54 protein-coding genes and 3 pseudogenes (2 of these 57 running past the window's edge) are annotated in these 56,314 nt (G+C 62.7%); 32 read left to right on the top strand and 25 right to left on the bottom strand.

What is annotated here, in order from left to right; all coding sequences use genetic code 11:
- Positions 1 to 413, top strand: the 3' portion of a protein-coding gene (locus ACP8IT_RS10350; protein WP_490290047.1) for an ABC transporter ATP-binding protein. 274 nt of this gene lie to the left of the window's left edge; 413 of the gene's 687 nt are visible here — the last part of the coding sequence; its start codon lies off the left edge, out of view; the stop codon is at positions 411 to 413.
- Positions 410 to 1,810: an FtsX-like permease family protein gene (locus tag ACP8IT_RS10345; RefSeq protein WP_490290046.1), complete on the top strand. Its 1,401-nt coding sequence runs from the start codon at positions 410 to 412 to the stop codon at positions 1,808 to 1,810. Before ACP8IT_RS10350 ends, ACP8IT_RS10345 begins: the two co-directional genes overlap by 4 nt.
- Positions 1,811 to 1,972: 162 nt before the next feature.
- Here ACP8IT_RS10345 and ACP8IT_RS10340 read toward each other — a convergent pair whose 3' ends face one another.
- Together ACP8IT_RS10340 and ACP8IT_RS10335 are read right to left on the bottom strand one after the other, a co-directional pair.
- On the bottom strand, positions 1,973 to 2,803 hold the full coding sequence (locus ACP8IT_RS10340) for a PDDEXK family nuclease (RefSeq protein ID WP_284896540.1): 831 nt from the start codon (positions 2,801 to 2,803) through the stop codon (positions 1,973 to 1,975).
- Positions 2,804 to 3,075: 272 nt separating this feature from the next.
- Positions 3,076 to 3,549 (bottom strand): inorganic diphosphatase, encoded by a 474-nt coding sequence (locus tag ACP8IT_RS10335; protein ID WP_035108560.1) that lies wholly within the window; start codon positions 3,547 to 3,549, stop codon positions 3,076 to 3,078.
- 82 nt (positions 3,550 to 3,631) lie between these two features.
- Between ACP8IT_RS10335 and dacB the strand changes: the two genes are divergently transcribed.
- The 13 genes and pseudogenes from dacB to ACP8IT_RS10270 all read left to right on the top strand — a co-directional run bounded on the left by dacB (position 3,632) and on the right by ACP8IT_RS10270 (position 15,278).
- Positions 3,632 to 4,918 carry a D-alanyl-D-alanine carboxypeptidase/D-alanyl-D-alanine endopeptidase gene (dacB, locus tag ACP8IT_RS10330; protein WP_490290045.1) on the top strand — a complete coding sequence of 429 codons (1,287 nt, stop codon included), beginning with the start codon at positions 3,632 to 3,634 and terminating at the stop codon, positions 4,916 to 4,918.
- Entirely contained in the window at positions 4,919 to 5,899 is a 981-nt protein-coding gene (gene tilS, locus ACP8IT_RS10325; protein ID WP_490298655.1) for a tRNA lysidine(34) synthetase TilS, read from the top strand.
- 12 nt (positions 5,900 to 5,911) lie between these two features.
- Positions 5,912 to 6,499: a hypoxanthine phosphoribosyltransferase gene (gene hpt / locus ACP8IT_RS10320; RefSeq protein ID WP_005279498.1), complete on the top strand. Its 588-nt coding sequence runs from the start codon at positions 5,912 to 5,914 to the stop codon at positions 6,497 to 6,499.
- A gap of 12 nt (positions 6,500 to 6,511) precedes the next feature.
- Complete coding sequence (ftsH, locus tag ACP8IT_RS10315) at positions 6,512 to 8,923, top strand: ATP-dependent zinc metalloprotease FtsH (RefSeq protein ID WP_490290043.1); 2,412 nt, start codon at positions 6,512 to 6,514, stop codon at positions 8,921 to 8,923.
- 11 nt (positions 8,924 to 8,934) lie between these two features.
- A complete protein-coding gene (gene folE, locus ACP8IT_RS10310; protein WP_490290042.1) occupies positions 8,935 to 9,543 on the top strand; it encodes a GTP cyclohydrolase I FolE in 609 nt (202 codons plus the stop codon).
- Between the two features lie 95 nt (positions 9,544 to 9,638).
- Positions 9,639 to 10,544 (top strand): dihydropteroate synthase, encoded by a 906-nt coding sequence (folP, locus tag ACP8IT_RS10305; protein ID WP_490290607.1) that lies wholly within the window; start codon positions 9,639 to 9,641, stop codon positions 10,542 to 10,544.
- Positions 10,545 to 10,546: 2 nt separating this feature from the next.
- A pseudogene (folB, locus tag ACP8IT_RS10300) lies at positions 10,547 to 10,921 on the top strand (dihydroneopterin aldolase); the annotation flags it as partial.
- 95 nt (positions 10,922 to 11,016) lie between these two features.
- Entirely contained in the window at positions 11,017 to 11,502 is a 486-nt protein-coding gene (gene folK, locus ACP8IT_RS10295) for a 2-amino-4-hydroxy-6-hydroxymethyldihydropteridine diphosphokinase (protein ID WP_481971722.1), read from the top strand.
- Positions 11,499 to 11,972 carry a DUF3180 domain-containing protein gene (locus tag ACP8IT_RS10290; protein WP_481971723.1) on the top strand — a complete coding sequence of 158 codons (474 nt, stop codon included), beginning with the start codon at positions 11,499 to 11,501 and terminating at the stop codon, positions 11,970 to 11,972. The genes folK and ACP8IT_RS10290 overlap by 4 nt, the downstream gene beginning before the upstream one ends.
- A gap of 5 nt (positions 11,973 to 11,977) precedes the next feature.
- Positions 11,978 to 13,054 carry a DUF6779 domain-containing protein gene (locus ACP8IT_RS10285; RefSeq protein WP_490290041.1) on the top strand — a complete coding sequence of 359 codons (1,077 nt, stop codon included), beginning with the start codon at positions 11,978 to 11,980 and terminating at the stop codon, positions 13,052 to 13,054.
- The gene (locus tag ACP8IT_RS10280) at positions 13,055 to 13,729 is read left to right on the top strand and encodes a Rossmann-fold NAD(P)-binding domain-containing protein (RefSeq protein WP_023017987.1); all 675 of its coding nucleotides are present in this window, start codon (positions 13,055 to 13,057) and stop codon (positions 13,727 to 13,729) included.
- Positions 13,726 to 14,667, top strand: a complete 942-nt coding sequence (locus tag ACP8IT_RS10275) for a pantoate--beta-alanine ligase (protein ID WP_490290040.1) — start codon at positions 13,726 to 13,728, stop codon at positions 14,665 to 14,667. The genes ACP8IT_RS10280 and ACP8IT_RS10275 overlap by 4 nt, the downstream gene beginning before the upstream one ends.
- Positions 14,667 to 15,278 (top strand): GNAT family N-acetyltransferase, encoded by a 612-nt coding sequence (locus ACP8IT_RS10270; protein WP_023017985.1) that lies wholly within the window; start codon positions 14,667 to 14,669, stop codon positions 15,276 to 15,278. Before ACP8IT_RS10275 ends, ACP8IT_RS10270 begins: the two co-directional genes overlap by 1 nt.
- 124 nt (positions 15,279 to 15,402) lie before the next feature.
- Here ACP8IT_RS10270 and ACP8IT_RS10265 read toward each other — a convergent pair whose 3' ends face one another.
- From ACP8IT_RS10265 to ACP8IT_RS10240, 6 genes are all read right to left on the bottom strand, one after another.
- A complete protein-coding gene (locus tag ACP8IT_RS10265) occupies positions 15,403 to 16,704 on the bottom strand; it encodes a C1 family peptidase (RefSeq protein ID WP_490290039.1) in 1,302 nt (433 codons plus the stop codon).
- A 13-nt stretch (positions 16,705 to 16,717) separates the two neighbouring features.
- Positions 16,718 to 18,037 (bottom strand): C1 family peptidase, encoded by a 1,320-nt coding sequence (locus tag ACP8IT_RS10260; protein ID WP_490290038.1) that lies wholly within the window; start codon positions 18,035 to 18,037, stop codon positions 16,718 to 16,720.
- Between the two features lie 77 nt (positions 18,038 to 18,114).
- Positions 18,115 to 19,056 (bottom strand): ArsA family ATPase, encoded by a 942-nt coding sequence (locus ACP8IT_RS10255; protein ID WP_490290037.1) that lies wholly within the window; start codon positions 19,054 to 19,056, stop codon positions 18,115 to 18,117.
- Positions 19,047 to 19,304 carry a cory-CC-star protein gene (locus ACP8IT_RS10250; protein ID WP_023029243.1) on the bottom strand — a complete coding sequence of 86 codons (258 nt, stop codon included), beginning with the start codon at positions 19,302 to 19,304 and terminating at the stop codon, positions 19,047 to 19,049. Before ACP8IT_RS10250 ends, ACP8IT_RS10255 begins: the two co-directional genes overlap by 10 nt.
- On the bottom strand, positions 19,288 to 21,000 hold the full coding sequence (locus tag ACP8IT_RS10245; RefSeq protein WP_490290036.1) for a carbon starvation CstA family protein: 1,713 nt from the start codon (positions 20,998 to 21,000) through the stop codon (positions 19,288 to 19,290). Before ACP8IT_RS10245 ends, ACP8IT_RS10250 begins: the two co-directional genes overlap by 17 nt.
- Positions 21,001 to 21,433: 433 nt before the next feature.
- Complete coding sequence (locus tag ACP8IT_RS10240) at positions 21,434 to 22,144, bottom strand: ASCH domain-containing protein (protein WP_034657790.1); 711 nt, start codon at positions 22,142 to 22,144, stop codon at positions 21,434 to 21,436.
- 69 nt (positions 22,145 to 22,213) lie between these two features.
- Between ACP8IT_RS10240 and ACP8IT_RS10235 the strand changes: the two are divergent.
- From ACP8IT_RS10235 to ACP8IT_RS10215, 5 genes and pseudogenes are all read left to right on the top strand, one after another.
- Positions 22,214 to 22,735: pseudogene (locus tag ACP8IT_RS10235) on the top strand (IS3 family transposase); the annotation flags it as partial.
- Between the two features lie 95 nt (positions 22,736 to 22,830).
- Complete coding sequence (locus ACP8IT_RS10230; RefSeq protein ID WP_126319802.1) at positions 22,831 to 23,703, top strand: ABC transporter substrate-binding protein; 873 nt, start codon at positions 22,831 to 22,833, stop codon at positions 23,701 to 23,703.
- Positions 23,703 to 24,665, top strand: coding sequence for a FecCD family ABC transporter permease (locus tag ACP8IT_RS10225; protein WP_023029572.1), 963 nt, complete (start codon positions 23,703 to 23,705; stop codon positions 24,663 to 24,665). The genes ACP8IT_RS10230 and ACP8IT_RS10225 overlap by 1 nt, the downstream gene beginning before the upstream one ends.
- On the top strand, positions 24,655 to 25,638 hold the full coding sequence (locus ACP8IT_RS10220; protein WP_023017976.1) for a FecCD family ABC transporter permease: 984 nt from the start codon (positions 24,655 to 24,657) through the stop codon (positions 25,636 to 25,638). The genes ACP8IT_RS10225 and ACP8IT_RS10220 overlap by 11 nt, the downstream gene beginning before the upstream one ends.
- A 2-nt stretch (positions 25,639 to 25,640) precedes the next feature.
- Positions 25,641 to 26,462, top strand: a complete 822-nt coding sequence (locus ACP8IT_RS10215; protein ID WP_490290035.1) for an ABC transporter ATP-binding protein — start codon at positions 25,641 to 25,643, stop codon at positions 26,460 to 26,462.
- A gap of 74 nt (positions 26,463 to 26,536) precedes the next feature.
- Here ACP8IT_RS10215 and ACP8IT_RS10210 read toward each other — a convergent pair.
- The 3 genes and pseudogenes from ACP8IT_RS10210 to ACP8IT_RS10200 all read right to left on the bottom strand — a co-directional run.
- Positions 26,537 to 26,894, bottom strand: a pseudogene (locus tag ACP8IT_RS10210) (transposase); the annotation flags it as partial.
- A gap of 366 nt (positions 26,895 to 27,260) precedes the next feature.
- Positions 27,261 to 27,398, bottom strand: a complete 138-nt coding sequence (locus tag ACP8IT_RS10205; protein WP_373369216.1) for an IS3 family transposase — start codon at positions 27,396 to 27,398, stop codon at positions 27,261 to 27,263.
- A gap of 316 nt (positions 27,399 to 27,714) precedes the next feature.
- Positions 27,715 to 27,915 carry a hypothetical protein gene (locus tag ACP8IT_RS10200; protein ID WP_232018276.1) on the bottom strand — a complete coding sequence of 67 codons (201 nt, stop codon included), beginning with the start codon at positions 27,913 to 27,915 and terminating at the stop codon, positions 27,715 to 27,717.
- 105 nt (positions 27,916 to 28,020) lie between these two features.
- Here ACP8IT_RS10200 and lysS point away from each other — a divergent pair, with 105 nt between their 5' ends.
- Positions 28,021 to 29,598, top strand: a complete 1,578-nt coding sequence (lysS, locus tag ACP8IT_RS10195; RefSeq protein WP_490290034.1) for a lysine--tRNA ligase — start codon at positions 28,021 to 28,023, stop codon at positions 29,596 to 29,598.
- Between the two features lie 375 nt (positions 29,599 to 29,973).
- Here lysS and crtI read toward each other — a convergent pair whose 3' ends face one another.
- From crtI to ACP8IT_RS10180, 3 genes are read right to left on the bottom strand one after another with little or no spacing between them, the layout of a single operon-like run.
- The gene (gene crtI, locus ACP8IT_RS10190; protein WP_490290033.1) at positions 29,974 to 31,560 is read right to left on the bottom strand and encodes a phytoene desaturase family protein; all 1,587 of its coding nucleotides are present in this window, start codon (positions 31,558 to 31,560) and stop codon (positions 29,974 to 29,976) included.
- Positions 31,561 to 31,598: 38 nt separating this feature from the next.
- Positions 31,599 to 32,447, bottom strand: a complete 849-nt coding sequence (locus tag ACP8IT_RS10185) for a phytoene/squalene synthase family protein (RefSeq protein ID WP_490290032.1) — start codon at positions 32,445 to 32,447, stop codon at positions 31,599 to 31,601.
- A 31-nt stretch (positions 32,448 to 32,478) separates the two neighbouring features.
- Complete coding sequence (locus tag ACP8IT_RS10180; RefSeq protein ID WP_490290031.1) at positions 32,479 to 33,915, bottom strand: GuaB1 family IMP dehydrogenase-related protein; 1,437 nt, start codon at positions 33,913 to 33,915, stop codon at positions 32,479 to 32,481.
- 97 nt (positions 33,916 to 34,012) lie between these two features.
- Between ACP8IT_RS10180 and ACP8IT_RS10175 the strand changes: the two genes are divergently transcribed.
- Complete coding sequence (locus tag ACP8IT_RS10175) at positions 34,013 to 35,434, top strand: MDR family MFS transporter (protein WP_490290030.1); 1,422 nt, start codon at positions 34,013 to 34,015, stop codon at positions 35,432 to 35,434.
- Between the two features lie 91 nt (positions 35,435 to 35,525).
- Here the strand turns inward: ACP8IT_RS10175 and ACP8IT_RS10170 are convergent, their stop codons facing one another.
- Complete coding sequence (locus tag ACP8IT_RS10170; protein WP_490290029.1) at positions 35,526 to 36,854, bottom strand: serine/threonine protein kinase; 1,329 nt, start codon at positions 36,852 to 36,854, stop codon at positions 35,526 to 35,528.
- Positions 36,855 to 37,070: 216 nt separating this feature from the next.
- Between ACP8IT_RS10170 and ACP8IT_RS10165 the strand changes: the two genes are divergently transcribed.
- Complete coding sequence (locus tag ACP8IT_RS10165) at positions 37,071 to 39,947, top strand: ATP-dependent Clp protease ATP-binding subunit (protein ID WP_490290028.1); 2,877 nt, start codon at positions 37,071 to 37,073, stop codon at positions 39,945 to 39,947.
- Positions 39,948 to 40,161: 214 nt separating this feature from the next.
- A complete protein-coding gene (locus ACP8IT_RS10160) occupies positions 40,162 to 40,332 on the top strand; it encodes a DUF4236 domain-containing protein (RefSeq protein ID WP_081443674.1) in 171 nt (56 codons plus the stop codon).
- Positions 40,333 to 40,372: 40 nt separating this feature from the next.
- Here ACP8IT_RS10160 and ACP8IT_RS10155 read toward each other — a convergent pair whose 3' ends face one another.
- Entirely contained in the window at positions 40,373 to 41,227 is an 855-nt protein-coding gene (locus ACP8IT_RS10155; RefSeq protein ID WP_490290027.1) for an HhH-GPD family protein, read from the bottom strand.
- Between the two features lie 35 nt (positions 41,228 to 41,262).
- Between ACP8IT_RS10155 and ACP8IT_RS10150 the strand changes: the two genes are divergently transcribed.
- Complete coding sequence (locus ACP8IT_RS10150; protein WP_023017962.1) at positions 41,263 to 41,922, top strand: carbonic anhydrase; 660 nt, start codon at positions 41,263 to 41,265, stop codon at positions 41,920 to 41,922.
- Between the two features lie 10 nt (positions 41,923 to 41,932).
- Positions 41,933 to 42,649, top strand: a complete 717-nt coding sequence (locus ACP8IT_RS10145; RefSeq protein ID WP_490290026.1) for a hypothetical protein — start codon at positions 41,933 to 41,935, stop codon at positions 42,647 to 42,649.
- Between the two features lie 159 nt (positions 42,650 to 42,808).
- Here ACP8IT_RS10145 and radA read toward each other — a convergent pair whose 3' ends face one another.
- Positions 42,809 to 44,173 (bottom strand): DNA repair protein RadA, encoded by a 1,365-nt coding sequence (gene radA, locus ACP8IT_RS10140; RefSeq protein ID WP_490290025.1) that lies wholly within the window; start codon positions 44,171 to 44,173, stop codon positions 42,809 to 42,811.
- 80 nt (positions 44,174 to 44,253) lie between these two features.
- A complete protein-coding gene (locus ACP8IT_RS10135; protein ID WP_490290024.1) occupies positions 44,254 to 44,853 on the bottom strand; it encodes a hypothetical protein in 600 nt (199 codons plus the stop codon).
- A gap of 192 nt (positions 44,854 to 45,045) precedes the next feature.
- Between ACP8IT_RS10135 and ACP8IT_RS10130 the strand changes: the two genes are divergently transcribed.
- From ACP8IT_RS10130 to rlmB, 5 genes are read left to right on the top strand one after another with little or no spacing between them, the layout of a single operon-like run.
- A complete protein-coding gene (locus ACP8IT_RS10130; protein ID WP_005279544.1) occupies positions 45,046 to 45,630 on the top strand; it encodes a CarD family transcriptional regulator in 585 nt (194 codons plus the stop codon).
- Positions 45,602 to 46,327 carry a 2-C-methyl-D-erythritol 4-phosphate cytidylyltransferase gene (gene ispD, locus ACP8IT_RS10125; protein ID WP_490290023.1) on the top strand — a complete coding sequence of 242 codons (726 nt, stop codon included), beginning with the start codon at positions 45,602 to 45,604 and terminating at the stop codon, positions 46,325 to 46,327. The genes ACP8IT_RS10130 and ispD overlap by 29 nt, the downstream gene beginning before the upstream one ends.
- Entirely contained in the window at positions 46,320 to 46,808 is a 489-nt protein-coding gene (gene ispF, locus ACP8IT_RS10120) for a 2-C-methyl-D-erythritol 2,4-cyclodiphosphate synthase (RefSeq protein ID WP_005279548.1), read from the top strand. The genes ispD and ispF overlap by 8 nt, the downstream gene beginning before the upstream one ends.
- A gap of 31 nt (positions 46,809 to 46,839) precedes the next feature.
- On the top strand, positions 46,840 to 48,294 hold the full coding sequence (locus tag ACP8IT_RS10115) for a cysteine--tRNA ligase (protein WP_490290022.1): 1,455 nt from the start codon (positions 46,840 to 46,842) through the stop codon (positions 48,292 to 48,294).
- Positions 48,295 to 48,354: 60 nt separating this feature from the next.
- Positions 48,355 to 49,305: a 23S rRNA (guanosine(2251)-2'-O)-methyltransferase RlmB gene (gene rlmB / locus ACP8IT_RS10110; RefSeq protein ID WP_284864571.1), complete on the top strand. Its 951-nt coding sequence runs from the start codon at positions 48,355 to 48,357 to the stop codon at positions 49,303 to 49,305.
- Between the two features lie 186 nt (positions 49,306 to 49,491).
- Here the strand turns inward: rlmB and ACP8IT_RS10105 are convergent, their stop codons facing one another.
- The 5 genes from ACP8IT_RS10105 to ACP8IT_RS10085 all read right to left on the bottom strand — a co-directional run bounded on the left by ACP8IT_RS10105 (position 49,492) and on the right by ACP8IT_RS10085 (position 54,074).
- A complete protein-coding gene (locus ACP8IT_RS10105; protein WP_490290021.1) occupies positions 49,492 to 50,550 on the bottom strand; it encodes an HNH endonuclease signature motif containing protein in 1,059 nt (352 codons plus the stop codon).
- A 63-nt stretch (positions 50,551 to 50,613) separates the two neighbouring features.
- Positions 50,614 to 51,450: a CE1 family esterase gene (locus ACP8IT_RS10100; RefSeq protein ID WP_490290020.1), complete on the bottom strand. Its 837-nt coding sequence runs from the start codon at positions 51,448 to 51,450 to the stop codon at positions 50,614 to 50,616.
- Between the two features lie 11 nt (positions 51,451 to 51,461).
- The gene (locus ACP8IT_RS10095; protein WP_023017953.1) at positions 51,462 to 52,361 is read right to left on the bottom strand and encodes a metal ABC transporter permease; all 900 of its coding nucleotides are present in this window, start codon (positions 52,359 to 52,361) and stop codon (positions 51,462 to 51,464) included.
- Positions 52,354 to 53,055 carry a metal ABC transporter ATP-binding protein gene (locus tag ACP8IT_RS10090; RefSeq protein WP_490290019.1) on the bottom strand — a complete coding sequence of 234 codons (702 nt, stop codon included), beginning with the start codon at positions 53,053 to 53,055 and terminating at the stop codon, positions 52,354 to 52,356. Before ACP8IT_RS10090 ends, ACP8IT_RS10095 begins: the two co-directional genes overlap by 8 nt.
- Entirely contained in the window at positions 53,055 to 54,074 is a 1,020-nt protein-coding gene (locus tag ACP8IT_RS10085; RefSeq protein WP_490290018.1) for a metal ABC transporter solute-binding protein, Zn/Mn family, read from the bottom strand. Before ACP8IT_RS10085 ends, ACP8IT_RS10090 begins: the two co-directional genes overlap by 1 nt.
- A 39-nt stretch (positions 54,075 to 54,113) precedes the next feature.
- Here ACP8IT_RS10085 and ACP8IT_RS10080 point away from each other — a divergent pair, with 39 nt between their 5' ends.
- Positions 54,114 to 55,259: a LacI family DNA-binding transcriptional regulator gene (locus ACP8IT_RS10080; RefSeq protein WP_490290017.1), complete on the top strand. Its 1,146-nt coding sequence runs from the start codon at positions 54,114 to 54,116 to the stop codon at positions 55,257 to 55,259.
- On the opposite strand, the gene otsB is transcribed toward ACP8IT_RS10080, so the two are convergent.
- Together otsB and ACP8IT_RS10070 are read right to left on the bottom strand one after the other, a co-directional pair.
- Positions 55,231 to 55,989, bottom strand: coding sequence for a trehalose-phosphatase (gene otsB, locus ACP8IT_RS10075; protein ID WP_490290016.1), 759 nt, complete (start codon positions 55,987 to 55,989; stop codon positions 55,231 to 55,233). The genes ACP8IT_RS10080 and otsB overlap by 29 nt on opposite strands.
- A gap of 11 nt (positions 55,990 to 56,000) precedes the next feature.
- Positions 56,001 to 56,314, bottom strand: partial view of an META domain-containing protein gene (locus tag ACP8IT_RS10070; RefSeq protein WP_237792353.1) — the 3' portion only. The gene runs 205 nt beyond the window's last position; 314 of the gene's 519 nt are visible here — the last part of the coding sequence; the start codon falls outside the window, past its right edge; the stop codon is at positions 56,001 to 56,003.

Below are 56,314 nucleotides of genomic sequence, written 5' to 3'. Positions count from 1 at the left end.
AGCTTTTGCCGGAACTGACCAACCTGGACAATGTGGCGCTGCCCGCGATGCTCAACGGGCTGGGTCGGCGCGCGGCCCGTTCGAAGGCGCTGTCACTGCTCGACCAGCTCGGGCTCGGCGACCTCGCGGACCGCCGCCCCGCCCAAGTCTCCGGCGGCCAAGCCCAGCGCGTGACCATCGCCCGCGCCCTCGTGGCAAACCCCGGCATCGTCTTTGCCGATGAACCCACCGGCGCCCTCGACCAAGCCACCGGCCACGAGGTCATGCAAATGCTGACCACCACCGTGCGCCAATCCGGCGCCAGCCTGGTCATGGTCACCCATGACCCCAAGGTGGCGGACTGGATGCAGCGCCGCGTGGAAATCCGCGACGGCATCATTCACGATGACCGCCGCCTGGGGGTGCAGCCATGAATACCGCGACCCTAGTCCTCAGCCTCCAACGCGAATCCGTCCGTGCCCGCTCCGGTGCGGGCATTGTCAGCGTGCTGGCCATCGTGAGCCTGACGCTGGGTTCTGCCATCGCCTTTCTCGTCGCCGGCGGCACCTGGATGTTCTGGCAGCGCGCCCATCACCCAGAAGACGCCGTGCCCGCCCTGCGCGCCGCCGCCGGCGAAAACCCGGAAAACTACTTCATGCCCTGGTTCGTCCTCGCGCTCATGGCCTGCGCGTTTATCGTTCCCGCACTCTTTAACCTCACCGCGCAGGCCGCGGTCCTCGGCGCCTCCGGCCGGGAACAGCGCCTGTCCACCCTCCGCCTGCTGGGCCTAAGCTCCCACCAGGTCGAGCGCATGGCCGCCGTGGAGACCGGCATCCAAGCCCTCATCGGCATCGTGCTGGGCTGGCTCATCAGCGTGCTCATCGCCCCCGTCTTCACGCACGTGAAATTCCAGGACCGCCCCGTCGCCTTCGAGGAAATCATCCTGCCCTGGTGGGGATACCTCGCGGTGGCCGCAGTCCTTTTCCTCCTCGCCCTCGCCGCGGCCCTTGCTGGCATGTGGCGCGTGCGCGTCAGCCCCCTCGGCGTGGCTAAACGCCAGATGCCCGCCGCTTTCCGATGGTGGCGCCTCATCGCCTTCCTCCTCATTGTCGCCATCGGCGGTATCCTGCTCAAAGGCCAATCCGGCATACCCGAAATCTCCATGGCCGTCCCGCTCTTCGCCGTGATCATGAGCATCAACCTGGTCGCGCCCTACCTCCTGCAAATCGGCGCGCGCCTTTTGGCTTTGCTCCCCGGCACCGCGCACCTCGTAGCCTGCCAGCGCGTGGGCGCCAACGCCCGCCGCGCCTGGCGGCAAAGCGCGGCCATCGGCTTCTTCGGCTTCCTCGCCGGCTTCCTGATGGGCTCGCCCAATGGCACCGATGCCCTCGCCACCGCTCTGAAAGAAGAACAAGAAACGGGCATCGTGTTCCGAGACGTCTCCACCGGGGTCGTCCTGACCTTGCTCTTCGGCTTCGCGCTGACCAGCATGTCCATCTTCCTCGGCCAAGTATCGTCCGCCTTCGAGGACAAAGAACTCATTCGCTCCCTTGACCTGATGGGCGTGCCGCGCCGCTTCCAATTCCGCACGAACACCCTCGCCGTGATGGGACCCATCGTCGCGCTCAGTATCTTCGGTTTCCTCTTCGGTGCCGGCATCGCCGGCACAATGTTCTTGAGCATCGTCTGGGACGAAGGCGTCGACCTCGCCGAACGGCTCCTCATTTCCTTCAGCTTCCTCGCCGTGGGCTGGGCGGTGACCTTCCTCGCCATCGCGCTCGTCGAGCCCCTGCGCGGTCACGTTCTCCGCAGTGGCCGCCGCAAGGAATAGCCGGTTTCCTCGGGCGTGCTGGGCTGTGGTTCTGGGGCTTTGGCCTTGGCCCTGGCCCAGACTCTGGCCCGGCTGACCCGCACTCTGGCCCGGCTGCGCCTGTTCCGAGCTTTGCGCTGGTCAGCTGTTTCGTCGATTCTTGCCCTAGCGTGGGGCTAAGCTTTAGCGCCGCGCGCTTTCATGCCGCCACAAGCGGTGCCACTGCCAGGGAGGACGCGCAAAGGGTCGCTTATTCTTTGCCGTGGCCATTACCTGCTGCACCACGAAATCCGGGTAGTGGTCAATCGTCGTCGCGGTGAAGTGGAGGGGCTTCCAGCCGCGATGGACGGCATCGTTAAGCTTGTGCCTGTCCAACTCAAATTGGCGGCGATTTTCGCCCCGGTGGTAGGCGTAGCCATCGACCTCGATGGCAATCTTGTGCTCCTTAAGCACCAGATCCCAGTGGTAGGGGCCTATTTTTATATTGTTCTGGACCGCGAAATGCGGCGCAAGGGCGCGGGTTAACTGGCGCTCCGGCACGCTATCCGTGCCGATGATCGCTCTGTCCAAGGCGCGCTTTACCGGCCGCGGAAACCGCTGGTAGTCCAGCTTATTCAGCTCCAGGCGGCTGACCCCGTCCTTGCCGGAATAAAAGTCCTCGAGGAAGGCGACCGCATCATCCTCCGGCATCGCCTCGACTGCCTGCAGTGGATTGCACACGGTGACGCCATCCCAGGTCAACGCGCCCTTCGGCCGGGCGCGGCGGGAGGTGAAATACTTACTCGACGGCAGCGATGAGCTGCGCAGGAACTCCAACGGAAAGCGCAGCGGCTTTTCGACGTGCTTGAGCGCGGCTGAGTAACCGTCGAGCGCGCAATCCGGCCACTCCTCGCTCATGATGCGCGCGAGCTGGTTTGGCGTCGGCTCCTCTGACAGGCAGAAGCCGTTCGCGATCCGGACGGCGCCGTGGCGTACCGCTTGCTGAGCGGCACTTTTCCCCCGAAAAATTTCCATTCGTACCCCTCGATCCCCCGAAACGAAGGTTGTGTGGCGCGGTTGGGCGCTTGTTTGATGCGTTCTCGATGCGATCTTGAAGCGATCTCGATGCGATCTTGATGCGTTTTAACAAATAGCGGCCTCAAACCCCGCGGTTTCCGCGGCCTATTTGCAAAAACGCATCAGTTGGGCCTCAAAACAGACTTCATGGCCCTAAAACGCCGGGCTCGGCCCCGCAAAAGCGCGGACCGAGCCCTAAGAGCCCCCGAAGCCCCCGCAAACCCCGCAGCCTACTTCAGGCGAGCCTTGGCCTCTTCCAGAATCTTCTCGGCCTCAGCCTTGTCGCCCCAGCCGGAACCGGAAACTTCCTTGTTGGGCTCGAGGTCCTTGTAGTGGACGAAGAAATGCTCGATTTCGTCCTTGATGTGCTGTTCCACATCGTCGATGTCCTGGTAGCGCTCCCAGCGCGGGTCATCGATGACGGCGAGCAGCTTGTCATCGCCGCCGGCCTCATCGGTCATCTTGAACACGCCGACGATGCGGGCTTCAACGATGACACCGGGGAAAACGGGCTCGGGGAGGATGACGAGGGCATCGAGGGGATCGCCGTCTTCGCCAAGCGTGTGGTCGATGAAGCCGTAGTCGGCGGGGTAGGCCATTGGGGTGAACAGGTAGCGGTCCAGGTAGACCTTGCCGGACTCGTGGTCCACCTCGTACTTATTGCGGGAGCCCTTTGGGATTTCAATGGTTACTTCAACGCTCACAGCGATGTCCTCCATATGGGATTGGGTGTTAATTACCGTCAATAGTCTAGCGCGTCGCCCATCCGCGCTAGGGTTGGTGGCGATGAAAGCTAAGAAGGTTTGGTGGTCAGTAACCGCGCTGGTGGTCACGGCGGCGGTCGGGGGCATGGCTGCGCTGGGGGTTACCATCCAGCGCGAGTACGGCGATCTTTCGCATGGCGAGGCCGAAACGGTCCAGGCCCCGGAAAATCCCCTGCAGCCGGCAACGGCGCAGGATGTGGACTTTGCGGCGCTCAGCGCGAAGCTGGATGAGCTGGGCAAGAACGAGGATTTGGCCACCTTTGGCGGGCAGGTCATCGACAGTGAGACCGGCTCGGTGGTGTGGGAGAGCGATGCGGATAAGGCGCTGACCCCGGCTTCCTCGACGAAGGTGCTCACCACCGCCGCGGCAACGCTGGCCCTGGATGAGTCGAAGCGGATTACCACCAAGGTCTACCGCGGCAAGGACCCGAACAACGTGGTCATCAAGGCGGCTGGCGATGTCTGGATGACCAACGAGCAGCTCGATGAGCTGGCGGAACAGATTAAAAAGACCGGCACCCAGGTGGCGGGCGTGTACATCGATACCTCCGCGTGGGCGGGCGAGCCGCAGGCGCCGGGCTGGGATCCGGAGAACGTGGATGAGGGCTTCGTCGCGCCCATGGAACCGGCCATGCTCTACGGCGGGCGCATTGGCGCTACGGAGGGCGATGTCCCGCGCAGCCACACCCCGGCCCTCGACGTCGCGGGCGAGCTGGCCAAGCGCCTGGGCACGGATAAATTCGCCCCCGGCACGGTGACGGAAGGCGCGGAGGAGCTGGCCAGCGTCGAGTCGGCTCCCTTGAGCGAGCGCGCGCTGGAGATGGTGCGGCATTCCGATAACGTCATGGCGGAGGCAATTGCCCGCGAGCTTGCCGATGCCCGCGGCAAACAGCCCAGCTTCCAGGCCGACACCCAAGCCACGCTGGACGTGCTCCGTGAGCACGGGTTCGATGTCAGCGGCGTGGATATCAAGGACAACTCGGGCCTTTCGGTAGATAATCGGTTGAGCGCGAGCGTGCTGGCGGAGATTGTCAACGGCGCGGTCGAGGAACCGCAGCTGCGCCCCTTGGCGGCGTATTTGCCGGTGGCCGGTGGCGACGGCACGCTGCACGAGCGCTACGGGGAGTCCGCGGCGCGCGGGTTTGTCCGGGCAAAGACCGGCACGTTGACCGGCGTATCCGCACTGGCGGGCACCGCGCAAGGCCAATCCGGGCGCGTGTATTCCTTTGCGTTCTTGGTCAATGATGGCGAGATTATGGCGGCGCGCGCGGCCCAAGATGACCTCGCCGCGGCGCTGCACGAGTTTTAAATGAGCCCACAGCCTGGAGTTATGCCGTTTTGGCCGCGGTTTTCGCCGCATTTTTTGGCCTGCCGGCGCGCGGTCCGCGCGGCACGGATGGATCGCACCGTGGCGGTGGGGCTATCCGGCGGCGCGGATTCCTTGGCGCTGTGCGCGGCGATGATCGCGGAGGGCCACGACGTGATCGCGCTATGCGTCGACCACGGATTGCAGGATGGTTCGCGTGAGCAGGCTGAGAAGGCCGCTTGGCAAGCAGAGAGCTTGGGCGCGCGGGCACGGGTGCTCGTGGTACGGGTGCCGGAGGAAGCGGGGAATTCGCTGGAAGCAGTGGCTAGGCAAGCGCGCTACCAAGCGATGTCCGCAGCCGCGCACGAAGACGGAGCTTCGCGCAGAGGAGGAAGGTCGTTGGAGATTGCCGTGGCGCATACGGCCGATGACCAGGCGGAAACGCTCCTCCTTGGCGCCCTGCGCGGCCGGGTGGCCGGCATGCCGGAACGAGCAGTGGTGGAAGGCGCGCGGATCGTGCGGCCATTTCTGCAGGTGCGGCGTGCCGATACGGTGGGCGCGTGCGCGGAGCTGGGGTTAGAGGTGTGGCAAGACCCGCAGAATGCGGATACGGATTTTCGGCGGGTAGCGCTGCGACGGGAGATCATCCCAGAGTTGTCGCGGGTCATCGGCGGTGATGCGGTACCGGCGCTGGCGCAGGCGGCGATGGATACCGCGCGCGATGAAGAATACCTCGCCACGCCGGCCACCGCGGACTGTGCGGAATTGGCCGCGCTGCCGGAGCCGCGACGCCGGCGCGCTATTGCGGCCTGGCTCATCGAGCAGGGAGTGAAGGTGACGAGGGAGGGGGTTGGAGGCATCGGCAAGCTGTGTACCAACTGGCACGGACAAGGGCCGGTGGCTGTGAGTTCGGCGCGGCAGGCGGGGCAGAGGTTGGAAGTAGCACGTATAGGTGGCAAACTGGCACTATTGTCTGGTCATTAAAGGAGCGCACACGTGCACGACAAGAAAGACTTCGCCGTCCCCGCAAACCGCTACGGAGACGATGTAGAAGCAATCCTCATCACGGAAGAGGAAATTAAAGACCGCGTCCAGCAGCTGGCGGATGCGGTATCTGAGAAATATGCCGACGCCGAGCAAGACCTGCTTTTGGTCTGCGTATTAAAGGGTGCGGCCTTTTTCCTGACGGACTTCGCGCGCAAGCTATCCATCCCCTCGGAGCTGGAGTTTATGGCCGTCTCCTCGTACGGCGCCTCCACGTCTTCTTCTGGGGTGGTGCGCATCTTGAAGGACTTGGACCGGGATATCGCCGGGCGCGATGTGGTCATTGTGGAAGACATCATCGACTCGGGCCTGACGCTATCCTGGCTCATTCGCAACCTGCGGGGGCGCAACCCGAAGTCGCTCAACGTGGTGACCTTGTTGCGCAAGCCGGAAGTGGTAAAGGCGCAGATCGATCTGCTCGATGTGGGCTTTGATATCCCCAATGAATTCGTCATTGGTTATGGCCTTGACTACGCGGAACGCTACCGCGACCTGCCCTTTGTGGGCACCCTTCACCCTGATGTCTATACCACCAACTAAAATCGCGCAGTAATGAAAAACAATAAACTCCTTCGCTACGGCGGCATTGCGGCGCTGATCCTCGTAGCGCTGTACGCCTTTACGTTCTTTAGCAACGAGACCCGCGGATACGTGGACGCGGATACCTCCGTGGCCTTAAAACAGCTGCAGGATAAAAACGTTGACGAGGTAGAAATTGATGACCGCGAGCAGCGCCTGCGCATCAAGCTCAAGGATGAAATCACGGTAGAAGAGCGCGAGGGCGTTGAAGAGATCGTGTCTCAGTACCCCGCGCGCGCCTCCGAGCAGGTCTTTGACGCGGTCAAGGATTCGGGTGCGGAGAAGTACGAGACCAACGTCACCCAGGAATCCTTCTTGGGCTCTATGCTCAGCTTCCTGCTGCCGATGATCATCCTCTTCGGCCTGCTGTTCTGGCTCATGTCCCGCATGCAGCAGGGTGCTGGCGGCATGTTCGGCATCGGCGGCTCCAAGGCCAAGGAACTGACCAAGGACATGCCGACCAATACCTTCGAGGATGTTGCCGGCGCCGATGAGGCCGTGGATGAGCTGCAGGAAATCAAGGACTTCCTGGAGGATCCGACGCGCTACCACGACTTGGGCGCTAAGATTCCGCGTGGCGTGCTGCTTTATGGCCCTCCGGGTACCGGTAAGACCTTGTTGGCCCGCGCCGTTGCGGGCGAGGCCGGCGTGCCGTTTTATTCCATCTCCGGTTCGGACTTCGTGGAGATGTTCGTCGGTGTCGGTGCCTCCCGCGTGCGTGACCTGTTCAAGCAGGCCAAGGAGCACAGCCCGTGCATCATCTTCGTGGACGAGATCGACGCCGTGGGCCGCCAGCGCGGTTCCGGTACCGGCGGCGGGCACGATGAGCGCGAGCAGACCCTGAACCAGCTGCTGGTGGAGATGGACGGCTTCGGCGACCGCGAGGGCGTGATCCTCATCGCGGCCACCAACCGTCCCGATATTTTGGACCCCGCATTGCTGCGCCCGGGCCGTTTCGACCGCCAGATTCCGGTCACCAACCCGGATCTGGCCGGCCGCGAGCAGATCCTGCGCGTGCACGCCAAGGACAAGCCCTTGGCAGAAGAGGTCGATGTGGCGCAGCTGGCCAAGCGCACCGCCGGCATGTCCGGTGCGGACCTTGCCAATGTGCTTAACGAGGCCGCGCTTCTCACTGCCCGCATCGGCGGCAACGTCATTACTTACGACGCGCTGGAAGAGGCCACCGACCGCGTGGTGGGCGGGCCACGACGCCAGGGCAAGATCATCTCCGAGCACGAGAAGAAGGTCACTGCCTACCACGAGGGCGGCCACACCTTGTCCGCGTGGGCACTCAAGGACATCGAGCGCGTGTACAAGGTCACCATCTTGGCCCGCGGTCGCACCGGTGGTCACGCCATGACCTCGCAGGAAGACGACAAGGGCATGTACACCCGCGATGAGCTGTTTTCCCGCTTGGTCTTTGCCATGGGTGGCCGCGCCGCCGAGGAATTGGTCTTCGGTGCTCCCACCACGGGCGCGTCCTCCGATATTGAGAACGCCACCAAGATCGCCCGCGCGATGCTGACCGAATACGGCTTTTCGCCCGACCTGGGCACCGTCAAGTACGGCCAGGAGCAAGGCGATCCGTTCAGCCACATGGGCGGGGGCGGCGGCTCCATCGATTACTCGGATGACGTTGCCGCCAAGATCGACGAGCAGATGCGCTATCTCCTCGAGCGCGCGCACGAGCAGGCCTACGACATCCTGCGCACCAACCGCGAGTTCTTGGATAAGCTGGCTGAGGCCCTCCTGGAGAAGGAGACCCTGCGCCGACCGGACTTGGAGAGCATCTTTGACGGCATCGTGCCGCGCGATGCCTACGATGTCTTCCCCGGCGAAGACGATCGTTTCCCGCGCCAGATCGGTTACGCGCCGGTCAAGACCCCGGTCGAGCTGGCCAAGGAGCGCGGCGAGGAACTTCCCAAACGCATGACGCTTCTCGATGCCTCCCGGGCCGCCCGCGAGCGCCGCCTCGCCGGCGAAGAGCTCAAGGGCGAGGTTGGCTTTAACTTTGGCCAGCACGCCGGCGACTACGTGAACCCCGAAACAGTGCGCGAGCTGCACGGCGGCGGCAGCGATTCCGAGAACCGCAGCGGCCACGGCACCGGTAGCGATGGCCGCGGCGCGGACCGCGAGAATCGGAGCGACCACGCCGACCGGAACGACCGCGAGAACCACGGCGACCACGACCGCGCCGACCACAACGACCGCGGGGACCGCGACGGTGGGGAAGGGCGAACGGATTCAGCACCGGAAAGCAGGGGCAAGCACCACAAGCCAGAGGGAGAAACCAGCCAATGGTTCACCCCAGGGTGGAATGAGTCTTCCCGCCGCGATAATCCCTACGCGCGCGATGCGGAAAAGCCGCGCGATGACGAAAAGTAAGAAGTACGTGCATGTCTGAAAATCACACTGATCCCCAGCAGGTGCCCGCCCGCGCGCCGTATGACCACGAGCGAGCGGAGGCGGCCGTCCGCGAGTTGCTCCTTGCCGTGGGCGAGGACCCCGACCGCGAAGGCCTGCGCGAGACCCCGGCACGCGTGGCCCGCGCTTACCGGGAGGTATTCGCCGGCCTGCACGAGGACCCGACGGAGGTGCTGCACAAGACCTTCGCGGAGGACCACCAGGAACTGGTCTTGGTGCGCGATATCCCGATTTATTCCACCTGCGAGCACCACCTCGTGCCGTTTTATGGGGTGGCGCATATTGGCTATATCCCCGGCAAGGACGGGCACGTCACCGGGCTGAGCAAGCTGGCTCGCCTGGCGGATATGTACGCCAAGCGCCCGCAGGTCCAGGAGCGCCTGACCCAGCAGATTGCCGATGCCCTCGTGGATGTCCTCGAGGCCCAATCCGTCATCGTCGTCATCGAGTGCGAGCACTTGTGCATGGCCATGCGGGGCATCCGCAAGCCGGGCGCGACCACGACGACCTCCGCGGTGCGCGGCGGGTTCAAAAATAACGCGGCCTCGCGCGCGGAAGTGCTCAGCTTCATTCGTACGTAGCGCGTACGCAGTCGAGTTTGTCGAGCGAGAAGGAGAACGCAGTGCACCCGGCTTCCTCAGTTGGAGAATTGACCATCGCGAAGCGCACGCTGGTGATGGGCATCGTGAATGTTACGAAGGATTCCTTTTCCGATGGCGGGTGGTGGCTCGACTTTGACGCCGCCACCACTCATGCCCGTGAACTGGTGGAACAGGGTGCGGACATGATCGATGTGGGCGGCGAATCCACCCGCCCGGGCGCGGTGCGCGTGGAGGCGCAGGAAGAGGCCGACCGCGTGGTTCCGGTCATCCAGGCGCTGCACGATCAGGGCATTCGCACCTCGGTGGATACGATGCGCGCCTCGGTCGCCACCGCTGCGGCCGCGGCCGGGGTGGACATGATTAACGATGTCTCCGGCGGGCTTGCTGACCCCGAGATGTATGCCGCCATGGCCGATGCCGGCGTGCCCGTCTGCCTCATGCACTGGCGTACGCTGCAGAAAGGCGCGTTCGGATCCGCGGCGGGCACGGCGGATCACGGCGGCGACGTGGTCCGCGACGTCCACGAGACCCTCGCCCGCCTGAGTCAAAATGCCCTGGATGCGGGCGTGAAAAAGGATAATATCGTGCTGGACCCGGGCCTCGGCTTTGCCAAGAGCCCGCAAGATAACTGGGCGCTGCTTAAGGCCCTGCCCGAGTTCCTGGACGGCGAGTTCCCCATCCTGGTGGGCGCCTCGCGCAAGCGCTTCCTCGCCGCCATCCGGGAAGACCGCGGGGTAGAGGCCAGCCCGCTGCTTGCCGATCCCGCCACCGCCGCCGTGACCGCCATCTCCGCCCAGATGGGCGCGTGGGGCGTGCGTGTGCACGAGGTGGGCGTATCCCGCGATGCCGTCGACGTGGCCGCCGCGTGGAACGCCGGCGAGTCCTATGTCGGCGGCGCCAATGCCACCGGCAGCTACCGCAATGCCGCCACCGGCGCGGGCACAGTGACCTCCACCGCGATGGGTACGGAAAGGAATTAACCATGGCAGATCGCATCGAATTAACCGGCCTTGAGTGCTTTGGCTACCACGGCGTCTTCGAGGAGGAAAAGCGCACCGGCCAGCCCTTCATCGTCGATATCACCTGCTGGTCCGAGTTTGCAGAGGCCGCAGCTCACGATGATCTGACTAAGACCATCAATTACGCAGAGCTTGCCGGTATCGCCGCCGATATCGTCGAAGGCCCCTCCCGCGACCTCATCGAGACCGTGGCCAGCGAGGTAGCCGATACCATCATGGAATCCTTTGCAGATCTGCACGCGGTGGAAGTGACCGTGCACAAGCCGAAGGCGCCGATCCCGCGCACTTTTGCCGATGTCGCCGTCGTCGCCCGCCGCTCTCGCAAACACGCGCGCACCGGTGCCTCACGGTCCGCCTCGCAAGCAGGTATTGACCAGGCTAAGGCGCGGGGAACCGATGCTCAGCACCCCGGCACGAACCCTGGGAGCAAGTAATGCGCGCGGTACTATCCATCGGCTCCAATATGGATGACCGCGTAGAGCTTTTGCGGACGGTGTTTACGGAATTCCGCGAGGACATCGTGGCGGCCTCACCCGTGTATGCCACCCCGCCGTGGGGAGTGACGGACCAGGATGAGTTCTTGAATGCGGTGCTCATCGTGGACGTCGAGGAGAGCCCGGTGGAGCTGTTGCAGCGCGGCCAGAAGCTGGAAGAAGCGGCAGAGCGCGTGCGCGTGCGCCACTGGGGCCCGCGCACCCTGGACGTGGACATCGTCGATATTGAAGGATATAGCTCCGCCGATGCGGAACTTACCGTCCCACACCCCTATGCCCACGAGCGCGCATTCGTGCTTATCCCCTGGTTAGCCGCCGATGCGGCTGCTAAATTGAAGGGACAGGATGTCTCCGCGCTGGTTGCTGCGTTGAACCCGCAGGAAACCGCAGATATCCACCGCCTGGGCCTGATGGAGGAGTTATGAAACGAACCTCGCTCGGTGCGCTTATCGGTGTTGGGGTATTCATGGCAGCCGCGGCCGCCATCCTCACCACGCGCTTTTATGGCTCCATGATGTCCATCCCAGTCACGGTCTCTGCCACGCTATGGCTCATGGTGGTGGTGTGCCTGGGGCTTACCTGGAAGGTGGATAAGGCCACCGATGAGGATCACGGCATCGGGCTGGATAATTCGCAGCTTAATCCCATGACCATCGCGCAGTTCATGCTGGTGGGCAAGGCCTCGGCGTGGACGGGTGCGATCGTCGGCGGGCTCTATGCCGGGGTGGCGGTGTATGTGATCCCGAATGCGGGCACCCTTGTCGCCGCTTCCGATGATCTGGCGGGCGTGCTGGCTTCTGCGGTGGGCGGCATCACCATGTCCGCGGCTGGCCTGCGATTGGAGCGACACTGCGAGACCCCGCCGCCACCGGACGGGCTTCAAGCGGTACATTAGGGAGCATGACTCAGCCGCGCTCTTCTTCCAAAAACTCGTCGTCCTCGCCGGATTTGGGACAAATTGGGATTATCGCCCTCGTCATCTTGGCCGTTATCGCCAGCATCGTCATGCTCATTTCCGGCTCGGCAGCGGCGCTCAAGATTGCGCTGATTGCCGCCCTGTGGGCCGCGGTGGTGGGCTTTTTCTTGGTGATGCGCTACCGCCGCCAGGCCGAGGAATCCGTGACCAAGCTGGAGCTGCAGGAGCGCGCCCACCGCGCGGAGCTCAAGCAGGCCCGCGCGGCCGAGGGCAAGGAGCTGCCGGACCAGCAGATCCTCGATGAGATCCGCACCGAGCTCGCCTCTATCCGCAAGCAGATCGAGGATTTGTCCGGCCACGAGTTCACCTACGAGCCCGCCGCGCTGCACGCTGAGGCGCGCCGCATCATGGAGCTGGAGGCACAGACCGCCGCGGCATCCCATCACCGGGAAGAAGAGATCGATTTCGAGCAGGCTTCTACCGGCGCGCCTTCTGCCGATGCCATCGCCGGCCGCCTGGGCAATCAGCCAACTAGTGCGCACGCGGACTCCAACCCGCTCAATGACATCATCAGCGAAAACACCCGCGCCCAGCGCAGCACCGGCCGGACCGCCGAGCCGCTTGCCGATGCCCCCAAGCCCGCCGCGTCCAGCGAGGCCGCGGGTGCGAAGGAACCGAAGGACGTTTCCTTCGATACCGGCAGCTTCCAGGCCGTGCGCTGGGATTCAGGCGGAGACTCCGATATCAAGCGCCACGGCTCCCAGCACGCGGGTATCGATAGCGCGGCACACTCTGGTTCCCGCGGCAGCCACCGCAAGCCGGAAGATGACACCGCAGCTGAGCCCGCTTCCGATGCGGTGACCCAGAATATCCCGCAGCAGACCACTGGCAAGGATGCGCGCGAGGAGTACAAGGGTTCGGGCCACCACGTGGCCGCCGAGCAGAAGCACACGGCATCGCGCCGCCAGCAGCAGACCCGCGGTCGCCGCCGCAGCGATGAACAGCGCGATGGTTCCGTGTCCGTTTCGGAGCTTTTGGCACAGATGAAGAAGGATAAATAAATGCGTCCACCGCGCATGCGTGTTGCCCTTTTCGGACGCAGCCTCGCCGGGATCTCCCTGGCCAATGCCATGGAGCGTGCCGGCCACACCGTGGAGATGCTCAATGATCCGGCCGAACTTGGCTCCTTCCAGGCGCTGATTCTGGCCGTGGGTGAGGCACGGCTGGACGCTGCCGTCGAGCTAGTCCAGGACCACGTGCACAAGGGGCTCATCGCTTTCCACACCTGCCTATCGCGGGGCGTGCAAGGCCTCGATCCGCTGGAGACACACGGTTGCATCGTGGCGGCCATAGCACCCATGGCGGGCGGGCGCTGGGCCGTATCCACGCTGGATGAGCTGGGCGAAAACATCGCTGACTTCGTAGTGACCGAATTCCGGGGGCAGGCAGTGCCGCTTTCCGATGCCGAACGTCCCGCCTTTGCCGCCCGCTCCTACTACATAGAAATGCTCAGCCGCTTGCACCTAGCAGCGGCCGTAGAAGCCAATTTCTTTGCCGAGTTTGATGAGATCCCACCGTCTGAATTCGACATCGATACAGAGGACATCATCGCGGCCTATCGCGGCGCCACGGATCCCGGAATGCGCCGCCATTACTTAGAAACCGCTCGGCGCTTGGGTGAAGTAGAAGATCGCACCGAATTAGAAATGTGGGCCCTGCAGGAGGAATCGCGATGAGCTTGAAGATGGGACAAGCCACCGTTATCAGCGAGGTCGACCGCATCCGCATGGTGGGAAGCGCCCTGCGCAAGACCGGTCGTCCCGTAGCCTTCGTGCCGCTGACCACCGGCGTGCATGCCGGGCACATCGCCCTGGTGCGCGCGGCCCGCCGCATCCGCGGCGCGGTGACCGTCGTGGCCCTCCAAGAACCCCGCGCCGAAGATGTAGAACTCCTGCGCGCCGAGGGCGTGGACGTCATCTGGGATTACACTCCCGAAAAACTTTGGCCCCATGGCCGCCGGATTAATATCGCGGCTCGCAGCGTCGCGGTTGAACGCGACGTCCCAGGGTTCCCAGCAGATCAAGACGCTCCCGCGACTACACCTGAGCCCACAAGCTTAGAACCAGACTTATCCGGCGAGCTCACCCTTTATCTCACGCTGATGATGGCGCTGTCGCCCACCGATGTCCTCATCGGGGAGAAGGACTACGAGCTGCTTTTGGCCATTCACCACGCGGTGCAGGACTTGCACCTTGGGGTTCGCGTGCAGGGCGTTCCCGCCGTGCGCATGCCCGATGGCGTGGTGATGAGCCTGCGCAATACGCGCGTGCCCGAAGATAAGCGCGAGGACGTAGCCGCCCTGTCCGCCGCGCTTACCGCTGGTGCACATGCGGCCGAAGCGGGCGCGAACAAGGTCCGGGAGGTTGCCGCAGGTGTCCTCGAAGCCGCCGGCGTTGAACCGGAATACCTAGAAGTGCGCGGCCGCGATCTGGGCAAGCCACCTGCGGAGGGCGATGCCCGCCTGCTGGTTGCGGCCACCATTGGCGGAGTTCGATTAATTGACAACGTTGGCCTGCCGCTGGGGATTGGATTCACTAATATTGAAGAGCACGAGGCTAAGGCCGAGCTCGAGCGCGAAAGGCAGCGCGAACAAAACCAATCCCCGGAGGACTAATGACCGAAATTCACATCCGCGACCTTGACCCGCGCGATGAACCCAAGGCGATTGAGTTTGCCATCGAAGGCATGCACCTGCACTGGTTTGTGAAGAATCCACGCTTCGAGCGTGCCTATGGCCGCTACTTTTGGGATCTAGAGCGCGCCCAGGCCACCGATATCTTGGCCGCCTATGCCGATGACGGGCGTTTCCTCGGCGTGATTTTGGCATCGATTAAAGGCGAACCAGCGCTGCCGTATCCGTGGTGGCGCAAGGCCTATGTCAAGGCCGTAGATCTCTTCAATAGCCTGCGCCCTGGCGGCCACCGCGAGGACTACGATGCCGCAAACGAGGATATGTTGGTCAGCTACCTGGCCGAAAACACCGTGGACGGCGAAATCGGCTTCCTCGTCGCGGACCCAAACTCGGGTGTAAAGGGCGTGGGCACCGCGCTCCTTGAGGCCTTTGAGGAGCGCCACCCCGGCAAGGATATTTATCTCTACACCGACGATGGCTGCACCTATCAGTTCTACGATTCCCGCGGTTTTGAGCGGGTGGGGGAGAAGGAAATCTCCATCGATAAGGACCGCGACCTTACCTGCATGCTGTACGTGCGCCACGTGGCGTGAGACTACCGCGTCACGCCACGCAAATGAGCGCAGCTTCACGCTACGCAAACGAACGGAGCGTCACGCCACGCAAATGAACGCCGCCTTTCGTGGCGCGGGTTCTCCCCGCGCCACCCGCGCCGTGCTAATTCGCCAGTGCGCCCATCGGATCCCACGCCGGCAGGGTGGTGATTTCGGCGGACTTGAGCGCCTCTTGGTATTGCTCAGGCAGGCGGGACGGGTGGACGGCGATTTCGAAGACGTACTCGTCAAACCAGTCATCGGCCATGGTCCAAAAGCCCTTGTCACCCTTCTCGGTGCCCCAGGAATTCTCCACGCGCCAGCGGGTGACGTCGCCGCCCTCGGCGATATCCGCGCCGGTAAAGACCATCGCGTGCGTCATCAGGGACTCGTGGAGGCGGAGGCGGTCCGGCTTCTCGATGCCCATTTCCACCCCATACAGCCCCTCATAATCGTGCAGGCGCTTGGCCCAGACGCCGCTATCGGCATCGGATTGCTGGCCGGTATCGCAGCCGAACCAGACGGGCTGGCCATCCTCGATGGCAGAGCGGGTGGCATCGCGCAATACCTCAACCGGGGCGTTGAGGTAGGTGACCTTTTCACCGGCGACGTTGCCCAAGTAGTCCACGGTGTAGAGCTCGCCGTAGTTATTGCGCGGGTCATTGACCACGCAGACGTACTCGCCCAGATCCTTCGGGAGGTACTCGCGGGCGAAGTCCTGCGGGGTAAAAGTGCCCTCGCGGTGGAAGTTATCGTCCTTATCGCGGTACTGCCACTGGAAATCTGTGGGCGGGAGGCCGAGGTTGGCGGTGAGGATGCGGTAGACATCGGCAAGCGCCTGCTCCTGCGCCCCAGACTTGCCCACGCGGATCTGGTGGGCGGCGCGGCGCAGGACGGTCTGCAGGTTGCGGTTGAGCATGGCGCTGGCCTCGGAGGACGCGGTCTCCGGCATGGCGTACTTGGGCACCACGCCGTACTTTTCCACCAGCGAGACGAACATGGACCACTGGCCGCCATCGCCAATGGGGTCATCCATGAGCTTGGTCAAGGTGCGGTCCGTAATTTCGCGGTCCTTGAGCTCGTCTACCGCAGTGAGGAACCAATTGGCTTTTTCCAGCTTGTCGTAGAAGTACAGGTAGGTCTGCGAAAGCTCGAAATCCTTGGTATTGGTGCGGTCCATGATGCCGCCGCGCAGGGAATTCAGGCCCGCAAAAATCCAGCAGCGGCCAGAAGCCTTCTGGTTTGCCGCGCCCCACTTATCGAGCTTGTGGCTGGTCGCCGTGGTGAGTTCGCGCACGAGATCGCGGTCGACGCTCAGCTTATCGATGCCCTCCTGCGCCACCGCATTCCGCGCCGCCCTGATGGCCGGCTCGCTGGTGAGGGTGGCGTTGGTGGTGTGAACTTCCTGTGGATTGATCTCATTCATTTCTCGATGCTCCTTAGTTCATCCGGTCCCAGAAGGGAAGCTCGATGGGCTCGGTCTCTAGCGCTTGTTGCTGCGCGGAAGTGAGGAATTCCTTGCGCACGACGATGTGGAAGACGTTTTCGCCGAACCATTCATCCGACATCGTGGCAAAGCCCTTGCCGGGTACCTCATCGGCGTCGTCCTTGCGCGGCGGCTTGGTGCCCCAGGAGTTCTCCACGCGCCATGCCCGGGGTGCACCATCGATACCGGTCAGCGCCATCGCGTGGGTGGGCGCAGATTCGCCGGAGGTAAAGCGCTCCTCCTTGCTCATGGTGGAATCGATGCCGTAGAGGCCATCGGTATCGACGAGGCCTTCGTCCCACACCGCGTTCTGGAAGGAGAACTGGCGGTCGACATCGCAGCTAAACCACACCGGTTCGCCGGCCTCGATGCTGGCGCGTGCGGCGGCGCGCAGCTCGTCCACATCCACGTTGAGGTAGCCGGCGGTCTGCCCACCAGCGACGTTGTTCACGCCGGCGCTGGTGTAGAGGCGGTGCTTATCGTTGGTGCTACGGGGGTCATCGGCAAGCACGACGTACTCGTCCAACTTTGGCAGGTACTTATCCGCAAACTCGCGCGGGGTGGAGTGCACGCGGAAGAATTGATCGTCCTTGGTGCGGTAGCTCCACGTGAATTCCTCGGGCGGGGTGCCCAGGTGAATGGCGAGCACGCGTTGGATATCGGTGCGGGCTTGCTTGATAATGCCCCCGCGATCCCCCTCGCCTTCCACCGCACGGTGCGCGGCGCGGCGGATGATGGTGGCGATATCGCGGTTCATCTGGTCGGTGTGGCCGGACGAGTGCACCTCAGGCATGACCTCGGCCGGTACGGCACCGTACTTGTCCACGAGGTTGGTGAAAAATGACCACCAGCCGCCGTCATCGCCTGTGAGCTCGAGGGAAGTAGCCACGTCGCGGTCATCCCAGTCGGTGCCGTCTTCGGTGAGATCCAGCAGTTGGTTGAGCACGAAGTTGGCGCGCTCTAGTTTGTCGAAGTACTGCAGGTAGGTAAAGGAAAACTCAAAGTCATCGATATTGAGCTCCTTGGCCGCGCGGTGGCGGAACACGTTGAGCGCGGCAAACATCCAGCAGCGGCCGGAGCGCATCTGATCGCTGACCCCGAGGCTATCGAGCTTGACCTTGGTGGTGGGGTAGAGGGCGGTAATGCGGTCACGGTCAAGGGCCGCCTTGGCCACCCCTACGCTGGTAATGGCATTGCGCGCGATGCGCAGCTGGGAGTCTGCCGCAGCCTCCTCGCGCAATTGGGACAGGAAGTCATTGGTGAGCAAAGTCATATTCTCTGTTTTAGCAGATTGCGATCTCACTCGGGGCCGCTGGGTACTGGATGGCCGTTAGAGATCGCTACAAACCGCTATAGATGCTCCGCCAGCCGCGCCACGGCTTCGGGGCTTCCCACCTCTTCTGGGAGCCAGGGGATCTCGTGAACCGGGGTATCGGGAAGCTTATCGTGCAAGAGCGCTAGGGCCTCGTCCTCGGCGGCGCGGCGGGAGGCCAAGAACTCGCCTTGGTCCGCAGGCGTGCGGCGGTTGACCAGCATGGAGCCCACCCGCACGCCATTGCCGGTGAGATCCGCGTGGAACTCGGAAGACTCCAAGACGGGCAGGCGCTCGGCGGTGAGCACGATATGGAACACGGTGCGCTCTGAGGTCAGCGCAGCGCGCAGGTGCTCGAAGCGCTCGCGGCGCTGGAAGAGCGTGGCTCGGATTTCCTGATTGCGCCGGTCCACCGGATCGTTATCGGCACCGGACTCCGCGGACATCCCGCGCACCAGCGAGCCGAATTTATCGGATTTCTCGCGCCGGGCAAGCAGCCCATCGGTATAGGCCGCCATGATTTCCGGCAGGGCCATCAGCCGGGAGGTGTGACCGGACGGGGCGGTATCGAAGATGAGGTAGTCATACTCGTCCGCGTTAGCGACCAAGGTGGCCATGCGCTCCAAGAGCGCCGCCTCCTGCGTGCCGGGGGATTGCCGGGCCAAATCTAGGTGCTTTGTTACCTCGCCGTGCAAGTGCTCCGGCATGAACCGGCGCATCGAGGCGCCCACGGTCGCGAGGTGTTCCTCGGTAGCCCGGGCAGGATCGAGCTCGATGGCGGAGAGGGATGGGGTGAGGTGAGAGGGGGCATCGGAAAGCGTGGCATCAAAGATATGCCCCAGGTTGTGCGCCGGATCCGTGGAGACCAAGAGCACGTTTTGGTCCTGGGAAAGGGACAGGGCCGTGGCGGTGGCGAGGGTGGTCTTGCCCACGCCGCCCTTGCCGCCAAAGAACATGATGGGCGCGGTTTCTAGCAGCATTGAATATTCTCCAGGGGTGATTTATCCATGCCCATGCGCGTGTGCCAGGCGTGGAAATCTTCGTAGACCAGCGGCAATAGCTCCAGCGTGTAGTAGCTGGCGGGGTTGGGGATGCCGAGCGCCTCCGAGGCCACCAGCATCATAAATAGGTCATCTTCTTGCTGCTGGGCCTTGGCAAAGACGGCGCGGTACGGGGCCTGGTAGAACTCGTTGAGCCCCGCGCCGAAGGCCTTAAGCTTGTCGAGCATGCTGGGGAAGGGGAGCGTCGGCATCGTCATCGGTCCACTCCAGCGGCGGTTCCTTGCGCGCGTTGGAGATGGCGCCGATCGACTCCACGATGACCCAGATGGAGGCGATGACGATGACGACGTCCATGCCGAAGAGCAGCCAGTTCTGATCCGCAAGCAGCGATTTGAGCTGTAGCAGCGCTGCCCACAGCGACATGATGGTGACGAAGATGAGCGGGATGATAACCGGCAGGGTAGGCCGGCGCAGGTGGGTGAGGATGACCACGACGATGGCCAAGGATAGGCTGGCCATGAGCTGGTTGGTGGTACCAAAGAGCGGCCAGATGGTCATACCGCCGGAGCCGTCCGCACCCGCCGAGAAGGTCAGGCCGAAGGCCAGGCCCACCGCGATGATGGTGGAAACCAGCGCCGTGATGCGGATGCCCATGATCTCGCCAATCTCCTGGACCACGATGCGCTGCAGGCGCACGCCGGAGTCCATGGTGGTGGCGGCGAAGAGCACGGCCATCGTCGCCAGGATGGTGGCAGACAGCGAGGTGGGAATGCCCAGGCCCTCGTTCATCAGCGCGCCGCCGCCCTGCACGAAGGCGTTGACGCCGCCGGCGTTCCACTCGGCGTAGATTTCCTCCCAATTCGCCAGGGTCTTAAAGCCGGCGGTAGTGGCGATGATGGTGCCGAGCGCCAGCAGGCCCTCGCCCACCGCGCCGAAGTAACCCACGAAGCGAACGTCGGTTTCCTTATCAATCTGCTTCGACGAGGTACCCGAGGCCACGATGCCGTGGAAACCAGAGATGGCGCCGCAGGCGATGGTGACAAAAAGCAGCGGGAAAATGCCTGGGGTCCCGTCAGGAACGTTCTCGCGCACGGCAGGGGCGGCGAGCTCCGGACGGGTGATGAGGAAGGAGCCGTACAAAATGATAAGACCGACGAAAAGCTGCAGGCCATTGATGTAATCGCGCGGCTGGAGCAGCACCCACACCGGCAGCAGCGAAGCGATGAAGGCGTAGATAAATAGCAAGATGATCCACACGCCGTTGGCGGGAATGCCCAGGACCGTCTCCGGCAGCACGACCGGGAAGCGGTCACCCAGGACCATCAGCGAATACAGCGCCATCACGCCCACGAGGGACACTAGCGGCAGGTTCCAGTTCAGGCGGTAGATGGCCTGGCCGATAAGTAGGGCAACGGCAATGGCACCCCACGTGGGGATGACCGCCGAGGGCGTGGAGATGAGCAGGTTTGAAATGACCACGGCGAAGGCGGCATTGACCATGAGCAGCAGCAAGAAGATCACAATGAGGAAGAGGTTGCGCCCGCGCTTGCCGATGTAGCGCCCCGACAACGTACCAATCGACTGACCCTTGTGCCTTTGCGAGGCCCATAGCGCACCGAGGTCGTGCATGCCGGCGATGAAAACGGTGCCGAATGTGACCCACAGGAATGCCGGGAGCCAGCCCCAAATGACGGCTACTGCCGGGCCGATAATCGGTGCCGCACCCGCCACTGAGGTGAAGTGGTGGCCCCACAGCACGTATTTATTGGTGGGAACATAATCCACGCCGTCTTTGAGGCGGTGCGCCGGGGTGGTGTAGTTCTCAGATAACCGGAAGATGCTCTTGCCCAGGAACTTGGAATAGAGCAGGTAGCCGGCCAGCATCATCGCCACGCCGATGATGACAAGGATGAGAGAGTTCATGGCTGTGTCTCCATGCGTGTCGAAGGTGGGGTGTTGTGTATCACAGGCCTGAACAGTATGTCACGGTTCACGCAAATTCTTGCAGTGCGGGTGAATTAAGGGGGTGGTATCCCACTATGTGGACGCGGTGGAGGGGCTTATGCGTTCCTTTGCGCGCTCGGCGTGGCTTGGCGGACATATCTGGGCCAAATCGCGGGTAGCGGGCGGGATTAAAGGACCCTGCTGGCGCGGCATGTAGTCAGTAGTGCCGAAGTACCGTGGTTAACGGCGAAGGCTCAATCGACTGGACTTATGGAGGAGTCGTTATCTCGCTTCCTCCAGTTGGGAGCCCTTTGGTGGCGGCACTTGTAAATCTTGACGAAATATCTCAAAAATTTCCGAACAGCGGCTTTTTGGTTAGGTAGCGAATGATTCGATTTTCGGTCTGGCTAGTCTACTGGAGCTCGAATTCTACAACGTCAACTTCGTCTGTATCCGCTAATCCGGGGTAGTGAGTATCTAGAGCTTCGTGAAGCTCGGATAGAGAATTGAACCCGTCATTTTTAGCTTGCTTTTCCGACAGCAGCCCGCGCTGGGTAGATACAACGGCTGTGACCTGTGCGGGTAAGCTGACGACTTCCCCGGTTTCCTTCTCAAAGACTATTTGGGCTTTTCCTTCATTGAAGGGATCATCTACTCGGATTGTTTGACGCTTTTCTCCGCTCCGAATGGAATCCTCGTAGCCTTCCCACATGTAGATGCGCTGCTCTTTTTCCAAGTCTTGCAAGTTAAACGCGAATGGAAGAAGTTCTTCCACAGTGGGCGCAACGAGGCCGTTGCTTCCGCGCACAATACACTGGATAGATGGATCGACATCAAAAAGTACCTGGCGGCATTTACCACAGGGTGAAATTACTTGTCCGGTAGGTCCATATATGGCGACTACTGCTTGGATGGGATCCCCTGGATAACTAGCGGCATGGTTTGCTAAAGCAGAGACTTCGCCACAGGGGCCACCAAGGAAATGGTGTGCGTTTAAACCGAGAACGTGTTTTCCTGATTTGGTCAGGAGAGCTGCGGCTACGGTGTGGTCTCCTCCGTCTTGGAAGCGCTGCGCATGGGCGGCTGCTTTGGCTGTTAATTCCCGAAGTTCGTTAGTAATCACGCTCTAATGGTAGTAACTACTAGCAGCTTCGATCTGAAGTGTCCCAGATTTTCCCATCTACTCAAACGGAACAAAACCTGGGACACTTCAATGTCGGATATTACCTACCTGCGCACCGGTGAAGGATGGTTGTACTTGTGCGCGGTCCGCGACGGCCATTCCCGCAGGTTACTGGGCTGGGCTATGGATAGCGTGCAAGACACAAGTTTGGCCGAACGGGCCCTGCGGATGGCGTATACATTGCGCGGTGATGTTCCTGACGGGCTGGTGTTTCACGCCGACCGGGGAACACAATTTACCAGCGAACAACTCTGGGAGGCGTGCCGCAATCTGGGCGTTGCTCAATCCGTGGGGCGTACCGGGGTGTGTTTCGATAATGCGATGGCTGAGTCGTTCTGGTCGACGCTTAAGACCGAGTTCTACGACCGGAAGCGCTGGCCCACCCACGATGCTGCGCGTCAGGCTGTGGCTTACTGGATTGAAGTGGTCTACAACCGTCGACGCCGGCACTCCGCCCTCGGGATGGTCAGCCCTATCGATTTCGAGAACCATATCACCCAAACCGGAAACGAAGAAGAAATAGCTGCCTAACCACTAGGTAGCTTGACTACGTGCCCACGATTTGCGGGCAACCCCACTCGCATCTGACACTAGACAGTAAACTCTTATTAATATAAAGTAAGGCTATGCTAAAATCGTTTACAAAAGGGCGTGTAGTTCTCGCGCTCGTATCCGCCTTAGCTCTAGGGGCAGGCCTTGTGGCGTGTTCTTCTGATTCTTCTTCTACGGAAGAGAACGGAGATAAGAAGATCGAGCGAGTTGTGGCGCTCGATTGGCGCTACGAGGAAATCCTCAAGGCTCTCGATGTGACCCCAGTGGGAATCGTGGAAATCGGTAAGTCGGATGCGCCGACCACCTTGAAGGGTCAGCTGGAGCAGGCCACCTCAGTCGGCCAAGCCAAGCAACCGAACTTAGAGGTTATCCAGTCCTTGGAGCCAGATCTGATCCTGGCTAGCCCTACCCGTCAGGCCAATATCATGCCACAGCTAGAAGAGATTGCGGATACCGAATCCTACTCAGATGAGACTTACTCGGACGTGCTGGATTCGATGGATGAGATCGCGGCCAAGCTCGGTAAAGAGGAAAAAGCCAAAGAGGTCCGTCAGCGCATCGAGGACAAGATCGCTCAGACGAAGGACACGGTAAAGCCAGGCAGCCGTGCTGTTGTGGCCGGTTGGTCCAGCGAGCTGCTCTATACCTGGGTCAACCCTTCCTTCCCCCAGTCCCTGCTGAGTGAGGTGGGCTATGACTACGCCTTTGAAGGTGAGAAATCATCCATCGAATCTAAGACCGATGTAGCGGAGCTGACTGGAGATAAGCTTCCCGGTATGAAGGCTGACCGGGTCTTTATGTACAAGGACGTCGATGCGTTTAAGAAGACGCCCTATGTCAAAGGAAGCGGTGACATCGTAGAAGTAGATCAAGATATCTGGTCACGCGCCCGCGGGCCGCTTTCTGCTGAGCACATGCTCGATGACATTATTGCAGCTGAAAAGTAGTGGCACTACGAACTAAAACCGGTTCCTGCTTGGTCCTTGCCACCGCTGTCGCCGTGTTCGTGTGGTGGTGGCGGCTTCGCCATGTTCAGGTGCCAGTTGATGCCCCGTGGCTGGAAGAAGAGCTACATAGCGTGGCTTTTGACCGCCTTCTTGCTACCACGGTGGTTGGTATCGCGTTAGGTGTGGGTGGGCTATTGCTGCGCACGGCCACCGCGAACCCGCTTGCCGATCCGTCCATTACTGGTGTGAACTCCGGTGCGGCACTCGGTGCAGTCGCAACCGCAATGTTTATAGGAAGCGAAACCTCGAGCGTCGATCAGCTGCCCGGTGCGCTGTTGGGCGCAGGGATTGCTGTGGGGGTGACTGTGGGCGTCGGTAAGAGCGGTGAGATCCAGCGCATGGTGCTTGTTGGCGTTGCCGTTTCCACGCTGTGTAGCGCTTTGACCTCCATTTTCCTGGTAATCGATGAGGCTCAACTGGCTACGGTGATGTCATGGCTTTCTGGGCGGCTTGCAGGGGTGCGTCTGGGCGAAATTGTCCCCGCGCTGGTTTCCGTGCTGGTCGTGGTGCCCTTGACCTTAGTCAGTGCGAAAAGATTGGACTTACTCGTAGCTGGCGATGCCGTGGCCGGTGCTGTAGGAGCGAAGCCGGAGCGAATTCGATTGGCTGCCATTGTGGCGGCGGTAGTGCTCATTGCTCCGGCGGTGGCCGCAACCGGGCCGATTGGGTTCTTGGGGTTGATGGCTGCAGCAGTTGCGTGGCGGGTTTGTGGTCCGCATCACCGCGTGGGGTTGTGCGTGGCTGGAATTGTTGGAGCGGCGGTGCTCCTAGTGGCCGATTCGATTGGCCAAGCAATCTGGGCGCCGGCCGAGACCCCAGTGGGCATCGTGACTTCTTTGGCTGGCATGCCACTGGTGCTGTGGTCCGTCCATACGCTGGGGAGGAGCAAGCATGCGGCATAAGAGATTTATTGTGGTGCTAGTAGGACTCACCCTGGCGTTGGTGTGTAGCGCGGTTATCGGCATGGGCGTCGGTGCAGTGATGAAGCCGCCGGCTGAGGTGGTCACCGCTTTCTTTACCGGAGAGCCGCTCATCTGGAAGTACCGCGCCCCGCGGATCTTGGTGGGTATATGCGCAGGCGTTGCCATGGCCGTTTCCGGCTGCCTATTGCAATCCGCGCTGCGGAACCCCTTGGCCGCACCAGATACGGTGGGTATTACCTCCGGCGGTGGACTCGCGGCCGTTGCGGTACTCATGGGAGCAGGCGCCCTGCCGGCCCACCTGTTGACTTTTATTGTCTTTATCGGTGCGCTGGCAGGAACCGCGCTGGTTCTCCTCCTCGCTGGACGTGGGGCGAGTGACCCGGTACGCCTGCCGCTTACCGGGGTAGCGGTATCTTTTGGGCTGGGTGCAATCACCGAACTGCTGCTGGTGCGCGCCGCCCCAGAAGCAGGCGCGGCAATGACATGGCTGAAAGGTTCGCTTTACGCCCGCTCGCTTGGCGATGCCACCATTGTCGCTCCCTTCATCCTTCTCGCCCTAACCGTTGCGATGGTGGTGGCAAAACACCTGGATATGCTGGCGCTAGATGATTCCACCATGGCCGGTATCGGCGTCAGGACTAGGATGTGGCGCCTCATAGCCATCGCCTTGGCCGTCATCCTCGGCGCCGCAGGGGTCGCTGCGGCTGGGGTCTTGGGGTTCGCCGGGCTTATCGTTCCACATGCTGCCCGTTTGGTGGTCGGTACGAACCTGCGCCGGCAAATACCCGTGGCGGCGCTCGGCGGCGCGGTCCTTGTCACCGCATGCGATTCGGTAGGCCGGTGGGCCTTTGCGCCCACGGAAATTCCCGTCGGTGCGCTCATCGCGTTGATTGGCGCACCTTACTTCATTTTCTTATTGACTCGGCTCACCCGAGTGCGAAACGGAGGCTAGACATGACACTGACGTGTAGCGCATTAACCGTGGGCTACGGTGGTCCAGATGTGGTCAAGAATGTAAATCTCCACTTAGCCAGCGGTCAAGTAACTGCCCTTATCGGTCCAAATGGCTGCGGTAAGTCGACGCTTCTCAAGACCTTGGGCCGCCAACTTACACCCAGCTCAGGTGCAGCCTACCTCTTAGGAAAAGATATCAGCGAGTATTCCTCGCGCGCTTTTGCCCGGGAAGTTTCTTTCCTGCCACAACACCCCGTGGCCCCGGAAGGTGTAGTAGTGCGCGATGTCATCGGCTACGGCCGCTATCCCTATACGGGGGCGCTAGCAACGATGCGGGCCGGAGATCATGAAGCGGTTGAGCGTGCAGCCAGACGTGCTGGGGTGAGCGAGCTGCTTGAGACCCCCGCCGCAGACCTTTCGGGCGGCCAGCGCCAGCGCGTTTTCCTCGCTATGACGTTGGCGCAAGAAACACCAATTACCTTGCTTGATGAGCCAACTACTTACCTCGACCCCGCGCACCAATTGTCCATCTTGGATCTCATCCGAGATCTTAACCGTGCCGAGACTACGGTGGTCATGGTGGTCCACGATATGGTCCATGCCGCGCGTTACGCCGATCGAATCGTAGCTATGCGTGAGGGGCGCATTGTGGCCGAAGGGCCCACCGAGGAAGTTATGACCGCTGAACTCGTACGCGAAACCTTCCATGTTGAGTGCCTAGAGATGACTGATCCATCTACCGGTCGACGCTTCCCCATACCCATTTCCGTTCACGCTCCTGAACTTTTCGGACCCCAGAAGGAAGAAGATAAATCTCTTTAAAAGAACACGTAGTAATGGAAAACGATCTAGGCCATAAGATCGACTCGAACCGCACACTTATCTTTTGACAACTCCTTAGGGACCATAGTCTGCAAGAATGTTCCAGCCCGATCTCTCGGCACACCAACGGTCACTGGCCTGTAGTTAGAATCCACGGTTTTCGGGTAGGTGCCGTTGCGGTAACTGTCTGTTCCAGCAGCAGCTTTGCCTTCCCTATCGCCGGGCTCATAGCCAAGGTGGGCATCCATCTCAGCATTCAAACCTCTAGTGATCGAGACTTGCAACATGCCCCGAACCAGGTCGTTGGCATCCGTTGTAGACGTGCCTAGGTCATCAATCAGTTTCGCGATTTCAGGGTTAGCAAGAAGCTTCTTTTCAATCGCATCAATCTTGGCCTTATCAACTTAGATCTCGTCGTGCCACACTAGTCATTCTGGCTTATCTCCTTATGCAGGTTGGGAACCTACACACAAACCATTAGACACTCTCTCAATAGCGGCCACCGAATCCGCATAGGAGACTTTGACATGCGCAAAGCCACCTCCCCAATAGAACCGGACGAATAAAGGAAACAGCCGAGCCGACTCCGTCGGCCCGCCGCAGTACCAACTACCCAGAACACAGCAGTTCCGAGTCCCCAGTACACCGGTACCAAAACCTCGCATCTGACAGCGCTATCACCGCACGGTAATCCGTCGTAACCGGAGTCCTTCCGGTACGTGCCGCACCCGAGCGGTGTATCTCCCGGAATGAAGTGTCCCGAGCATTGTGAACTGCTACCGGTTTCATACTCAAGCGCTACCGGATGGTCACGACACTGCTACCAAATAGCCGGTCACAACAGATTCCATCACGGTGAAGTGCATGCCACATTGTCCGCACGCCTAAGATACCGTCATTATCCCGATGAATAGCACTAATGCGTTCAATTAGCACAACCGTCACGAAGGCGACGAGCACTTAAGCCCTCGGGCTTTGGACTGGCGATAACCACGCGAGGTGATAAACCCGCCAGCCCGGTTATTTTTCAACGTCTTGCAGATGAACTCGACAGAGAAACAATTCCGGTATTTATCGATGAACCGGATCATAATCGAGGCTTGGGGCCTGGTCGTGAGGCGAAAAAGCTGACGCGGCCTTCAGCAACTCGTTGGTATCTCGAAGCTGGTGATTTTCGCGGCGTAGCCTGGCATTTTCGGCAGCCACGTCTTCAGGAACAGGTTCTGGGGTTCTTCCTGCACGGCGAGCAGGCTTAAGTCCATTGACGAGCTGTGTGCCATGAAACCCCCAACTTTGGAGCTACTGCCTGGCATGCGGGGCGCATTGACATGTTTTCCGCCACGATGCGGTCCTCTACAAGACGAACCACACGGTCCTTTAAATCCTGATCAAAATTTTTCTTAGCATGTTCCAGATTTTCCCATCTACTCAAACGGAACAAAACCTGGGACACTTCATCATGGTGTGTACTTGCTGTCTGTGCGCTCTTTCGTTGCTTTGGCAGACATGGCTGGGCCAAATCGCGGGTAGCGGGCGGGATCGACTACCCTTGGCTAACGTGAGCGAGCAGAAGAATACTGAAGTAAACGATGTCCCTGAGCAGCTGCGCATCCGCCGCGAAAAGCGCGACCGCCTGCTCGAATCCGGCGTGGAGGCCTACCCGGTATCCGTCGAGCGCACCATCGCGCTTAAGGAACTGCGCCATGATTTCCGCGTAGTGGCCGAGGGCGAAGAGCCGGGCAATGAAGAGGGCGTGACCTACCTGGAGCCCGGCGAGGAAACCGAGTTCACCCACGCCATCGCTGGCCGCCTTATCTTCATGCGCAATACCGGTAAGCTGTGCTTTGCCACCTTGCAGGACGGCGATGGCACCCAGATGCAGGCTATGCTTTCGCAGGCCAAGGTGGGCAAGGAGCGCCTCGATGCCTGGAAGTCCGACGTGGACTTGGGCGACTTCATCTCCGTTAGCGGCCACGTGGTTGCTTCCCGCCGCGGCGAGCTGTCCATCATGGCTGAGGAATGGACCATGGCGGCCAAGTCCCTGCGCCCGCTGCCGGTGTCCTTCGCGGATATGGCTGAAGATACCCGCGTGCGCCAGCGCTATAACGACCTCATTATCCGCGAAGAGGCCCGCAAGAACGCCATGGTGCGCGTGAAGGTCATGCGCGCGCTGCGCAATTACCTGGAAAGCCAGGACTTTGTAGAGATCGAAACCCCGATGCTGCAGACCCTGCACGGTGGTGCGGCCGCTCGCCCGTTTATCACCCACTCCAATGCGCTCGATATTGACCTCTACCTGCGCATTGCCCCGGAGCTGTACTTGAAACGCGCCGTCGTCGGTGGCATCGACCGCGTCTTTGAAATCAACCGCAACTTCCGCAATGAGGGCGTGGACCGCTCCCACTCGCCGGAGTTCGCCATGCTGGAGACCTACGCCGCCTGGGGCGATTACAATGATTGCGCCCGCATGACCCGCGAGTCCATCCAGTCCGTGGCTCGCGAGGTCTTTGGTTCCACCACCGTCACGCTTGCCGACGGCACCGATTTCGACTTCGGCGGCGAGCAATGGCCCGAAATCGAGATGTATCCTTCCCTGAACGAGGCCTTGCAGCGCAAGTTCCCCGGTCAGCCGGAGGTCACCATCGATACCGACGTGGAGACCCTGAAGGGAATTGCCAAGGTCATCGGCCTCGACGTGCCGAAGGGGGAAGGCTGGGGCCACGGCAAGCTGGTGGAGGAAATCTGGGAGGTCCTGTGCGAGGACCAACTGGAAGGCCCCATCTTTGTGAAGAACTTCCCGGTGGAGACCTCCCCGCTAACCCGCCAGCACCGTTCCGAGCCCGGCGTGACCGAAAAGTGGGACCTCTACGTGCGCGGCTTCGAGCTAGCCACCGGCTATTCGGAGCTTGTCGATCCCGTCGTCCAGCGCGAGCGCTTCGAGGATCAGGCCCGCCTTGCCGCCGGCGGCGATGAGGAAGCCATGGTCTTGGACGAGGACTTCCTCGCCGCAATGGAACAGGGCATGCCGCCCACGGCCGGTACCGGTATGGGCATGGACCGCCTGCTCATGGCCCTGACCGGCCTCGGCATCCGCGAGACCGTGCTCTTCCCGCTGGTAAAGCCAGAACAGAAGTAGTCATACCCGGCGCCCACTCGGTGCCCGCCCACGCGGGCACACGTTAGCGCCCCGACACCGGCTGCAGCCTCCCTTTGGCTGCAGCCTTTTTCTTTGTCTACCTCTACCTACTTCCGCCTACATCTACGTACTTCTATCGACTTCACAAAAGTGCAACCTCCTCGGTGATATCTGAGTGAAAAATGCTACATTTCAGGGCCGAGTTTGCTCAGTTAGCACCGAGGACCTATTGCATAGGAGGATGCGCATCCGAGGTTGCACAAAAGAGGTTGTGCATCGAAGGCTGCACAATCGAAGCCGAACGGGAGACGTTGCGCATCGGAGGCCGCGCTGCGAGCAGTGGGCGGCAAGTGGAAAACGAGCCGGCGAGCGGCCTCAGGCACCATCGGTAGGAAGCGGGCCCGCGGAGCGGTCATCGCGCAGGCGCTTGATGATGTTCTCTGCAGAAATCAGGCACATCGGCACGCCGACGCCTGGCACGGTGGTCGCACCAGCGTAGTAAAGGCCGGTCACCTTGCGCGAGGCATTGCGCCCGCGGAAGAATGCGGATTGAAAAAGCGTATGCGCTGGCCCCAAAGCCCCGCCTGACCAGGAGTGATAGCGCTCGGCAAAATCGGCGGGGCCAAGGGTGCGGGTGATGGTAATTCGCTCGTGCAGGTCTGGAATCCCGGCGGTGGCCGATAGCTGGTCGATGGCTGCTTGAGCGATCGCCTTAACGCGTGGGGACGCCTCGGGATGGTAGGCATCGCCGTGGCCAAGGTCTTCTGCAGCCGGCACGGGAATGAGGAAGAAGAGGTTTTCGTGGTCCTCGGGTGCCACATCGGCGTCGGTGGCTGAGGTTTTGGATATATAGATAGACCGCGAGGCCCCGAGCGGGCGCATAGGTTCTGGTCCAGAAAACACGGCCCGGAAATCCGGGTCCCAGTCCTGGCTGAACAAAAAGGTGTGGTGAGCTAACTGCGGGAGTTTTCCCTGCACACCGGCGAGCACCACCACGGTGCCGAGCCCTGGATTGCGGCGGGCCCAGTAGCGCTCCGGATAGGTGCGCAGCTTCGGCGGTAAGAGGCGGGTTTCGGTATGGTGCAGGTCCGCAGCCGAGACCACAATATCGGCTTCGATGTGCCCGTTTGTTGTGCGGACACCGGTGGCGCGGGCGGAGGAACCGCCGGCGGTGGTTATGGCGGTGACCTCTTCGCCCAAGCGGAACGTGGTGCCAAATTTTTGGGCTTGGCGGTAGATGGCCTCGACTACGGCAGCGAATCCACCGCGCGGGTAGCGCACGCCTTCCACCAAATCGGTATGGCTGAGCAGTGAATATAGCGCGGGGGTTGCGGCAGGTTCAGAGGAGAGAAAAACCGCTGGGTAGCTCAGAATCTGGCGCAGGCGCGTATCCGAAAATTTCTCATTGACATAGCGCTGCAGGCTGCTGGTTAAAAGCGCCGCGATTCGCGCTAGCCGATGCCGAATATCACTATGCACCAGGTTCAGCGGCGCCGAAAAAGTGGTGTACAAAAAGTGATCGAGCGCTACCTGGTAGGCGTCGCTGGCATCTGCCAAATAGGTGCGCACCTGCTTGCCGGCGCCTGGTTCTATCGACTCGAAGAGTTGGGCCACGCTATCGGTTCCGGAGTGAATATCCACGGGGGTAGGTCGCGAGGCGCTGCCAGGAGTGGATGCGGTGGGGCTGCCGGTATAGACGCGGTAATCCGGCGAGAGATCCACCAAGTCGAGCTCCTCCTCTGTGGAGGTGCCGCAGAGGGAAAAGAAGTGGTCGAAGGCATCCGGCATGAGGTACCAGGACGGTCCGGTATCCCAGCGGAACCCGGCCTCCGTATAGCTGCCCGCGCGCCCGCCGACCTCGTCTAGGGAATCTACGACGGTGACCTCGTAGCCCTCTTTGCCCAGTAGGGCAGCGGTAGCCAGGCCGGCGATGCCGGCCCCGATGACAACGGCGCGCATCATATTCTCCTTAGTCTGCAGTCTTCTTCGGGGTCCTTCATCTACGCGTGAGCCCATCTACGCGCGGTGCGGGCGGCCAGCCACGCCTTGGTGCGATTCGGCACGGATATGCGGGTGGTGTTTAACTCCGCGGCGGGGGTAGCAGCGAGCCGGTTGGTGAGCTCGGCAAAGATATCGGCGGCCGCGCGCACGCCAACGCGGGCGGAAAGCGGCAAGAGGTTAATGGCTTCTTCGGCGGCGGCGAGCTCGCGGCGGATTTCGGCGATGAGGGCGGATTTGGCGGCCTCGGAAAGCACGCCACCAGCAGCCTGCGGGAAATAGGCCCGGCCGAGGACCGAGGAGTCCTCGCCCAGATCCCGCAGGAAGTTAATCTTTTGAAACGCGGAGCCCAAGTGGCGCGCACCGCGGTCCATCGCGGCGCGGTCGGCGGCAGAGACGGTCTCTTCCGCTAGGAAGACCTGCACGCACAATAAGCCGATGACCTCGGCGGAGCCGTAGATATACTCGGCGAGCTCGGAAGCGGAATACTCCCGCTGGTTAAGGTCCGCGCGCATGGAATCGAAAAAGGCCACGAGGTGCTCGCGCTGGAAGCCGCAGCGCCTGGCGGTAATGGCATAAGAGTGCACGACGGGATCGGTGTGCAGCCTTTTCTCCGGTGCCGCCAAGATAGCGGCCTCGTAGGCATCGAGCGCGGCGGCGGCATCGATGCGGGCTTGGTGCGCGGTGCCATCGACAAGCTCGTCCGCGATACGCACCACGGCATAAAGGTGGCGGATGTCTTCGCGCACCCGCCCGCGCAACAGGCGCGTGGCCAGGGTAAAACTGGTGGAATACTGCCCCATAACCTGCGCGGCCGCGCGCGAGGCCGCCTGGTCATAGCGAGTCAACATACTTGCAAAAGTAGCACGCGCCTGAAACACCCTAGCGGTTGGTGGCCCGCGGCTGGCCCTCGGCAAAGCCGGCGGCCGATTGCACGCCCACGGTGGCCCGCTCGTGGAAGCTTGCCAGCGAATCGGCCCCGGCGTAGGTGCAGGATGAGCGCACGCCGGAGATGATGCGGTCTACCAAGTACTCCACGCCGCCGTGCTCCGGATCGAGGTAGATGCGGGAGGTGGAGATGCCTTCCTCAAACATCTCCCGGCGGGCGCGCTCAAAGGCCTCGGTAGCGGAATTGCGGCCGCGCACAGCCCGGCGCGAGGCCATGCCGAACGATTCCTTGTAGAACGATCCATCGGCGTCTTTGTGCAGGTCACCGGGTGATTCAAAGGTGCCGGCGAACCAGGAGCCAATCATCACATTGGACGCGCCCGCAGCCAGCGCCAGGGCCACGTCCCGGGGATCGCGCACGCCGCCATCGGCCCACACGTGCGCGCCGACTTCGCGGGCCGCGGCGGCGCACTCCAGCACGGCGGAAAATTGCGGCCGTCCCACGCCGGTTTGCATGCGGGTGGTGCACATCGCGCCGGGGCCCACTCCGACCTTAATAATATCCGCGCCCGCCGCGGCCAGCTCGCGCACGCCGGCGGCCGTGACCACATTGCCAGCGGCAATCGGCAGGCCCAAATCCAGGGCCTTAACCTTGCGCAGCGCCTCCAGCATACTGTCTTGATGGCCGTGGGCGGTATCGATGACGAGGACGTCAGCGCCGGCATCGGCAAGCGCCCGCGCCCTGCCCTCAACGTCGCCATTAATGCCCACCGCGGCACCGATGTGCAGGCGCCCCTGCTTGTCGATGCCCGGCTTATACATCGTCGCCCGCAGCGCACCCTTGCGCGTCAAAATGCCCGCCAGCGTGCCATCCGGATTGACCACTGGGGCGAGCTTGCGCGAGGTTGTGCGCAGGCGGGTAAAGGCCTCCTGCGGGTCGATGCCTACCGGCAGGGTCACCAAATCCGTGGTCATGAGCTCGCCCACGGCGGTGAAATTATCCTGCCCGCGCAGATCCTTTGGCGTAATGATGCCCACGGGCAGCGCACCGTCGACCACGATGGCCGCGCCGTGGGCGCGCTTGTGCAAAAGGTTGCTGGCATAGCCCACCGTGTGGTGCGGCTTGATGGTAATCGGGGTGTCATAGACCAGGTCGGCGGCTTTCACCGAGGCGATCGTTTCCGCCGCGGCCTGCAGGCTGAGGTCTTGGGGCAGGATGGCCATGCCGCCGCGCCGGGCGATGGTCTCTGCCATGCGGCGGCCGGCCACCGCGGTCATATTCGCCACGATGAGCGGGATGGTATTGCCCGTGCCATCGGCTGCGGTGAGGTCGACCGCCTGCCGCGAGCCAACATCCGAGTGGTTCGGCACCATGAAAACATCCGAGTAGGTCAGCTCGTAGGGCGGGCAGGAATCATTGAGGAAATGCACTGTGGGATTGCCTAACGTGAATCGAGGGTGCAGGAAAAGACATCTAAATCATACGCCCCAAGTTTTGCAGGTTGAGCCAACTCAGTATCCTGATTTGGTGTCTCAGAATCCCGCCCCGAAAATCTCCGCAGAGGTCATAGCCAACCTCACCATCTTGGTGCTCTCCGCGATGGTGATGATTTTGAACGAAACCGCGCTTTCGGTGGCGCTGCCCACCATCATGGCGGATTTCTCCATCCCGGCGACTTCCGCGCAGTGGCTGCTGACCGGCTTCTTGCTCACCATGGGTGTGGTCATTCCCACCACCGGGTTCCTGATGGATAAATTCACCACCCGGCAGATTTTTGGCGCCTCTACCGGCGTTTTCCTCACGGGCACGGTGTTGGCGGCCCTCGCCCCGGCCTTTGGGCTGCTCCTTGCCGGCCGCGTGCTGCAGGCCGCCGGTACCGCGCTGATGATTCCCACCCTTATGACCGTGGCCATGACGCTGGTTCCACCGCAACGCCGCGGCACCGTCATGGGCATTATCACCGTGGTCATCTCCGTGGCGCCGGCCCTGGGCCCTACCGTCGGCGGGTTTATTTTGAGTATGGCGACCTGGCACGTCATCTTCTGGACCATGGTCCCGCTCATCGCCGCCATTAGCATCGCCGGCTACTTCCGCCTAGTCAACGTGGGTGAGCGCAGGGATACCCCGCTCGATATCCCGTCGGTATTCCTATCCGCCCTCGCCTTCGGCGGGCTTATATATGGCCTATCGTCCATCGAAAAGATGGTGGAGGGCGGCTCGCTTGCCGATGCCCTCCTGCTCCTCCTCGGCATCCTCGCCCTCATCACCTTTACCGTGCGCCAACTCCGGCTGGCCAAGGTAAATCGCGCGCTTTTGGATCTGCGCCCGTTCAAGGTCCGTAATTTCACCCTCGCGGTCATCGCCATGCTGCTCATGTTCGCCCTGCTACTGGGCACGGTGAATATCCTGCCCATTTATCTGCAGACCTCGCTGGCGGTATCCTCGCTGGTCACCGGCCTCGTAGTCATGCCCGGCGGCCTCCTGCAGGGCGGGATTTCCCCGATTGTGGGGCGGATTTATGATGCCTTTGGCCCGCGGCCCCTCCTGATTCCCGGCGCCATCATGTTTTCTACCGGCATCTGGTTGATGACCCTGCTGACAGAAAACAGCGAGGTGTGGATGGTCATCGGCATACATATCCTGTTCGCCGTGGGTATTGCGCTCATGATGACCCCGCTGATGACGGTCTCGCTGTCCTCGCTTCCCGATGACCTCTATTCGCACGGCTCCGCCATTCTAAATACGCTGCAGCAGCTCGCCGGCGCGGCGGGTACCGCCTTCCTCGTAGCCTTTTTGACCAGCGGCACCAAATCCGGCCAAGCCGAGGGCATGAGCGAGGCCGCCGCCACCGCCCAAGGCGCGCACTGGGCCTTCCTTTTCGCCGGCGTGCTCTCGCTTTTCGTGCTCGTGCTAGCGCCCCTGCTCAAGCGCGTGCCCGCCGCCGACTAGCGCCGTGACGTTGCACGGCGCCCGACGCGCCGAAGGATTGGCCTCCGCGCGGGCGTTCCCGGCTAGCCTGCTGCCGGTTTCCTTGCGGCACCTACTGCGCACACAGCGGCAGCTTGAGCCGCGCGGATTCGGCATCGTCGCCCCACACCATGAAGATGGACTGGGTGCCTTCCACAGCCATAACGTAGGTCTGCGGATCTGTTGAGGCCTCGTAGCTTTGGATGGTGCACTTATCATTAGATAGCTCTACCGGATCGGCATCCGGGAGGACCGCATCGCGTTCTTCCACGCTGGGGTAGTAGGCGGCAGTGTAGCTGAAGCCATCCCCCGAGCAGGTGATCTTCGCTTCTTGCCCGTCCTCTGGGGTGCGGGAGGAACACTCCGCGCCGAGCGCGCCGTCTTGGCCGCTGCGCGAGCCAATCAGGCTCGGATAAGCATCCGCTAGGTTCTTTTCCTTGGCATCCCAGCTGGGGTAGGACAGGAAGAACCACAACGCTCCCGCGGCGGCCACCGCGATGACGGCCAGAACGGAAATGAGCGCGATGAGCCCGCCCTTGCCCTTCTTCTTTGGCGGGGCCGCATTCATCGGTGGCATCGGCTGCTGTTGGTATTGCTGCTGGTATTGCTGTTGATACTGCGGTCCCGCCTGGTTCTGCGGCGGGAACTGCTGCTGCGGTTGCGGCGGGAAGTGTTGCTGCGGCTGGGGCTCGGGTTCCTCGGCCTGTACCGATGGGAATTGAGAGGTATCGAGATCGCGCTCGGGGCGCAGCGCCGCCACGACCTCTTTAGCGCTCGAATAATCCTCCTCCGGCGTGAAGGAAGGGCACGTGGCGGCGACGAGTTTTTGGAAGGCGCGGACGGCATCGGCGCCGGTCACGCTCTTCGCAGCTTTCTCGGCGGTTTCCTCCGCCGATTTCTCCCCATCGTTCTCGGCGGATTCCTCCGCCGTGCTTGCACCACCTGGACCCGCGGCGGCGAGGACGGCGACCTTATTATCCTCATCCACAAACACGCGATCGGCATTGAGCCCGTGGACGGCGAAATCCGCGCGGTTGCGGCTAATCAGGAAATCCACAGCGCCTGCCACGGGGGTGAGGATTTCTTGGGCGTGGGGTTTGGCGGGGGCATCGGCAAGCGCGGGTAAAGCGGTACCCGAGCAGGCCTTGCGGACTAAGAATTCCTGGCCATCCGCCGTCGTGCCGGAGCCCACCAGGGCGGCGAGCGCGGGGTGGTGCAGGCCGTGCAGGGCGGTAGAGGCCTTGACGATGCCCTTTGCCTTCGCCGCGAAGATCTCCACCGTAAATTCCTCGTGCGTGGAGCCATCCTCCACGGCAAAAAGGGTGGAATTAGGGCCCTCATCCAGCACTGCCTTTTCGTGCAGGTTGTGCTGGGAGGCAAAGAATTCGGGAAGGTGCGGCACGGCTGTTTTATTCCTTTGTATCTACGAGGCGACAGGGAGAATGAAGAAGATTCTAGGGCAAAAAGGCCCTGTTCGCTACCGGCGTACACCCATGTGAGCTGCGAGTATGGGCGGTTTGGGGCGTTTATAGGCCAATGGGGGCCAAAAAGAGGAAATCCTTTGGGGCGTGCGGCGTTACAGTGGGTACCACATTAGAAGCGAAAGTTTAGGGGAGTCATGTTCGAGAGGTTTACAGACCGTGCTCGTCGCGTCATCGTTTTGGCGCAAGAAGAAGCACGCATGCTTAACCACAACTACATCGGAACCGAGCACATCCTGCTCGGCCTTATCCACGAGGGAGAAGGTGTAGCCGCCAAGGCTCTAGAGTCCATGGGTATTTCCTTGGAGGACGTGCGCCGTGAGGTAGAAGAGATCATCGGCCAGGGCAGCCAGCCGCACACCGGCCACATTCCTTTTACCCCGCGCGCCAAGAAGGTCCTCGAGCTGTCCTTGCGCGAGGGCCTGCAGATGGGGCACAAGTATATCGGCACGGAGTTCCTCCTGCTCGGACTTATCCGTGAGGGTGACGGCGTTGCCGCACAGGTGCTGACGAAGCTCGGCGCGGATCTGCCGCGCGTGCGTCAGCAGGTTATCCAGCTGCTGTCCGGCTACGAGGGTGGCCAGCAAGAAGGCGGTGGCGACTCGAATCAGGCCCCAGGCCCCATCGGTGCGGGCGCAGGCTCCGGCGCCGGCGCTGGCGGACGCGGTGGTTCCGGCGGCTCGGGCGAGCGCTCCAACTCGCTCGTGCTGGACCAATTCGGCCGCAACCTCACCCAGGCGGCCAAGGACGGCAAGCTAGACCCCGTTGTTGGCCGCGAGTCTGAGGTTGAGCGCATCATGCAGGTGCTCTCGCGCCGCACGAAGAACAACCCGGTGCTCATCGGTGAGCCCGGCGTTGGTAAGACCGCCGTGGTAGAAGGCTTGGCGCTGGACATCGTCAACGGCAAGGTCCCAGAAACTCTTAAGGACAAGCAGCTGTACTCGCTTGACCTGGGTTCTTTGGTTGCCGGTTCCCGCTACCGCGGTGACTTTGAGGAACGCCTGAAGAAGGTTCTTAAGGAAATTAACCAGCGCGGCGACATCATCTTGTTCATCGACGAGATCCACACCCTCGTCGGTGCCGGTGCTGCCGAGGGCGCCATTGACGCTGCTTCGCTGCTCAAGCCCAAGCTGGCCCGCGGCGAGCTGCAGACCATCGGTGCTACTACCCTGGATGAGTACCGCAAGCACATCGAAAAGGATGCCGCGCTGGAGCGTCGTTTCCAGCCGGTGCAGGTCGATGAACCTTCGCTGGATGATACCTTCCTCATCCTGAAGGGTCTGCGCGATAAGTACGAGGCGCACCACCGCGTGTCCTACACCGATGAGGCGCTGCACGCCGCCGCGCAACTGGCGGACCGCTACATCAATGATCGTTTCTTGCCGGATAAGGCCGTCGACCTCCTCGATGAGGCAGGTGCCCGCATGCGCATCAAGCGCATGACCGCCCCGAAGGGCCTGCGCGAGGTCGATGACCGCATCGCCGAGGTCCGCCGGGAAAAGGAAGCGGCTATCGATGCCCAGGACTTCGAAAAGGCTGCTGGCCTGCGCGATGACGAGCGCAAGTTGGGCGAGGAGCGCTCCGAGAAGGAGAAGCAGTGGCGCTCCGGCGACCTGGAGGAAATCGCCGAGGTAGGCGAGGACCAAATCGCTGAGGTTCTGGCGCACTGGACCGGCATCCCCGTGCTGAAGCTGACGGAGAAGGAATCTTCCCGCCTGCTCAACATGGAAGAGGAGCTGCACAAGCGCATCATTGGCCAGGATGAGGCGGTCAAGTCCGTCTCCCGCGCCATCCGCCGCACCCGTGCGGGCCTCAAGGATCCGCGCCGTCCTTCCGGTTCCTTCATCTTCGCCGGCCCGTCCGGTGTGGGTAAGACCGAGCTGTCGAAGTCGCTGGCTAACTTCCTCTTCGGTTCGGATGATGACCTCATCCAGATCGATATGGGTGAGTTCCACGACCGCTTCACCGCCTCCCGCCTCTTCGGTGCTCCTCCGGGATACGTTGGCTACGAAGAGGGCGGCCAGCTGACCGAGAAGGTTCGCCGCAAGCCGTTCTCCGTGGTGCTTTTTGATGAGATCGAAAAGGCCCACAAGGAGATCTACAACACCTTGCTGCAGGTGCTGGAAGATGGCCGGCTCACCGATGGCCAGGGTCGCGTCGTCGACTTCAAGAACACCGTCCTCATCTTCACCTCGAACCTGGGTACCCAGGACATCTCGAAGCCGGTGGGCTTGGGCTTTACCGGCGCCAGCGAGAATGATTCGGACGCCCAGTACGAGCGCATGAAGGCCAAGGTCAACGACGAGCTGAAGAAGCACTTCCGCCCCGAGTTCCTGAACCGTATCGATGACGTCGTGGTCTTCCACCAGCTCACCCGCGAGCAGATCGTGCAGATGGTTAACCTGCTCATTGGCCGCGTGGGCACCCAGCTGGAGGAGCGCGATATGGGCATCGAGCTCACCGATAAGGCCCAGAACCTCCTGGCCCAGCGCGGCTTCGACCCGGTTCTTGGTGCTCGTCCGCTGCGTCGCACCATTCAGCGCGATATCGAGGACCAGCTCTCGGAGAAGATTCTCTTCGGCGAGATTGGCGCCGGCGAGATCATCTCGGTCGACGTCGAAGGCTGGGACGGCGAGTCCAAGGACGACTCCGGCGCTACCTTCACCTTCACCCCGCGCCCGAAGCCGCTGCCGGATGACATCGATGAGCCCTCGCTTGCCGATGCCTCCGTGCGCGACAACAACCCCTCCGAAGACGCCGCCGACGGTTCCGATTCGGATTCGGATTCCGACGGTGACAACGGCGACGGCAACGGCAACGGCGGCCCAGAGGGCGACGATCCGAAGGATGGTGGCCCAAAGGACGGCGGTTCCGGTTCCGACAACGACGGCATCGACACCAACGGCGAGCCAGACGTCATTTCCCCGGACGTGCCTTCGGAAAAGCCGGGCCTCGGCAACTCCGACGACGATGGCAAGAACCCGCCACCAGCAGGTGCTGGCCAGCCGATGTAACTAATCGGCCAAGCCCCGCCCCCGTGCGGGCCTGCATAAACCACCCACGGTTCCACCGCGAACCCTGGGTGGTTTTCGTATGCGCCCACCCATGGTCAATTTGCTCACCAACCGGGGCGGGGGGAATATCTCTGTTCGGCGGTATGGCGGTACAGCGGCCCGATGGTTCTGCGGCGCAGCGTCGTACACGGGGGTATTGCTAGAATGACCCGTTATGGGACTTCAATATCGTTCGCGCAAAAAGACCGGCAAGAATAGCTGGATAAACATTTCCGGATCCGGTGCCTCCATGTCCACGAAGATTGGGCCGGTGACCTTTAATTCTCGCGGCGGAATGTGGGTCAACCTCCCCGGCGGGCTGAACTTCCGCGGACGCTGGCGTTAGCGAGTCGCTGCGCTTTAACGCTGAAAGGCCCGCCGGGCGGTTAAACCGGCAGGTGGAAGAGGCCGGCGGAGTTTTGCTCGGCGAGGCCATCGTCAAGCAGCGAAGCCAAAGCGCGGGAACGCTGCGCGGCATCGGGCCAGACCACGTCGATAGCGGACTGCGGCACTGGGTGATCGGCGGCGCGCAGCACGTCCAGGATTTTGCCTCGCACCTGTCGGTCGGTCCCGGCAAATTTCTGCACGCGCTTTTTGGCGCGAGTTTGTTCCGCGGCGGAAGGCTCGGGGCACCCGGCGAGCTGCCAGGCACACGTCGCGCGCAGGGGGCAGCGCTTACAATCGGGATTTTTTGCAGTACACACCAGCGCGCCGAGTTCCATGAGCGCGGCAGAAAACCGCGGCCCGTTGCGCTCGGGCAAGAGGGCGGCCACAGCGGCGAGCTCGCGCTTGGAGGGCAACGGGGCGAGAAAGTTGCCGTCCTCGGCGCGGGCATAGACGCGGCGCACGTTGGTATCGACCACCGGCACATTCTGGCCAAAGTGAAAGCACGCCACGGCGCGGGCGGTGTAGTCGCCAATTCCAGGCAGCGCCAGCAGCTCATCTACGTCCGCCGGAACTTCGTCCATTACCCCCGCGCACTCCCAGAGCCGCAGCGCGCGCCGCGGGTAGCCGAGCTTGCCCCACGCGCGCAACACCTCGGCGCGGGAGGCCTGGGCAAAGTCCGCGGGGGTGGGCCAGCGCCGCATCCACTCCTCCCATACGGGGGCGACGCGCGCGACGGGGGTTTGCTGGCTCATGACCTCGGAAATCAGCACTCCCCAGGCGGAGGTGCCGGGGCGTCGCCAGGGCAAATCGCGTTCATTGGCGTCAAACCAGGAAAGAAGTGCGTGCGTATCCATCTCGCAGGACAGTCTAGGGCATTAAAATATACTTCATGCCATTAAGTAACGTTGCCCACGAGCCGCAGGCCGTCTGGGAGGCCCTCCAGGCCGGAAACCAGCGCGTCATCGACGGCACCATCATGGATCTCAACAAGATTTATGAGCGCGAGGGGCTCACCAAGGGCCAGGATCCCCGCGTGGTGGTCCTGGCTTGCTCGGATTCCCGCGCGCCCATCGAGCACATCTTCAATATCGGCTTTGGCGATGCCTTTGTCATCCGCACCGCCGGCCACATCCTCGACGCCTCCGTGCTGGCTTCCTTGGATTATGCGCTCGACCACCTGCACCCCAACCTGTTGGTGGTCCTGGGCCACCAGTCCTGCGGTGCGGTGGCGGCCGCGGTGGATTTTGTCCGCGGCGGCGAGCTGCCCATCGGCCTGCAGCGACCCATCATCGAGAAGGTCGCGACGTCCGCGTGGACTGCGGGGCCTGATGCCACGCTTGCCGATGTCGAGCGCCAACACACCCTCCAAACCGTCACCCAGGTCGTGGCCAGCATCCCTAATGTGCGCAAGCAGCTTGACGATGGCTCCTTCGGCATCGTCGGCGCCCGCTACCTCCTCGAGGACTCGCGCGTGGAGCCATTGTACTCTTACGGCGTTGAGTTGACACGCGGAGCGCGCTTAGCGGATCCTGGCGCGTCTACCACTTAAAATTGAGTGCGTGAACCAGAATAAGCCCCTTCCAGAAGAGATCTATAAGCGCCGCCGGGTTGCCGCGCTTATCATCGTGATCGTCCTGGCCGTGGTGCTAATCTGGGCGGCGGTGGCCGCCTTCGGCGGCGAAAGCGACGATTCCGTTGCCGCGTCCTCAGAGTCTTCGGCGGCAACCACGTCCGCAGAAACCACCAGCGAATCCTCCACCACGTCCGCGGATTCGACGAGCGAATCCGAGTCCGAGTCCGAATCCGATTCTGCCTCGGAGCCGGAAGCTAAGGATGGGGCATCGGAAAGCAAGGAGCCCGAGGAATCCGTGCACGCCGCGAAGGATACCTGCTCGCTAGAGGACTTGGAGGTGCGCACTTCAATGCTCAACTACTCCGTGCCGGACGGCGAACTGCCGAAGTTCTTCATGACCGTCACCAACCCCACTGCCGCGGATTGCAAGATCGACCTAGATGAGAACTCGCTGCGCTTCGAGGTCTACAAGATGACCGATAACCAGCGCGTGTGGTCCGATACCGATTGCTACGCCTCCGTGCAGACCGGTGAGCAGACCTTCCCCGCGGGCAAGGACCTGAAATTCGAGGCCGAATGGTCCCGCCAGGCGTCCGAACCGGGCAAGTGCACCGACCGCCCCACCGCCGAGCCGGGCGCCTACTTCGCCCACACGGTCATCGGCGATAATTCCTCCCCGCCGCAGGACTTCACCCTCCGCTAAGCGCGCGGCCTCCTTGCAGTCAGCCGCGCGGAACCAACCCGCTCGGAAGCAGCCCGGGCGGAAATAGGTCGCGCGGAAGTTTGCGCTGCTGGAGCGCCCGCCCCTCATCACCAGCAGGGCTAGAAAACGGCCACCGGTTACAGTTGGACTGCGGTTGGGCTACGGCTGGACCGCGGCGAGGGCCTCGCCGAGCGTCGCGACTTGCCGCACCTGCATGCCGTCCACGGGGTTGATTTCCCCGCGCGGAACAATCGCCCGCTTATATCCCAGCCGCGCCGCCTCCTGCAGGCGCCGCTCAACATTGGGCACCGGCCGCAGCTCGCCGGCTAGGCCGACCTCGCCGATGGCCACGGTCTTCGCCGGCAGCGGCTGCTCGTGCAGCGAGGACCACGTGGCCAGCGCCACCGCGAGGTCGGTGGCGGTTTCGGTAATCCGCATGCCGCCCACCGTGGCTACATACGCATCCTTGTCGTTCGTGCGCTGACCGGCGCGCGCCTGCAATACGGCCAGCACCATGGGCACGCGGTTGGCATCGAGCCCCGTGACCACGCGCCGCGGGTTCTTCGCCACGGGGTCGACGGTCAGCGCTTGGACCTCGGCAAGGATGGGCCGCACGCCGTCCATGGCGACGGTCACCGCGGAGCCATCCGGCGTCGTACCCCGGTGCGAAAGGAAGAGCCCCGACGGGTCCGCGACCTCCCGGATACCCCCGGCGGTTTGCTCGAAACAGCCCACCTCGTCGGTCGCGCCGAAGCGATTTTTCATCCCACGCAGCATGCGCAGGCTGGACTGGCGGTCGCCCTCGAAGTTTAAGACGACATCGACAAGATGCTCCAAAACCCGCGGTCCCGCCACGTTTCCGTCCTTGGTCACGTGCCCCACCAGCAGCACGGGGATGCCGGTGGATTTCGCCAGCGACGTCAGCGCCGCGGTCACGGCGCGCGATTGCGCGACGCCGCCGGGCACGCCTTCCACCCCCACTGCGTGCATGGTCTGCACGGAGTCCACGATGATGAGGCCGGGTTTGACGGCATCGACATGCCCAAAGACGGCGTCCAGGTTGGATTCGGCCGCGAGGTACAGCGATTCCTGCAGCGCCCCGGTGCGCTCGGCGCGGGCGCGGACCTGGCCGGCGGATTCCTCGGCGGTGGCGTAGAGGACGGTGCGGCCGAGCTGGGCCCAGCGGGAGGCGACCTCGAGAAGCAGCGTGGATTTGCCCACGCCGGGCTCGCCGGCCATGAGCACCACCGAGCCTGGCACGATGCCGGAACCCAGCACGCGGTCGAGCTCGCCGATGCCCGTGCGCACCGTCTTCGTTGCCTGCGCGCCCACCTGCGTGATGGGCTGCACCGGGCTCGCAGGCGCCACGCTCGCATGCCCCCCGCTTGCCGATGCCCCCGCCACCACCGGCGCCTTTTCCTCCATGGTCCCCCACGAACCGCAATCCGGGCAGCGCCCGAGCCACTTGGGGGAGACATAACCGCATTCGGAGCAGGTGTGGATGGGGCGAGATTTTTTGGCCATGATGTAGAGCCTAGAACGTGGCGGCCAAAACGACGAACGCGCCCGTACTCCGCAGAGTAGGGCGCGCGTGCGGTGGGCTATTAGTGGTGCGAGTGACCGGTGTTCGCGTCGGTGGTATAGCCCTCTGGGGATTCCACGTCGCGGTCGTACTTACCGGCCTCCATCTGGGAGGCGGCGACGGTGGCGTCGATCTCGATGGTGCCGTTGGAGAACTCGAAGGTTACCGGGCGGTGGCCGGCGTAGCCAAAGTCATCGTTATCCAGGTGGGTGGCCACGTACTGTACGGTCTCGGAATCGTGATCCGGGGTTGCGTCCAGGTTTTTCTGGGAGTCCGCCACGATGGAGTGATCGCGCTTGAGCGGCTGGGTTTGCTTCATCTCGACGGTCTGGCCGTCCACCTTCACGGACTTCAAGGTGATGACATCGGTTTCATAGCCCTGGTTGACGGCGTTGAACTTCAAAGCGGCGCCACCGTCTGGCTCGGCCAGGATGGTGACATCGCGGACGGCAATCTTATCGTCATCGGTGCTGGCAGAAGCACCATCAACCGCAGCTACCTTCTCTGCCGTTTGGGCGACGTGGCCTGCCGAGCAAGAAGCCAGCGCCAAAGCGGAGACGGCGGTAACGGAAATAATGGCACCGCGGCGGGCGGCGGACTTCAGGGACTGCACGTTGAGCATCCTCCATCAATTGCGATCTCAGGGCTTATCAAAACTTTAGCCTAGTCCCTTTTGATATAAAGTACACAGTTTCTCGCTAACCTAGCGGGTAGTCCGTGGGGGTAATCGGGGGCATCCGGTGGTAGGCATGTCGCGCGTGATAAAATGGCGGCCTTAGTTATCGGCATATTCACGGGATTATAAGGAGTGGCAATGGAATATAAGGTCGGCGAGGTCGTCGTCTACCCGCACCACGGCGCGGCGGTCATCGAGGATATCGAAACCCGCGAAATGGGCGGCGAAGAGCTGGAATACCTCGTGCTGCACATTAACCAATCCGATCTCGTCGTCCGCGTGCCCAAGAAGAATGCGGATAACGTCGGCGTGCGCGATGTCGTGGGCAAGGAGGGTCTGGAAAAGGTCTTCTCCGTGCTGCGCGATGAGGACGTGGAAGAAGCCGGCAACTGGTCCCGCCGCTACAAGGCCAACCAGGAGCGCCTGGCCTCCGGCGATATCAACAAGGTCGCAGAAGTAGTGCGCGATCTGTGGCGCCGCGACCAGGACCGCGGCCTGTCCGCCGGCGAGAAGCGCATGCTGGGCAAGGCCCGCACCATCTTGGTGGGCGAGCTGGCGCTGGCGCAGCCGGTCGATGATAAAAAGGCCGATACCATGATGGAAGAAATCGACGCCACCATCGAGCGCCACCGCGCCGCAGGTCTAGTCGATGACCAGTCCATTACCACCGATATCGACAACGACATCGATCTCGATGACCTCTCCTTCGACGACGAAGACTAAACCCCGCGTTATCGCCTTAATCGCCGCGGCCGGGCAAGGTACCCGCCTCGGCGCGGAGGTGCCCAAGGCCTACGTCGATCTGTACGGCCGCACCCTGCTGGAGCGATCCATACGCACCATGGCCAACTCCGGCCTCGTGGACGAGGTCATTGCGGTGGTGAGCCCGGCCATGGAGGGGGAAGCTGGGGACATCGTCAAGCGCGTGGGCGCAGATATCCCGGTGCGCCTCGTGCATGGCCGTGGCGAGCGCGCCGATTCAATTTGGGCCGGGCTGCAGGCAATTCCGGACGAGGATGCTGTGGTGCTCATCCATGATGCCGCCCGTGCGCTTACGCCCACCGCGATGGTCGAGCGCGTGGCGCGGCGCGTTCTTGCCGGTGCGCCCGCCGTCATTCCGGTGGTTCCCGTGACCGATACCATCAAGGAAGTTACCGGTAACGCCGTGGTTGGCACCCCCGATCGCGCCCGCCTGCGCGCCGTGCAGACCCCGCAGGGTTTCCGCCTCGCCGCGCTGCGCCAGGCCAACCTGGATTATTGGCGTGACCAGCCGGATTTCACCGCCACGGACGATGCCAGCCTCATGGAATGGCACGGCCAGCGCGTGGAGACCGTGCCGGGCGATATCCTCGCCTTCAAAATCACCACCCCCACGGACCTGACCCTGGCCCGCGCCCTTGCAGAGGAGCAGCATGACTGAGCCCATCATCCCCCGCGTCGGCATCGCGACCGACGCCCACCAGATTGAAGCCGGCAAGCCCTGCTGGATTGCCGGGCTGCTTTTCGATGACGCCCCCGGCTGCGAAGGCCACTCCGACGGCGACGTCGTAGCCCACGCGCTTGTCGATGCCCTCCTCTCCGCCTCCCACCTCGGCGATCTCGGCTCCTTCGTGGGGGTGGGCCGGCCCGAATACGATGGGGTCTCCGGCGCCCAGCTCCTGCGCGAGTGCCGCGAGCTGCTGGAAGCGGAAGGTTTTATCATCGGCAACGCCGCTGCCCAGCTCATTGGCCAGACACCGAAGATGGGCCCGCGCCGCGAGGAGGCTGAGGCCGTGCTTTCGGAAATCCTCGGCGCCGATGTGTCCATTTCCGCCACCACGACCGACCATTTGGGCTTTACCGGCCGCAAAGAGGGCCGCGCGGCGGTGGCAACGGCCGTTGTCTGGCGGCGTCAACACTAACCCCGCGCACGGGTGATTTAGACTGGGTGGCGTGAGTACTTTGCGCATTTTTGACACAGCCACCCGCAGCCAACGCGACTTCGAGCCGATTCGCCCCGGCCACGCCTCCATCTACTTGTGTGGCGCCACCCCGCAGGCGCAGCCGCACATCGGCCACCTGCGGTCCGGCGTGGCTTTCGACATCCTGCGCCGCTGGCTGCTCGCGCAAGGCTATGATGTCGCGCTCGTGCGCAATGTCACCGATATCGATGACAAGATTCTCACCAAGGCCGCCGAGAATAATCGCCCCTGGTGGGAGTGGGTGTCCACCTACGAGCGCGAGTTCACCAAGGCCTATAACCTGCTCGGCGTGCTCCCGCCGTCCGTGGAGCCGCGCGCGACGGGCTTTGTCACCCAGATGGTCGAGTACATGCAGCGGCTTATCGATGCCGGCTTTGCCTACCCCGTCCCCGCGCCTGCCCAAGACGCCGAAACCACCGCGCAGACCGATGGCGCATCGACCCCCGCCGATGCAGCCGGCTCCGTGTATTTTGACGTCGAGGCCTGGACCAAGGCGGAGGGATCCGACTACGGCGCGCTGTCTGGCAACCGCGTCGAGGAGATGGAACAGGGCGAGTCAGACAACGCGGGCAAGCGCAGCCCGCTGGACTTCGCCCTGTGGAAGGCCGCCAAGCCAGGCGAGCCGAGCTGGCCCACCCCGTGGGGCCGCGGCCGCCCGGGCTGGCACCTGGAGTGCTCTGCCATGTCGACGTACTACCTGGGCTCCAATTTCGATATCCACTGCGGCGGCTTGGACCTGCAATTCCCACACCACGAAAACGAGATCGCGCAATCGCACGCGGCCGGCGATAAGTTCGCCAATTACTGGATGCACAACCACTGGGTGACCATGGCCGGCGAGAAGATGTCGAAATCGCTCGGCAACGTGCTTTCCATCTCGAACATGCTGGAGCTCGTGCGCCCGGTAGAGCTGCGCTACTACCTGGGTTCTGCGCATTACCGCTCCGTGCTGGAATACTCCGAATCCGCCCTGACGGAGGCGGCGGCGGGCTACCGGCGGATTGAGGACTTCGTCAAGCGCTTTGCAGGCGTCGAACGAGGGGACTGGACGCCGGACTTCGAGGGCGCCATGAACGACGATATCGCCGTGCCCAAGGCGCTGGCCGCCATCCACACCACCGTGCGCGCGGGCAATAAGGACTTGGCGGCCGGGGACGAGGAGGCCGCTCGCGCGAAGGCCGCCCAGGTGCGCGGGATGGCGCACGTACTTGGATTTGACCCGCTGGAGTGGGAAGATGAAGGCGAAGCTAGCGGGGCAGACGCGGCGCTCGATGCGCTGGTCCAGGCAGAACTGGAACGGCGCACGCAGGCCCGCGCGGAAAAAGACTTCGCTACTGCCGATGCCGTGCGTGACCGCCTTACTGCCGCCGGCATCACCATTACCGATACCCCAGACGGCCCCACGTGGTCGTTGACCCAGCGCTAAGCAGTATTCTGCTGTTATTTCCGCTGGTTATTGAACGGTTTCCTCGAAAGGACTGAAACGATGGCACGAATCCATGGCCGCGGTGGCGCGGGCATCCGCAAGACGAATAAGAAGGGCGCTACCAAAGGCTCCGGCGGCCAACGACGCAAGGGCCTAGAAGGCAAGGGCCCCACCCCAAAGGCCGAGGACCGCGTCTACCACGCCAAGCACAAGGCGAAGCTGGAGCGCGAGCGCCGCAACTCTGGGCGTCACCAGAAAGAAACCGCAGAGATGGTGGTGGGCCGCAACCCGGTCATCGAGTGTTTGCACGCCAAGGTGCCGGCCACCACGCTTTACATCGCTGCCGGAACTCGCAATGATAAGCGGCTTTCCGAGGCCGTGTCCATGTGTAATACCCGCAATATCCCCATCATCGAGGTTCAGCGCCACGAGATGGACCGCATGACGGGAAATGGCATGCACCAGGGCATCGGCTTGCAGATTCCGCCGTACAAGTACGCCGCGGTGGAGGATTTGATTGCCAACGCCGCCGAGAACCCGCGCCCCGGCATGTTCGTCATCCTGGATAACATCACCGATCCGCGCAACCTGGGCGCCGTCATCCGTTCCGTGGCCGCTTTCGGCGGCGATGGCGTGATCATCCCGGAGCGCCGTTCGGCTTCTGTCACCGCGGTGGCCTGGCGCACCTCGGCTGGCACCGCGGCCCGCTTGCCGGTCGCCCGCGCAACGAATATCACCCGCACCGTGAAGGAATTCCAGAAAAACGGCTACCAGGTCGTCGGCCTCGATGCCGGCGGCGATCACACGCTGGATACCTATGAAGGCGGCACGGATCCCGTCGTCATCGTCATCGGCTCCGAGGGCAAGGGAATTTCGCGCTTGGTCAGCGAGACCTGCGATGTCCTCATGTCCATTCCCATGACCGGGTGGGTTGAGTCCCTCAACGCCTCCGTTGCCGCGGGCTCGGTGCTATCCGAGTTCGCGCGCCAACGCCGCGCCGCCGAAAAATAACCCATTCCCGCCGCGCCAGCTCGCCGCGACGGATAAGCGCCCCCCGCGTTCGGTGCTGGCAAAGTCGAGCGCGCAGAATCACCTCCACAGCCGCCGGTGCGGTTGTCGGCGCAGCTAGCGTCAAAGGCGCGCTAGGTCCTTTGCGGGCACCACCTTCTGAGTGCGAAACGTTGTGGGCCGCAACAATCAAGCGTTATCTGCCCAGGGTGGCAGCCATCGGATGGTTCCGTTGACCCGGGCTAAGTGCCCGCGCAGGGGCGGGGCGTTGGGATCATCGTCGTTCACGCCATTGTGGTACGGACAGGCGATGGTCAAGTTTCCCGGGTTAGTTTCGCCGCCATTTTTCCAGGCATTGAGGTGGTGAACCTGGCATTCATCGGCGGGATAATGGCACTCCGGCCATGGGCAGACCGGGTTTTCGGCCGCTGCCATCAGGCGTTGCTTTGCAGAAGCAAAGCGCGAGGTGCGGTAGAGGTTGACCGGACCTTCCACTGGATGAATGAGCGTGACGTATCCGTGCTCGGTAAACGCCCGTCGCACCAGTTCGGCGCCGGTCATCGTGGCGCCATTGGTCAGCTGGACCACGACATCGCCGTCAGAGTCAGAACCATGGGGAGAGTCAGGGCCAGAGTCAGCGCTGACGTCGGAGCCGAAATCGACGATGCGGTCGAGCTCATCGAGGCGAAGCACGACATTGGTTGTCACGCTGGGGCGGGCGGCGGCCTCGCCGTGGAAGATATTCTGCACGGAGGCAAGCGGGGCATCTTTATCAATCGCAGCGTGCATATCGGCGATATCGGCGGACGGGCCGGTAATGGACATGGTCCACGGGCCGTCGGCGCGGCGGTAAATCTTCACGCCGGGCTGGCGCTTAACGGGGCCTTTGAGCTCTTTGACGCGGGCGCGGCCCCGCTTATCAATATCCGAGACCTTCCCCTTCATCCCACACAATTCGCGCCGCAGCGCCCAGGCATCGCGCTTCTTCTTCAGCTTGGCGGCGTGGCGCTCGATGGTGAGCAAGGCCGTCAGGCTGTGCCCGTTGGCTCGGCTCGCGGCGATGGATTCGCGCTGCTGGCGGCGGAAGGCGGTGGTGCCGAAGTAGGTATCGGCAAGCGAGAGCAGGCGGGTGGCGGTGGTATCGGGGCACCCGGCCGCAATCAGCGCGCGCACAGACATGCCGTGGCAGTCGGCGATGATATCCATGCCGGGTGCCAGGCCCTTGAGAAATGTATGCAGCGCGTTCATGCCCCAGAGATTAAAGAGCCCCGCAAGCCCGCGCTAGCCGATGCCCCACCTCCCTGTGGACAACTACGCCTCCACGTCACCTAAGCCGAAAAATTCGCGGACTTTATCCACAGCATTGAAGGAATCCGTATTTGGCCCTATGCTCGCCGGCATTTCTTTGCTAGAGGGAATCACGTGCCCGAGGCCCTCCATGGTCCACAATTCCACGGGAAAGTCGCCGTCGTAGTAGGTGGACGTTATCCCGGGAATGGGCTGGCTTTCGCGGGGCGGGCGGCAGCCATTGGCGAGTGCGAAGTGTTCCGCGGTGGCGGGGGCAGAAAGCACACACCCGCGGGTTTGCTGCCCATCGATGGCGGCAAGCCCGCCATAATAGGGCGCAATCGGATCTTCGGTGCCGTGGATAAACAGCAGCGGGGTAGGCCGGTAGCCATCGGGGTGGGTGGGCGCGTGATTGGAACCCTCGCCCAAAGTGGAGGCGAAGACGCAGGCGCCGGTGAGGGTAAAGGGGGCATCGTAAAGCAGGCGCAGCACCATCTGCCCGCCATTGGAATAGCCGGCGGCGAAGGTGCGCGCGGTGGCGTACTCGCGCTGCATGGTCTCGATGAGGAAGGTGCTAAAGGCAACGTCGTCCACCCCGAGCTCGCGGGCGCGGACCGGCAGGTTGGCGCGGGTGTCGTTGAAGTGGTGGTCGATGCCGTCGGGGTAGACGATGAGGGTATTGGTGGCATCGGCAAGCGCGTCCACCGTGCCGTTGGTAAAGCGGCGGATGACGTTGGCGGACTGGTGGGAGCCGTGGAAAAACAGCAGCAGATCCGGCTGAGGCCCGAGGTGCTCGGGCTCGATGACGATGAAGCGGCGGGTGTGGCCAGCCACATCCGCGGTGCGGCGATGAATATGCATGCCCGCCGAGTTTAGTCGGCGTGGTGGGCCTCTGCGGCGCTGCGGTTATCGGCGTGGAAATGCTTGGCCGCTACCTCATCGCGGATAGCGCGCTTGCCCTGCCGCCAGCCGATGAACCGGCATACCAGGTAGATCACAAAAGAAATGGTGGTCACGAAGACGGAGACCGGCAGGCCTGGCGCGAGGGAGAGGATGAAACCGCCAACGGCGGAGACCTCGGCGAAGATGGTGGACCACAGCACCGCGCGCAGGGGCGAGGAGGTGATCTGTACGGCCGCCGCGCCGGGGGTGATAAGCAGCGCCATGACGAGCAGTGAGCCGACGATTTGCACCGACTGCGCTGCGGCGAGGCCGACGAGGACGGCGAAGGCGACGGAGATGGCGCGGGTGGGAACGCCGGCGGCGCGGGCCATATCAGGATCGGCGGAGGCGAAAAGCATGGGCCGCCAGAGGAAGCCGACGGCGGCGACGATGATGACCGTGGTGGCGGCCAGCAGCCACACCGAGGCGGAGGATACGCCGACGATTTGGCCGGTCAGAAGGGTCATAGCCGTATTGGAATTGCCGGGGTAGAGGTGCAAAAACAGCACCGAAAGGCCCAAGCCAAAGCTCATGACGACGCCGATGGCGCTGTCTTGCTGGCCCTTAAAGCCCAGCATGGCCAGGATGATGGCGGCGACGATGGCGCCGGCGACCGCGCCAAAGCCCAGGTTGAGGCCGAAGAGCAGCGCCGCGGAGGCACCCATGAGAGCCAGTTCAGAGGTGGCGTGGACGGAAAAGGACATCTGGCGCAGTACGATGAGCGAGGTCATCACGCCAGACAGGATGCCCAGCAGCGCGGAGGCGATGAGCGAAGATTGAACGAAATCCACGCTGAGCAAGTATTGGGTATCTTCCCAGAAATTAGACAACGATGAGCCTCCCGTCGACGTTTAAGACATTGACCTTGGAACCGTACAGCTCCGAGAGGACCTCGGAACGCATGACCTCATCGACCGAGCCGAAGGTGTGGCCGTTGGGCGCGATGTAGAGAACCTTATCCGTCACCCCGAGCACGGGGTTGATGCCGTGGGTGACAAAGACGATGGAGGTCCCGCGCTCGCGGCGCAGCGAGTCCAGCTTGTTAACCGTGGCGTTTTGCCGGGCGGGGTCGAGGGAGAGGAGGGGCTCATCGGCAAGAATGAGGTCTGGGTCATTGGCCAGGGCTTGGGCCTGGCGGATGAGCTGCTGCTGGCCGCCGGATAGCTGGCCGACGCGCCGGTCCCGCAGCCCCGTGGCACCCACCTCTTCCAACAGCTCGTCCACCCGTCCACGGGGTGGGTGCCGGTGCCGAAATACCCCGTGCGCCACGGAGAGCGAAACCAAGTCGCGGGCGCGCAGGGGAAGATCAGCGGGGAACATGCGCTGCTGGGGGATGAACCCGACCCGGCAGTTGACGTCGACGCGGCCGCCGGTAAGCGTGCGGGTGCCGAGGATGGTGCCCAGCAGGGTGGACTTGCCCACGCCATTGGGGCCCAAAACGGCGATAAACTCGCCGCGGTCCACGGCGAGATTAAGCTGTGACCACAGTGGATCCACTGCGGCCTCATGGAATTCAACGAGCACTAGTGCTTCCCCAGCTTGCTCGTGACTTCGTCGTAGTATTCCCAGAACTTCTTGCCGTCCGGCGGGGTCTCGCCGATTTCTACGATATCGACGTCGTTGTCCTCTGCGGCGGACTTGATGCGGCTTGCGGTATCGGTTTCGGTCTGGGGGTTGAAGATTAGGAGATCGACCTCGCCATCGTCAATGGCCTTGATGAAGGCGGCGACATCGGCAGTAGCGGGCTCGCCCTCAGAAATGGTGGCCTTGCGGTAGCCCTCTGGAGTGACGTCCTTGGCGTCGGTGTACTTCATGAGGTAATCGGCGATGGGTTCGGTCTGCGCGTAATTCAGGCCATCTGGAAGCTCGTTGAGCTTATCGCGCAGCTGGTCCACGTGGGAGTCGATCTTTTCGGTGGTGGCGCCGGCATTGGAGTATTCCTCGTTGATCTGGTCAGCGATGGAACCGGCGACTTCCTCCAAGGCGGCGGGGTCGTACCAGATGTGCTCGTTGCCCTCGATATTGGTGACCTTGTCCGGGTCATCCTTGGCGGTGGCCTTCGCGGCGTCGATGGTCATGACATCGGGGTCCTCGTCCAGCTTGCCGTGGTCCGTCAGCGGCAGAGCGGAGATGATGTTGTCTTGATCAGAAACGGCCTGGTAAATCCAGGCATCGTAGCCGCCGCCGTTGACCACGAGCATGTCGGCGTCGTTGGCCTTGGCTACATCGGCCGCAGTGGGCTCGAAGTGGTGGGGGTCGGTGTCGTTGCCTTTCACGATGGGCTTTACCTCGATGTCGACGCCGGAGGCGGTATCGGCCACGGCCTGGGCAACATCGGCCCAGATGGAGGTGGAGGCGACGATGGAAAGCTTCTTTTCGCCGGAGTCGCCGGAGCCAGAGTCGGAGCCGGAGCCGGAATCGGAGGAGCACGCGGCGGTGAAAAGGAGGCCACTTGCTGCGAGTAGGGCTGTTGTTGCGCGTAGTGACGTGTGCATACCCTCCAGTGTGCGTTTGCTGGCAATCGTTGTCAATTGAACATGCATTGAAAATCGGGTGGTGGGGCGCAGGGTAAGGTAACAGGCATGGTTAAACGCAGCCCCACCCGGAAGACACTGGCCTCCCTCGCCGCGGAGTTGGGGGTTTCGCGTACAACCGTATCCAATGCCTATAGCCGCCCTGACCAGCTCTCCCCGGCAACGCGCGAGCGCATTTTGGCCGCGGCCAAGGCGCGCGGGTACCCGGGGCCCGATCCCACGGCGCGCAGCCTGCGCACCCGCCGCGCCGGGTCGGTAGGCGTGCTGCTAACCGAGCACCTGTCCTACGCCTTCGAGGACATGGCGTCGGTGGATTTCTTGGCGGGCATGGCGGAGGCATCGGCAGGCGCGCAGACCACGCTGACGCTGATTCCCGCAGGCCCGGAAGGCGAGGCGGAGGCGACCAGCCTGGTGGGTTCGGCCGCGGTCGATGGCTTCGTGGTCTATTCGGTTGCCGCGGGCGATGCCTACCTCGCGGCCGCGCGGGGCCGGGGCCTGCCGCTGGTGGTCTGCGATCAGCCCACCGATGCGGGGCTGCCGTTCGTGGGCATTGATGATCGCGCGGCAATTGCCCCGGCGGCGCGTGCGCTTGTCGATGCCGGGCACCGCCACATCGGCATCCTCGCCATCCGCCTGCGCCTGCAGCGCCACGACGGCCCGATTTCCTGGCAGGAAGTCCAGGATGCGGAGATGCACGTGCAGCGCTCGCGGGTGATGGGTGCGCTCGACGTCTTCGCCGAGGCTGGTATCGCGCCCGAGTCCGTGCCCGTGGTCACGCAGCACATTAACGATGCCCATACCACCCGCGCCGCCGCCGAGCTCCTGCTCGAGGCGCACCCGGAGCTGACGGCCGTGTTGTGCACGACCGACTCCATGGCGCTCGGCGTGCTGGCCTATGCCCGCGAGCGCGGGCTGAGCGTGCCAGAAGATTTATCAGTGACCGGCTTTGACGGCATCGATGCGGCGCAGCGCCTCGACCTAGCCACCGTCATCCAGCCCAATAAGGCCAAGGGGGCTGCGGCCGGGCACATGCTGGAAAAGCTCATCGCCGGCGCGACAGATACGGCGGGCGCGGCCCGCGCGAAAGCGGGAGCCCAAGGCGCTGACGAGGCGCAGGCGGTGCCGCGGCGGGTGTTGCAGACGCGGTTCGCGCCGGGGAAGTCGGTTACTGCACCGCGGCCGCGCGGGCGGTAGCGAGCTCGGTGAGGAAATGGGCGACGGCGTCGACATCGGCAAGCTGCACGGCGGCGATGGAATCGCCTTCGCCCACCTTGACGCCCACGTCTGGCGGCTGGTGGAGGGCGCGGAAGCCGTCTTCATCGGTGACGTCATCGCCCAAGAAGACCATGGCGGTGGCGCCGGTGCGCTCGCGGAGGGCCTCAAGCCACGTGCCCTTGGTAGCGGTGGTGGCGGAAAACTCGATGACGGACTTGCCGGCGGTGCGAGGGAAACCGGCGGTATCGAGCGCCAAGCCCGCCTCATAGGCGGCCGCGGCCTGTTCTGGGTTCTCCAGCTCGAGCGAGCGCAGGTGCAGCACGCGCTGGAAGGGCTTGACCTCGAGTTCCGCGCCGGGGAAGCGGTCTATGATGCCGCGGATTTCTTCCTCCTTGCGCGCAAGGTGCTCGTGCATGGCGGGGGTGAGCTCGGTCTGCTGCCAGGAGGATTCGGCGCCGTGGGAGCCGCCGAAGAGGACGGGGTGGCGCAGGGGGCACACGCGCTGGAGGCCCTCGAGGTGGCGCCCGGACAGCACCGCGGCCGTGGTGCGCGGCAGGTGGGCCAATTGGTCGAGGGCGCGGGCGGCATCGGCATTGATTTCCACGTCATAAATGGCGGTGGCAAACGGAGATAGCGTGCCGTCAAAATCAGAGACCACGGCGAGCTCTTCTGCCGCGGCTAGGGCCTTAATGGTGGTAGAAAGCGTCATAGCCTCACATGCTACCCGCGGGAGACTAGCTTGATGGAGGGTGAATCTACCTCATCGGTATCCAGCTCCAGGATGAGCTGGTTATTGCTGTTGACGGTGTAGATAAAATCATTATCCGAGCTAATCAGGTTGCGCAGCAGGTTATCGGCCCATACGGAACCGCCCTCGCAGTCCTCATCGGTGTCGTCGTACTTGACCTCATCGAAGTGCAGCTTGTTGCCATCGCGGATATTTTCGCGCTCGTCATCGGCGGTGTAGCTCAGCCGGGCCGCAAGGCGGGTGCAGCCGGTGGTGCCCACCATGGTGGATTCGCCGAAGCTAAATT

This window comes from Corynebacterium sp. LaCa_23, from assembly GCF_058182375.1.
Note: the sequence above shows the minus strand (reverse complement) of the source record. Positions and strands in the feature narration are given on the sequence as shown.

Coding starts and splice junctions, on each gene's coding strand:
- ACP8IT_RS10345 (WP_490290046.1), top strand. CDS start 410: ATGAATACCGCGACCCTAGTCCTCAGCCTCCAACGCGAATCCGTCCGT.
- ACP8IT_RS10340 (WP_284896540.1), bottom strand. CDS start 2,803: ATGGAAATTTTTCGGGGGAAAAGTGCCGCTCAGCAAGCGGTACGCCAC.
- dacB (WP_490290045.1), top strand. CDS start 3,632: ATGAAAGCTAAGAAGGTTTGGTGGTCAGTAACCGCGCTGGTGGTCACG.
- tilS (WP_490298655.1), top strand. CDS start 4,919: ATGAGCCCACAGCCTGGAGTTATGCCGTTTTGGCCGCGGTTTTCGCCG.
- ftsH (WP_490290043.1), top strand. CDS start 6,512: ATGAAAAACAATAAACTCCTTCGCTACGGCGGCATTGCGGCGCTGATC.
- folE (WP_490290042.1), top strand. CDS start 8,935: ATGTCTGAAAATCACACTGATCCCCAGCAGGTGCCCGCCCGCGCGCCG.
- folP (WP_490290607.1), top strand. CDS start 9,639: ATGGGCATCGTGAATGTTACGAAGGATTCCTTTTCCGATGGCGGGTGG.
- folK (WP_481971722.1), top strand. CDS start 11,017: ATGCGCGCGGTACTATCCATCGGCTCCAATATGGATGACCGCGTAGAG.
- ACP8IT_RS10290 (WP_481971723.1), top strand. CDS start 11,499: ATGAAACGAACCTCGCTCGGTGCGCTTATCGGTGTTGGGGTATTCATG.
- ACP8IT_RS10285 (WP_490290041.1), top strand. CDS start 11,978: ATGACTCAGCCGCGCTCTTCTTCCAAAAACTCGTCGTCCTCGCCGGAT.
- ACP8IT_RS10280 (WP_023017987.1), top strand. CDS start 13,055: ATGCGTCCACCGCGCATGCGTGTTGCCCTTTTCGGACGCAGCCTCGCC.
- ACP8IT_RS10275 (WP_490290040.1), top strand. CDS start 13,726: ATGAGCTTGAAGATGGGACAAGCCACCGTTATCAGCGAGGTCGACCGC.
- ACP8IT_RS10270 (WP_023017985.1), top strand. CDS start 14,667: ATGACCGAAATTCACATCCGCGACCTTGACCCGCGCGATGAACCCAAG.
- ACP8IT_RS10265 (WP_490290039.1), bottom strand. CDS start 16,704: ATGAATGAGATCAATCCACAGGAAGTTCACACCACCAACGCCACCCTC.
- ACP8IT_RS10260 (WP_490290038.1), bottom strand. CDS start 18,037: ATGACTTTGCTCACCAATGACTTCCTGTCCCAATTGCGCGAGGAGGCT.
- ACP8IT_RS10255 (WP_490290037.1), bottom strand. CDS start 19,056: ATGCTGCTAGAAACCGCGCCCATCATGTTCTTTGGCGGCAAGGGCGGC.
- ACP8IT_RS10250 (WP_023029243.1), bottom strand. CDS start 19,304: ATGCTCGACAAGCTTAAGGCCTTCGGCGCGGGGCTCAACGAGTTCTAC.
- ACP8IT_RS10245 (WP_490290036.1), bottom strand. CDS start 21,000: ATGAACTCTCTCATCCTTGTCATCATCGGCGTGGCGATGATGCTGGCC.
- ACP8IT_RS10230 (WP_126319802.1), top strand. CDS start 22,831: ATGCTAAAATCGTTTACAAAAGGGCGTGTAGTTCTCGCGCTCGTATCC.
- ACP8IT_RS10220 (WP_023017976.1), top strand. CDS start 24,655: ATGCGGCATAAGAGATTTATTGTGGTGCTAGTAGGACTCACCCTGGCG.
- ACP8IT_RS10215 (WP_490290035.1), top strand. CDS start 25,641: ATGACACTGACGTGTAGCGCATTAACCGTGGGCTACGGTGGTCCAGAT.
- crtI (WP_490290033.1), bottom strand. CDS start 31,560: ATGATGCGCGCCGTTGTCATCGGGGCCGGCATCGCCGGCCTGGCTACC.
- ACP8IT_RS10185 (WP_490290032.1), bottom strand. CDS start 32,447: ATGTTGACTCGCTATGACCAGGCGGCCTCGCGCGCGGCCGCGCAGGTT.
- ACP8IT_RS10165 (WP_490290028.1), top strand. CDS start 37,071: ATGTTCGAGAGGTTTACAGACCGTGCTCGTCGCGTCATCGTTTTGGCG.
- ACP8IT_RS10160 (WP_081443674.1), top strand. CDS start 40,162: ATGGGACTTCAATATCGTTCGCGCAAAAAGACCGGCAAGAATAGCTGG.
- ACP8IT_RS10155 (WP_490290027.1), bottom strand. CDS start 41,227: ATGGATACGCACGCACTTCTTTCCTGGTTTGACGCCAATGAACGCGAT.
- ACP8IT_RS10150 (WP_023017962.1), top strand. CDS start 41,263: ATGCCATTAAGTAACGTTGCCCACGAGCCGCAGGCCGTCTGGGAGGCC.
- radA (WP_490290025.1), bottom strand. CDS start 44,173: ATGGCCAAAAAATCTCGCCCCATCCACACCTGCTCCGAATGCGGTTAT.
- ACP8IT_RS10135 (WP_490290024.1), bottom strand. CDS start 44,853: ATGCTCAACGTGCAGTCCCTGAAGTCCGCCGCCCGCCGCGGTGCCATT.
- ACP8IT_RS10130 (WP_005279544.1), top strand. CDS start 45,046: ATGGAATATAAGGTCGGCGAGGTCGTCGTCTACCCGCACCACGGCGCG.
- ispD (WP_490290023.1), top strand. CDS start 45,602: ATGACCTCTCCTTCGACGACGAAGACTAAACCCCGCGTTATCGCCTTA.
- ispF (WP_005279548.1), top strand. CDS start 46,320: ATGACTGAGCCCATCATCCCCCGCGTCGGCATCGCGACCGACGCCCAC.
- rlmB (WP_284864571.1), top strand. CDS start 48,355: ATGGCACGAATCCATGGCCGCGGTGGCGCGGGCATCCGCAAGACGAAT.
- ACP8IT_RS10105 (WP_490290021.1), bottom strand. CDS start 50,550: ATGAACGCGCTGCATACATTTCTCAAGGGCCTGGCACCCGGCATGGAT.
- ACP8IT_RS10100 (WP_490290020.1), bottom strand. CDS start 51,450: ATGCATATTCATCGCCGCACCGCGGATGTGGCTGGCCACACCCGCCGC.
- ACP8IT_RS10085 (WP_490290018.1), bottom strand. CDS start 54,074: ATGCATGTTCAATTGACAACGATTGCCAGCAAACGCACACTGGAGGGT.
- ACP8IT_RS10080 (WP_490290017.1), top strand. CDS start 54,114: ATGGTTAAACGCAGCCCCACCCGGAAGACACTGGCCTCCCTCGCCGCG.
- otsB (WP_490290016.1), bottom strand. CDS start 55,989: ATGACGCTTTCTACCACCATTAAGGCCCTAGCCGCGGCAGAAGAGCTC.